We start from the raw sequence: 55,092 nt of genomic DNA on the forward strand, positions 1-55,092 counted from the left end.
GGTGGGCCGGTACCTGACGCCGGATCCGGTGAAGCTGGCCGGGGGGCTGAACCAGTACCGGTACGTGCCGAATCCCACGGGGTGGGTGGATCCGTTGGGATTGACGTCCAATTGTCCGCCCAAAAATGGGAAATCAGTTGCTTGTTCAGATTTTGGTGAGGTTGAGCTTCCGAATGTTTCCAGACGCGGCGCTTTCAGACAGGCAAAAGCTGATGCAGGGATTCCAAAAGGTCAACAGCCAGACGTACAGTTTGACGAGATCAGTGGCAAACCAGGTCAGTTTATTTACATCAACATGACCGATATAAACGGCAGAAGCATCTTGAACGACTCCGGCATACCCATTAGAACTAGGCAGTATATGTATACTCGAGAGGATGGTTTCAAGCTCATATTGCAAGATCACTCTGCCGGGCATAAATTCGGCGATCCTAGGAAAACTGGAGATCAAGGACCACATTTCAACATCCGCCCCGCAGCCAACCCAAGAACTGGAAAAGTTAAAAATACAGACGAGCACTATCCTTTTAGGAAATAACCATGAAGCACTGGACCGATGTAGCAGAAAGCACTTTTTTCAACATGATCTTTAGCTCCCCAATAGCCATTGGAGAAATTAAACTTTTCATCTTAAATATCGACAACAATTACTCGACCGTCACCTTAGGTTTCGACATACCTGAAATCCCGGACACTCCTCCGAAAAAATGGGAAAAAATGGGATTTAACGCTTGCCGCATAGGTATAACATGCAGCGAAATAGAGGATTTGGCATTACACAATTTACCTACAGACAAAAACCTGAGGTTAACCATCAAAAATACTGGTTCACGGTTTGAAGTTTCGGCCGTCTCTGATAACTCATCGATACACTTCACGACCGCTTTTATATGCCTTCGCGAACCTACGGTTTATCTGACCACCACTCCACTCCATGAAACTTAATTAAAACCTTAAGACCTGAAACTTTAACTTCCATCGCGATATATTTTATTTGGTAGATTTGCGATTTTTTTTATAAAGAGACATGCTCAACCACTTTATTTTGTTTCAGTTGAGATTACTTAAATCTAACGAACAGCACACCAAAAAATCGCTGCAGGAAAATTGATGCGAGTGCCCCATCACTCATCATCATCAAAATCCTCATACTCAAGCTCGTCCTCACCCTCCATAAGCGGAACCGTCGCATCATCCATCAACGACCCCGGATCTTCATTCCCCGGATCATTGATAAACGGCAATCCGCTCGGGCCTTTTTCTTCCTTGCCTTCGGTTTCAGGAGTCATGGCGTACCTCGTCAATTGCATTCGTATACGACGTTCGAAAAGTATGGTCGCCATTCGTTCCTGCGCATGACGCGCAGGCGTAAAAAAACCCGGCTTAAAACCGGGTTTCTGTAGAACCCATCACTCAACGATGACGGTTCTTGTGTTTGTACTTGTGCTTGTGGCCACCACCGGAATGCGACTTGCCGCCATCGTCCCCCAGGTTGTTACCGACCGCACCACCCGCCGCGCCGCCCAGCCCTGCGCCGATGGTCGAACCGGTCGAGCCACCGAGGCTGTTGCCGACCACTGAACCGCCTGCGGCGCCGAGGCCGCCGCCAATGGCGGCTTCCGTACGATTGCGTTTGTTCGCTCCAACGGCACTGCCGGCCGCACCGCCAACGCCAGCACCTACCGCCGCGCCGGTACTGCCACCGAGCTGGCCGCCGACCACATTGCCCAACGCGCCACCCAATCCGCCACCCACGGCGGCAGTGCCATCGCCGGCGGCCATGGCACCTTGGGCCACGAACAATCCCAAAACCAATGCGGATAATGTCAATCGCATACAGACCTCACAGGTCCCGAGTCGGGACGGTACGCCCGCGGAGGGGGCTATGTGGTATTGGAGGCGCATCCGGCAAAAACGTTCAGCAACGAAAAGGCCCGGCATGAAGCCGGGCCTTTTCAGTCACGCGTTGGCAATCAGTGACGCTTATGGCCCTTGGACAGATTGCTGCCCACCGCGCCACCGGCTGCGCCGCCCAGGCCAGCACCGATGGTGGCGCCGGTCTTGCCGCCCAGGCTGTTACCGATCACCGAACCGCCTGCCGCACCGACACCGCCGCCAATGGCCGCTTTGGTACGAGCCCCTTTCTTGGCAGCCAATGCGCTGCCGGCCGCACCTGCCACACCTGCACCAATCGCTGCACCGGTGCTGCCGCCCATTTTCTGACCAACCACGTTACCCAGAGCGCCGCCCAGACCGCCACCCAATGCGGCGGTACCGTCGCCAGCCATCGCACCTTGAGCAACCAGAAGCCCCAGAACCAGAGCAGGCAGAGTTAAACGCATGACGAAAAACCTCAACAGAAGGAATAAAAAAGGTCGCAGATTGAATGCTCTTGCCGCGTCAATGTCCAGCGTCGCAACGCGCTTGGCGCCGATTGGACAGCGAATACAGAAAAGGTTTTATGACGAGCAAAAAAAAGCCCGCTGGGGAGACGGGCTGGAGACTTGCTTTCTAACGGATGGCTTCACCCTACTAACGCAGGTGTGAAAAGTTTGTGAAAAAAACCAGACAAAATCCTCAATCGATGTAAGACGCTTCCTGACCAAGGCAGAGCATAAAAAACCCCGTTCAATGGCGAGGCGTTGCAGGATAAGGATCACTTTCTGGAGCGAGTGGTGACCTTCGGCAGGAACTTCGCCTTCGGCCCCTTGGGTGCCGTGGACTTAATCTTGCCGGTCTGCACCGGGTCCTCGCCAAACCCGGCCTGATACTCCGTCTGGCCGCAGCGCACGCAATTGTTGAATGGAAATTCAGCCCCGTCGTCTTCGATGTACGGATCAGTCATCTCATCACCCCTTTTCAAATGCGGGCCGACACCGGCAAACCCTTTTGCCTGAAAAAATATCGACCTCCAAGGCTTTTGAGACTAGCCGGTCATTCCTGGACTTGTGATTCAGATCATCTGGGGGCCGACGAATGGCCTACGGAAATTAAACACAATGACGAACCATTGGTCCCGCGCCGCTAAAAACGCTGCTGACCTACGACTTGAAAGGCACCGCGCTGCTCAAACCACAGGGCTGATTGTCAGTAAAGGGCCCATTCCATTGAATGGGCTCACATGCCTCAGCGCAACTTGACCGCCGTGCCGGTCGCAAACACCACTACCATGCCACCCTTCCCTGCCGGCATGCTGATCTCGAAATCCACCCCGACCACCGCATCCGCCTGCAAAGCCCGCGCGCGCTCCTTGATCTCGTCAGTCGCCTGAACACGCGCCTCCTTCAACGCCCGCTCCAGCGTCTGCGAACGCCCGCCGAAAAAGTCCCGCATCCCGGCAAACATATCGCGAATCACATTCACGCCCTGCACCGACTCGGCACTGACGATATCCAGATAAGCCGTAATTTGCCGGCCTTCGATGGAGTGGGTGGTAGAAATGATCATGGAGGTCGTCCTTTTACATGCCGGAAATAGCCGCGATTGTAATGCCCTGGCAAAAGGAAGCCGAATCCGTCTCTGTGACCAAAAAATACTGGCGCCAGAATGCACAAAACCCCTGGTTTCCATAGAAACCAGGGGTTTTGTTTACATCGAATTTGGCGGTGAAGGAGAGATTCGAACTCTCGATACAGTTTCCTGTATACACACTTTCCAGGCGTGCTCCTTAAGCCACTCGGACACTTCACCGTATCTCTTCAAACATGTTCTGTCTGTCGAGGCGCGCTAATGTAGTCGAAAGCTTTTCTGATGGCAAACTTTTTTTCAGAATTTTCATGCGGTTAAGAGAAAAAGTCGTTACCCCCCCTCATGGAACCATGACGATCCGGCCAATCTCCGGTGAGCGCAGCCCTTCTATATGGGCGCGAATGCGTCAGCCACGCGTCGTGTCAGTCGGCAAACGGTGACTGGCGGGTCAGTCACATTGCTTTACCTGACCGGCGACGGTGGGTAACGTCTGCCCATCTTTCTTATAAGGAATTGCGCCATGAGCGACCTGATTGCCTACCACCTCGAAGACGGTATCGCGACCCTGACCCTGAGCAACGGCAAGGTCAACGCCATTTCCCCGGACGTGATCGCAGCCTTCAACGCGGCGCTGGATCAGGCAGTGGCGGATCGTGCCGTCGTGATCATCACCGGTCAGCCGGGCATTCTCTCTGGCGGCTATGACCTGAAAGTGATGACTGCCGGCCCTAAGGAAGCGGTGTCGCTGGTAACCGCCGGCTCGACCCTGGCCCGCCGCCTGCTGTCGCACCCGTTCCCGGTGATCGTTGCGTGCCCGGGACATGCCGTGGCCAAAGGTGCGTTCATTCTGTTGTCCGCCGACTATCGGATCGGTGTCGACGGCCCGTTCAGCATTGGTCTGAATGAAGTGCAGATCGGCATGACCATGCACCACGCCGGCATCGAGCTGGCCCGTGATCGCCTGCGTCGCTCGGCTTTCCACCGTTCGGTGATCAACGGCGAGATGTTTGATCCGCAAAGTGCAGTGGATGCCGGTTTCCTCGACAAAGTAGTTTCTGCCGAGGAACTGCAAGGTGCCGCCCTCGCCGCCGCGCGTCAGCTGAAGAAGATCAACATGACTGCGCACAAGAACACCAAGTTGAAGGTGCGCAAGGCGCTGCTGGAAACTCTGGACAACGCGATCATCCAGGATCAGGAGCATCTGGGCTGATACCCGGCTCGCCCCGATTCAGAAAAGCCCGACCGTCGTGTCGGGCTTTTTCTTGCACGCTCTGTTGAAAACTCGGCAGCAGCTCTAGGACGCCTCTGACCAACAAGTCGGAAACATGCGCTTAAACATCGCCCATCTCCGGACTCTTTAGCGGCAATTGCCGAAAACAGTGCACATCCGTACACTGCGCCACCTTTTGTCCCGATGGGCCTGAAAATGCTGTTTGTGTTTCGTATGTTATTGATGAGCCTGCACTTTATTCTTGCGGGAATACTCGGAGTGATACTCGGGCTGTGCCGGCCATTCAATCCGGACAACAGTCGCCTGTGTGCCCGCCTCTATGCATTGCCGGCCATGTGCATTTTGCGTCTGCGGGTGAAGGCCGATGTGGGCCCATTGATGAACAAACCCGACAGCTGCGTGATCATTGCCAACCACCAGTCCAACTACGACCTGTTCGTGTTCGGTAACGTGGTGCCGCGTCGTACGGTGTGCATCGGCAAAAAAAGCCTGAAGTGGGTGCCGCTGTTCGGGCAGCTGTTCTGGCTGGCGGGCAATGTGTTGATCGATCGCGGGAACGCGCACAAGGCGCGCCGGTCGATGCTGACCACCACTGACACCTTGCAGCACAAGGACACCTCGATCTGGGTCTTCCCGGAAGGCACTCGCAACCTGGGTGAGGAAATGCTGCCGTTCAAGAAAGGCGCATTCCAGATGGCCATCGCCGCCGGAGTGCCGATCGTTCCGGTGTGTGTCAGCAGCTACATCAAGCACATGCGCCTGAACCGCTGGCACAGCGGGAAAATTCTCATACGCTCGCTGCCGGCCATTCCTACCGCCGGACTGACCATGGACGACATGCCCATGCTCATCAGCCAGTGCCGCGAGCAGATGCGCGAGTGCATCGATGCAATGGATCGGCAACTGCAAGCCGCATAAAAAAGAAGCCCGCCCCGTGCGGGTTTTCTTTTGCCCGGTGAACTGTGCAGATTTCACTGACTCTCAAGCAGCGACATGGCTAAGCTGAAGTCATGTCTCCCCTGCCATCTGTCAAGAAGAAGTGAATCACCACCATGGGTCGAGTTGTTGCTGCTGCGGTTTACAGCGCCGGTAAGAAAGTCACCAATATTTCCCTCGACGAAGGCGCGGCCTGGGCCGCCAAGACCGGCCACTTCGTCTGGATCGGCCTCGAAGAGCCGAACGCTCAGGAACTGTCCAACCTGCAACGCCAGTTCAACCTGCACGAACTGGCCATTGAAGACGCCCTGGAAAAGCACAGCCGGCCGAAGCTGGAAACCTTTGGCGACGCGCTATTCATCGTCACCTACTCGCCGGTGCGCGAACACGGAATTCTGCAGTTCATCGAAACCCACATCTTCGCCGGCAAGGGCTACATCATCACCGCCCGCAACGGTCACTCGGCGTCCTACGCCCATGTCCGCCAACGCTGTGAGGCGCGGCCACTGTTGCTGGAACACGGGGAAGATTTCGTACTGTATGCGCTGCTGGATTTCGTCATCGAAAACTATCAGCCGGTGGGTGAAGCGATCCACGCCGAGATAGATGAACTGGAGCGCAACGTGTTGTGCAGCGCACTGAATGAGCACGACATCCAGAAGCTTCACGGCCTGCGTCGCGATGTCCTGCGTTTGCGTCGATACGCCGCGCCGATGGTGGAAATCGGCGAGGAACTGCAGAAGCTGAGCTTCCCCTTCATCGACAAGAACATGCGCCCGTACTTTCGCGACGTACAGATCCACGTGAACCGGCAGATGGAAGATCTGACCACCCTGGCCGACATCGCCAGCCAGACCATCGAAATCGGCGTGCTGCTGGAAGCCTCACGCCAGAGCGTCGTGCAGCGTAAATTCGCTGCGTGGGCGGCGATTCTGGCGTTCCCGACGGCGGTGGCCGGGATTTACGGGATGAACTTCCAGAACATGCCGGAGCTGAGCTGGCATTACGGCTATTTCGGCGTGCTGGGATTTATCACGGTCGGCTGCGTGAGCCTGTGGGCAAGCTTCAAGAAATCCGGCTGGCTATAAGAAAAAACGCCCCCGTTGCAAGGCACGAGGGCGTCAGGGCTCAAGCAGCGGTCGGTTTGTGCGCCACGAAGCGCATCATCCATTCCGCCACGGTGGTGCCGTGGTGCTGATGTTCCAGACTGGCCACGCCCTTGCTGTAGACCTGCTCGCCCAGCGCTTCCTGACGCAGATCCAGCAGCGCTCGCGAATAGTCGTGAATGAATTCCGGATGTCCCTGGAAGCACAGCACCTGATCGTTGATGTGGTACGCCGCGTACGGGCAGAAATCGCTGGAAGCAATCACCGTTGCGTTCTCCGGCAGCACCGTCACCTGATCCTGGTGGCTGATCAAAAGCGTCAGCTCTTCGCGCACCGGGCTCATCCACGGTGCCTTGGCCGCCAGTTTGTAATTGTGAATGCCGACGCCCCAACCTTGCGTAGCACGCTCGCTCTTGCCGCCCAGCAGCAGTGCCAGCAACTGATGGCCGAAGCACACGCCCAGCAGTTTGTCGCCGCGCTCATAACGGGTCAGGAGGTATTGCTTGAGTGTCTGGATCCACGGATCGGTACCAAACGAGTCGGCCTTGCTGCCGGTCACCAGGTAAGCATCGAAGGTCAGGTCATCACTCGGATAATCGCCCTGCATCACGTTGTAGACCGTGAACTCGGCGGCGATCGGTTGCTGCGAGAACAGGCGCTGGAACATCTGCCCGTAACCCTGATATTGATCGACCAGTTCCGGACGCAGGATGTCGGTTTCCAGAATGCAGATGCGTAGCGACATAAAAAATACCTGACACGTGATGGGAATAATGCACACCCCAGAGCCTGCCTCGAAACCACCCGGCAAGGCAAGCCCCGAAATGCGTTCCCAGCCCGTTAGAACAACTCGCCTTTCGCAGCCTTCTCCAGCAGCAGCGCTGGCGGTGCGAAACGCTCACCGTACTGTTCCGCCAGGTACTGCGCCCGCGCGACAAAGTCCTTCACCCCATATTGGTTGATGAACTGCAGCGCACCGCCCGTCCATGCCGCGAAGCCGATACCGAAAATCGAGCCGACGTTCGCATCCGCCGTCGACGTCAGCACGCCCTCCTCCACGCAACGTACGGTTTCAATCGCCTGCACGAACAGCAGTCGATCACGCACGTCCTTCGGCGAAATCTGCCCGTCGGCTTTCTCGAAGCGGGTTTTCAGTTCGGGCCACAGATGCTTCTGCCCACCCGACGGGTACTCATAAAAACCGCCTCCCGCGGCCTTGCCCGGCCGCTTGTATTCGTTGAGCAGCAAGTCAATCACGGCAAACGCCGGGTGCTCAATCAGCGGTTTCCCTTCTGCTTGAAGGTCTTTGGCCGTTTGTTGACGGATATGGCTCATCAGGCTGAGGGAAACTTCGTCAGAGATCGCCAGCGGCCCGACAGGCATGCCGGCCTTGCGCGCTTCGGTCTCGATCATCGGCGCACTGACGCCCTCACCCAGCATCGCAATGCCTTCATTGATGAAGGTGCCGAATACTCGCGAAGTGAAGAAGCCGCGACTGTCGTTGACCACAATCGGGGTTTTCTTGATTTGCAGTACGAAATCGAACCCGCGTGCGAGGGTTTCGTCGCTGGTTTGCGCGCCTTTGATGATTTCCACCAACGGCATTTTTTCCACCGGGCTGAAGAAGTGCAGGCCGATGAACTTGCCTTGATCCGGTACTGCGGTCGCCAAACCAGTGATTGGCAAGGTAGAGGTGTTGGAAGCAATCACCGCGTCGGCGCCGACCACTTGCTGCGCCGCTGCCGAGACCTTGGCCTTGAGTTGACGATCCTCGAACACCGCCTCGATGATCAGATCGCAGCCTGCCAGATCGGTATCGCTTTCAGTGGTCTGGATACGCGCCAGAACCGCTTCACGCTGTTGCGCATTCATCTGCCCGCGAGCAACTTTCTTGTCCAGCAACGCCGCCGAATGCGCCTTGCCCTTTTCCGCAGCCGCGAGGTTGACGTCCTTGAGCACGACGTCGATCCCGGCCGACGCGCTGACATAGGCGATTCCCGCGCCCATCATGCCCGCGCCGAGGACGCCCACACGCTTCGTCACATAAGGCGCAAAACCCTGCGGCCGAGAACCGCCGGCATTGATTTCATTGAGCTGGAACCAGAAGGTGCCGATCAGGTTTTTCGAGATCTGGCCAGTGGTCAGTTCAGTGAAATAACGGGTTTCGATCAGGTGCGCCGTGTCGAAATCCACCTGCGCGCCTTCCACCGCCGCGCACAGAATCTTCTCCGGCGCCGGCAACGTGCCCTGGGTTTTGGTGCGCAGGATCGACGGCGCAATCGCCAGCATCTGCGCGACTTTCGGGTTCGACGGCGTACCGCCGGGAATCTGATAGCCCTTTACGTCCCAACGCTGCACGGCCGCAGGATTGGCCAGAATCCAGGCCCGGGCCTTGGCCAGCAACTCATCGCGATCCGCCGCCAGCTCATCGATCAAACCCGCCTGCAATGCCTGTTGCGGACGAACCTTCTTGCCTTCGAGCAGATATGGCAGAGCCTTTTCAATACCGAGCATGCGCACCATGCGCACCACGCCACCGCCGCCCGGCAACAGCCCGAGGGTCACTTCCGGCAAACCGAGCTGTATCGACGCATCGTCCATGGCCACGCGGTGGTGGCAGGCCAGGCAGATTTCCCAGCCGCCGCCGAGCGCCGCGCCGTTGATCGCCGCGACCACCGGTTTGCCGAGGGTTTCCAGGGTGCGCAACTGCCCCTTGAGGGTCAGCACCATGTCGTAGAAAGCCTTGGCTTCGGGCTTGCCAACCTTGATCAGTTCATTCAGGTCGCCACCGGCGAAGAAGGTTTTCTTGGCCGACGTGATGATCACCCCGGCGATGTCATCTTTTTCCGCCTGCAATCGGGCGACGCTTTCGGCCATGGCCTCGCGGTACACCGCGTTCATGGTGTTGGCGCTCTGGCCCGGCATGTCGATGGTCAGGAGGACGATGCCGTCCTGGCCTTTTTCGTAACGAATGGCTTGGGTCATGACAGGATTCCTTGGGGTCAGAGGCGTTCGATGATGGTGGCGATACCCATGCCGCCGCCGACGCACAGCGTCGCGAGGCCGTAGCGCAGGCGTCGGGCTTCCAGTTCATCGAGCAAGGTGCCGAGGATCGCGCAACCGGTGGCCCCCAACGGGTGGCCCATGGCGATCGAGCCGCCATTGACGTTGACCTTGTCCGGGTCGACAGCCATGTCCTTGATGAACTTCAGCACCACCGAGGCAAACGCCTCGTTGACCTCGAACAGGTCGATGTCTTCCACCCGCAGCCCGGCCTTGGCCAGCGCCTTGCGAGTGGCCGGCGCCGGGCCGGTGAGCATGATGGTCGGGTCAGTGCTGGTGATCGCCGTGGCGACGATCCGCGCCCGGGGTTGCAGGCCCAGCGCCCGCCCCTTGGCCTCGGAGCCGATCAACATCAGTGCCGCGCCGTCGACGATCCCCGAGCTGTTGCCCGGCGTGTGCACATGGTTGATGCGCTCGACATGGCTGTAGACCCGCAATGCCGTGGCGTCGAAACCCATCTGGCCGATCATCTCGAAGCTCGGCTTGAGCTTGCCCAGACCTTCAAGGGTCGACTCTGCACGAATGAACTCATCGTGATCGAGCAGGATGATGCCGTTCTGGTCCTGCACCGGCACCAATGACTTATTGAACGAACCGTCGGCCCGGGCGCGAGCGGCTTTGTGCTGCGAGTGCAGCGCGTAGGCATCGACGTCCTGACGGCTGAAACCTTCAAGCGTGGCGATCAGATCCGCGCCGACGCCTTGCGGTGTGAAATGGCTGTGCAAATTGGTTTGCGGATCCAGCGCCCAAGCGCCGCCGTCGCTACCCATCGGCACGCGGGACATGGATTCCACACCGCCGACCACCACCAGGTCTTCGAACCCGGAGCGCACTTTCATCGCCCCCAGGTTTACCGCCTCCAGCCCTGACGCGCAGAAGCGGTTGATCTGCACGCCCGCGACGCTGACGTCCCAATCGGCCACCTGCACGGCAGTCTTGGCGATGTCCGAGCCCTGATCGCCAATCGGCGTGACACAACCGAGCACGACGTCATCGACCTGGCTGGTGTCCAGTTCGGTACGAACCTGCAAAGCGCTCAAGAGCCCGGCCACCAGGTTCACCGGTTTGACGCTGTGCAGCGAACCGTCGGCCTTGCCCTTGCCACGGGGCGTACGTAACGCGTCGAAAATCAAAGCTTGGGTCATGACGTCCTCGAACCTGTGCGGTGAGTGAAATTCGTGCTGTCACTGTTGTCTTCGCAGGTCATGGATTCAATGACCACAGCGCTCAATGACGTTGACGCGCACGCTCAGACGGACGGTCATCCGTGCCTTGATTAACCGGTTCAGGTGCGCGAGCTGTCTAGCAAAAGGGCGACAAAGAAGCTGGCAATGGGCCTCATGCCTTTTTAATCGCGATCAGTATGAAATACATACGAAATGGATCTAAGCGAAGCGTGACGCGGGCCCTAAGGTGAAGATGTACGTCATTGTCGTCGGGTTTTGCCGAGACAGGCGTTCGCTACAGGAAGTGCAGCGCTTGCCATCATGGACATGCAGGCAAGCATCAGGAAATAACAAAAAAGGCGGTCAAGCCATGTTCAAACAACCGAAAGTTCGTCAAGCAGGGCTCATTCTTTTCGCCACGACGCTGTTGTTGATTCTGCCGAATCTGACCAAGGTCATCGGCTGATTCAAGCGGCAGGTATAGTTCATCGCCACTGAAAATGTGACTGGCCCGCTATCCGGGCCAGCGTGGCTGTGCCAATCTCTGCGCACTTCCACGACATGGACGGCGATCACTTGAAAACGCTCATTATGTTCGGGGCCATGCTGCTGAGCTTGCCCCTGTCTGCCGCACAGCTGAATTTGGAGCTGGGCGAGAACAGCCGCATCTGGCAGACCGAGGAATTGCTCAAGCATCCTCAGGTACAAACCCTCACGATCAAGAATGATGTGTCCTACAAGAAGGACATGACTTATCGCGCCGTGCCGATGGCCGCGCTGCTGCCCGGCATCAAACCGGACGATCACCTGCAAGCCGTAGCGCTGGACGGTTTTGCCGCTGAGCTGTCCGCCGCGCCGCTACTGAACAACAAGGGTTCGCGCGCCTGGCTGGCCATCGAAGATCCGGCACAGCCCTGGCCGCCGCTGTCGGAGGGCAAGCACAGCGCCGGGCCGTTCTATCTGGTGTGGACCGATCCGCAGGCCGGCAATATCAGTCCGGAACAATGGCCATTTGAAGTCGCGAGCATCAAGCGCATGGCGCCAGTGGCCGAGCGCTTCCCTGCCCTGCTGCCGGATCCTGCGCTGAAGGCCGATGATCCGGTGAATCAAGGTTTCGCGCTATTCCAGAAGAATTGCCTGGCCTGCCATCGCCTCAATGGTGCGGGCGATGCGCAATTCGGGCCGGACCTGAATATTCCATACAACCCGACCGAATACTTCGGCGCGGACTTCCTCAAGCGCTACATCCGCGATCCGCAGAGTCTGCGCCAGTGGCCACAGGCGAAGATGCCGGGGTTTTCCGCCGAGGTGTTACCGGACGCGGATCTGCAGAAACTGGTGGGGTACTTACAGCACATGGCCGGGCGCAAGGTTGCGCCCGCCAAGTAAACCGACAACATCGTTTACTGCTGTTGCACCGAGATAACCGGCGCAGGTGTCGGCGACACCAGCACTTTCGCGTGCATCTGCTCTGACCCGCCGCCCCGACGCATGCCCCGCACCGGGCAGGCGTCGAGGTAATCCAGGCCCACCGCCAATTTCAAGTGTCGTTCCGGCCGCGCCAGTTCATTGGTCACGTCAAAGCTGTACCAGGCGTCATCGATCCAGGCTTCGGCCCAGGCGTGACTGGCCAGGTGTTCGCAATCCTCGCTGTACAGATAACCCGACACATAGCGCGACGGCACACCGAGGCTGCGCGCACAGGCCAGAAATGCGTGGGCGTGGTCCTGGCAAACACCCGCACGTCCGGCGAAGGCCTCGGCGGCGCTGGTGTCGACCTCGGTGGAACCCGGCGTGTAGGTCATGTGCTGGTTCAGCCCATGCATCAGGTCAATCAATGCGTTGCGGTCCCGTCGTTGTTTGCAGGACTTCTCGGCGAACGCCCGCAGCGCCTCGTCAGCCTCGGTCAGCCGGGTGAAACGCAGGAACGGCAGCGCCGACTGGCTCTCATGCTCCGCTTCGCGCAATTCGTCGATATCAACCTGCCCACGGGCACCGATGATGATCGCTTCGTGGGGCTCGTCCATGGTCAGCACATGCAGGATGTTGCCGAACGGATCGAGCTGGGCCCGCACCGGGCGCGGCAGGTCGAGCTGCCAGCTCAGCACATGCTGACGCTCGCTGTCGTGGGGTGTCAGGCGCAGGTACTGGATGCTCGCGCGCACCTGATCTTCGTAGTGATAGGTGGTCTCGTGGCTGATGGAAAGTCTCATGCGGCCTCCAGGTAGGAACTGTGAATGGCGTTGCCCAACTGGCGAACCAGCGGGATGAACTCGGTGAGCCAGGCGTGCAGCCCTTCCTCGAGAATTTCTTGAATGCCGGTGTAGCGCAGGCGTGCGTCCATTTCCGCTGCAAGCCGTTGCGCGGGACGACCGTTTGCCCCCGGCAACTGCGCCAGAATCTGGTCGATTTCTTCGGTGCAGGCCCGCAGCGAACGCGGCACATCGGCACGCAACAGCAGCAACTCGGCCACATGCCGGGCGCCCGGCGCATCGCGATAGATCTCGGTGTAGGCCTCGAACGATGACAGCGCTCGCAACAGCGCACTCCACTGGTAATAGGCGTGAGCGGTGCCATCGCTGACCGCTTCGGCTTGATCACCCGCCATTTCATAGCGAGCATCGAGTAGTCGCAGCGTGTTGTCCGCGCGCTCGATGAACGTGCCCAGGCGAATGAAACGAAACGCATCGTTACGCATGATGGTGCCGTAGGACGCCCCCCGGAACAGATGCGAACGTTCCTTGATCCACTCGCAGAAGCGGCTCATGCCATAGCGGCTGAGGCCCTGATTGGCAATCCCGCGGATCTCCAGCCAGGTGGCGTTGATGTTCTCCCACATGTCGGCGGTGATCCGACCGCGCACCGCGTGGGCGCTGGCTCGCGCCGCACCGAGACAGCTGTAGATGCTCGCGGGGTTGGCCGCGTCGAGGGCGAAAAAGTGCAGCAATCGTTCGGCATGCAACTCGCCGTGGCGTTCCAGGTAATCGTCCAGCGTGCCGGTGATCAGCAGCGGCATCGCCAGTTCGTGCAGACCGTCGCCACGGCCGTCCTGCGGCATCAGCGACAGCGAATAGCTGACATCGAGCATGCGGGCGAGGTTTTCCGCCCGCTCCAGGTAACGCGACATCCAGTACAGATCCGAGGCAGTTCTACTTAACATGGCAGGCTTCCTTCAATCCTCGACCACCCAGGTGTCCTTGGTTCCGCCACCCTGGGATGAATTCACCACCAGAGAGCCTTCACGCAGGGCGACACGGGTCAAACCGCCGGGCACGACCCGGGTTTCGCGGCCGGACAATACGAACGGGCGCAGGTCGATATGGCGCGGCGCAATGCCGTTTTCGACAAAGGTCGGACAGGTTGACAGCGACAGCGTCGGTTGCGCGATGTAGGCGTGAGGCTTGGCCTTGATCCGCTCGCGGAATGCATCGATTTCCGCTGTCGTCGCTGCGGGCCCCACGAGCATGCCGTAACCGCCGGAGCCCTGAGTCTCCTTGACCACCAGATCGGGAAGATTGGCCAGCACGTGGGAAAGCTCGGACGGATTACGGCATTGCCAGGTCGGCACGTTCTTCAGGATCGGTTCTTCGTCGAGGTAGAAACGGATCATCTCGGTGACAAACGGATACACCGATTTGTCGTCCGCCACGCCGGTGCCGATCGCGTTGGCCAGCACCACGTTGCCCGAGCGATAGGACGACAGCAGCCCCGGCACGCCGAGCATCGAATCCGGGCGGAAGGCCAGCGGATCCAGAAACGCGTCGTCGAGCCGGCGGTAGATCACGTCCACCGCTTTCGGGCCGTCGGTGGTGCGCATGAAAACCTTGTCGTCGCGCACGAACAGGTCCGCGCCCTCCACCAGTTCCACGCCCATTTCCCGAGCGAGGAACGCGTGCTCGAAAAACGCGCTGTTGAAACGACCTGGTGTCAGCACCACGACGCTCGGGTCGTCGATCGGGCTTGAACTTTTCAGGGTGTCGAGCAACAGGTTCGGATAATGGTCGATCGGGGCGATGCGCTGGGCGGCGAACAGCTCGGGGAACAGGCGCATCATCATCTTGCGGTCTTCGAGCATGTAGCTCACGCCGCTCGGCGTGCGCAGGTTGTCCTCGAGCACGTAATACGTACCGTCGCCGTCACGCACCAGATCGACGCCGGAAATGTGCGAATAGATATCGCGGTGCAGATCCAGCCCCTGCATCGCCAACTGGTATTGCTCGTTGGCCAGCACCTGCTCGGCTGGAATGATCCCGGCCTTGATGATGCGCTGCTCGTGGTAAAGGTCGGCGAGGAACATGTTCAGCGCCTTGACCCGCTGGATGCAGCCGCGCTCGACAATCCGCCACTCGCTGGCGGGGATGCTGCGCGGAATGGTGTCGAAGGGAATCAGGCGTTCTGTCCCTTGCTCGTCCCCGTAGAGCGTGAACGTGATCCCGGCACGATGGAACAGCAGATCGGCCTCGCGTCGCCGCTGGGCCAGCAATTCGTCAGGCGTCTCGGCCAGCCAGCGGGCAAACTCCCGGTAATGCGGGCGGATCTGGCCGCCGGCATCGTACATTTCATCAAAATAGGTGCGGATCATGCCGTACTCCTTGTCACTCCGGACATACAGGCCATCGCAAGGCCCGTGCCATCGGCATAAACGCTTTGATATCAATCGGTTGGATATTCACGTCGCACGCACCGCACCATTCCTGTGCGGCAAATGCCCCAACCTGATCGCCCCCGCTTCATTGCGACGCAGTCCCGTCGCCTATCACCAGCATAGTCAGAGTTGATTTCACTGCCCGCCGGCGGCTGAGGATAATCCGCGCATCCGCTGCAAAAACGTCCTTGACGAAGCCCGCAGCCCCCACTGATCCGGCTTGCCTCGGCAGCCCTCCCGGCCGTAACCCTGACCGGTTTCCTCTCCTTCCGGTCTTCCCTTTCAGCCACCTCTTCAGGTGGCTTTTTTTTGCGCCGGTTTCTTGTTTCAGGGTTTTGCCGTGAAATGTTCAAGGTGCAGAAACGACAACGGCCGACCCGAAGGTCAGCCGCAGTTCGACATGTTGCGAGAGTAATCAGTTCAAACGGTGCCGGCTGCGGATCTCCTGTTTCACGCCCCAGCCTTCGATGATGCCGCCCAAAGGCTCGACCACCGCCGAAAAGCCCTGCTCGAAATCGCCAATATCGTCGTAGGTTGCGTACATCACTTTGCTCAATTCCAGCGACCAGGCGCCGTCGTCGCGCGCACTGACCTGGGCATTGATGGATTCACCGCGAAACTTGCCTGCCGCCCTGCGCGCCCGCTCCTCGTCCGGGAAAATGGCGTAGAACTCGATGGGATGGAATCGGGAAAAATCGAAACCGCCTTCTTTCATGCGGCGCAGCACGCTGCTGCTGATGTCTTCTTGATAGGCTGTGCTCATGAAACGTCCCCCTCGCATAGATGGATAGACTTTCCGTATTCCCTGCACCTGGCCGAACAGCCCAGGCATTACGGCAACCGCGTTGCCGCCGGGAAACAAGCATGTAGCTGACAAGACCAGACCTTAGCGATCCGTTCGCTGATCTCGCTTGCAGAGTAGCCCCAAGAGAGAGCCGCTGCCAAGGCCTGGCAAGTAATGTAAAAGAAGATTCAGATTGGGGTGATGCTGCGGATTTCGATGCTGTGCTGGGTTTTCAGGCTTTTTACGCCGGCATCGGCGGTGCGCCCTTCCAGGTCGTTCAGGTCAAGCTCGGCGGCGACCGGCAGCAATCGTTCCTTGATGAGGCGGGCTGCCCGTTCATGACTGGGGCATTCCTCGCACTCGAAGACTTCGTCGATCGTTTCACCATGATCGTCCACGAAAGTGACTTTCCACTTTGACATCGGAGCCTCCTCGATCAAACCCGCAAGTGGGCTTACATCTATCTCGACTTTTGTCAGGATTGATCGTTCCCGGGGATTGCAGCCTTGAACATTAAAAAAAAGCCGAGGCCGGTGTGTTTTCGCACACAGGCCTCGGCTTTTTCTTACCCGCGAAGGATCAGTCGTTGCTTGGCTTGTTCACCGCTTGCAGCACGTATTGCGGCAAGGCGAAGGCGCCGATGTGAATTTCCGGGTTGTAGTAGCGGGTGACGATGCCGCTGCCGATGAAGCGCTGTTGCAGGATTTCGCGGCTCAGCTTGCGGTAGGCCGGGTTGGTCGAACCCCAGGCAAACGTCATCGAACCGCCGATGTAGGTCGGCACGGCCGCCTGATAGAAGTGCCAGTCCGGGAACAGGCTGCGCAGGCGGCCGGCGGTGGTTTTCACTTCTTCGATCTGCATGAACGGCGTGCCGTTCTGGGTCACGAGGATGCCGCCCTCGTTCAGGCAGCGGTGGCAGGCCTGGTAGAAGTTTTCCGAGAACAGCACTTCGCCCGGGCCGATCGGGTCGGTCGAGTCGGAAATGATCACGTCGAATTTTTCGGTGGTGGTGGCGACGAAGCGCATGCCGTCGTCGATCACCAGATTCAGGCGCGGATCGTCGTAGGCGCCCCTGGAGTGGTTCGGCAGGAACTCCTTGCACATGTCGACCACGGTGCCGTCGATCTCGACCATGGTGATGTGCTCGACGCTCGCGTGTTTGGTCACTTCGCGCAGCATGCCGCCGTCGCCGCCGCCGATGATCAGCACGCGTTTGGCGGTGCCGTGAGCAAGGATCGGCACGTGGGTGAGCATTTCGTGATAGATGAATTCATCGGCTTCGGTGGTCTGGATCACGCCGTCCAGCGCCATCACCCGGCCCATGCGCGGGTTCTGGAAGATCACCAGGTGCTGATGTTCGGTGCGCACTTCGTGCAGCAGTTTTTCCATGCGAAAACGCTGGCCGTAGCCTTCGTACAGGGTTTCCAGGTATTCGCTGGTCTTGGTGACGGTCATGGTGAAGTGCTCCGATGAATGCGCGGGCGCCAATCGTCAGGTTCGATCGCCCGGGAAAGGCGCGCATTCTACGTTGCCGAAGATGACAGGTCGAACCTTCCGCTGACAGACGACATTTTGAAGCCGCAGAAAGGCAAATGTGGGAGCGAGCTTGCTCGCGAAGAGGCCATCCGACTCAACACATTTGCTGAATGAAAAATCGCCTTCGCGAGCAAGCTCGCTCCCACAGGAAAGAACCTGTTCAGTTGTGAAACTAGATCCGCACGTTGCCCCGCGGCCCGGCAATCGCCCAAATGATCAGGCCCAGTACCGGCAGAAGGATGATCAGCAGCACCCAAAGGATTTTCATCCCGGTCTCGGCGCCGCTTTTCAGCACATTGATGATCGCCCAGATGTCGAGCGCAAGAATGATCAGGCCGACCAGGCCGTTGAACGTGGAACCCATAGTGTCGCTCCAGAATAGTGGCATGCACTTTTAGGATAGACGGCCGCGCACAGGGTTCCCTTTTATTGCGTTCAGACGTGAACGGCGACCTTCAGGGCCTCCAGCGACGGCGCGGCAGCAATGCCGACTTCGGCGCACAGTTCCATTACCCGTGGCACGTCGTTGCCGTAGACCAGCACCACTTGCAGCTCGTCGTCGAGCAACTGGCTGAAGTTCATCAGCGTGTAACCGCCGTTTTCCTTGTTCAGGCTGCTCATCTGCACCTGGATGCGGTTGAGCGCGGTCAGCGCTTCGGTCTTGGCCAGTTGCTTGGGCTTGAGGTTGAACTCGACGCCTGGCCCGAACGAGGCAATGATCTGCGCGAACAGGTCAACGTAGGTGTCGGCCTGGAACAGCACGGTCTCCGGCAGACTGCCGACCACGACCCACTCGCCCAGCGGAATCGGGAAAGTGTCGTCGTAGTTGATGTCCGGGTTGGCGGTCAGAAAGGCGTCGGCATCGGCGTAGGCCTGTGCCGCTTCGTCAGCGACCTTCAGGATCTCGTCTTCGCCCATGCAGCCGGAGCTGATTTTGCTGATGAGTTCGGCGAGTGCGGCTTTCATGGGGGCGGATCCTGTGGCGAAGGGAATTTTGAGGGCGCGAAGGATAGCGCATTCTCGCCTTCGCCACAGAGCGGGTTCCGGCCAGCGGCTTCAGCCCAGCAGTTTTTCCAGCTGCGCGGTGGTGTCCACAGCGCCCATGGTGCGGGCAGCGTCCAGCGCGGTGATGCCGTTGGCATCCTTGGCTTTCGGGTCGGCGCCCTGGTCGATCAAGTAGTCGACGATTTCAACGCGGTTGAACATCGCCGCCATCATCAGCGCCGTGCGTCCGTCAAAGGAAGCGCCTTCGATCTGCGCCCCACCGGCGACCAATGCCTTGACCACCGCCAGATCCCCCTTGAACGCCGCGCCGGCAATCGGGCTCTGGCCGTTGCCGTTGCGTTGTTCCGGGTCGGCCTTGTGCTTGAGCAGCACTTGCACCGCGTCCACGTGACCGTAGTAACTGGCGAGCATCAGCAGGGTGTCGCCCTTGCTGTTGGTCAGGTTCACCGGTAGGCCCGCCGTGATCAGGCGATCCAGCATCACCGCATCGCCCTCGCGCGCCTTGTTGAATACCTGTTCGGTGAATTCGGCAGCTTCTTCGGGGGTCATCTGGCGGCTTTGGTCGGACATTGGGCAACTCCACTTTCGGTCAATCGGAAAGCCGATAGTTTCCCGAGCGCGGCGATAGCTGTCATCCCCTTTTTTCCAAGACCTCCGATAGCCAATATCAATAGCGGTACTTGCCTGCCCGGATATCCGCGAGAATTTCATCCGTCAACTGCACGTAGGTTTCGGTCCCCGGCAGCCAGGCATAGATCGGGTCATCCCCCGTCAGACCGGGATCGAAGCCTTCGTTTTTCAAGCGCGTCTTCTGGTATTTGAAGGTGCCGGTGGTTTCCATTTTCACCTTGACCCGCAAGAACAGCGGCACCGCGTAGGCCGGCATCCGTTGGCGGGCGAAGGCCAGCAATTCGGCGAAATCCAGGGTTGCCAGCGACTCGGCCGGGGTGATCGCCGCCATCCCGGCGCGGCCATTGGTGTTGGGGATTTCCACGCCATAGGCCACGGCTTCGGAAATGTGCGGGTGCTGGAGCAGCAGATTTTCAACCTCGGTGGTCGAGACGTTCTCGCCCTTCCAGCGGTAGGTGTCGCCGAGACGGTCGACAAACTGCGCATGACCGAAACCGATGTTGCGCAGCAGATCGCCAGTGTTAAAAAAGCGATCGCCCTTGGTGAATACGTCCTGCAGCACGACCTTGGCGGTTTTCTGCGGATCGGTGTAACCGTCCAGCGGCGCCTTGTCGTCGATTCGCGCCAGCAGCAGGCCCCGCTCGCCCCGGCCGACCTTGCGCATGAACCCGTCAGCGCCACGAATCGGCTCGCCGCTTTCCTGATCGTAGGCGACCAGCTCCCAGGCCATCAGCGAGAAACCGATGGTGTTGTCGAAGTTGAGGATGTTGGTGAAGCCGATATTGCCGTCGCTGGCGGCGTACAGCTCGCAAATGTGTTGCACCCCGAAACGGGTCTTGAACTCGGCCCACGCGCCGGGCCGCAGACCATTGCCAATCATCTTGCGCACGTCGTGACGGCTGTCGTCGGCGCTGAGCGGCTGATCCACCAGATACCGGCACAACTCGCCGACGTAACCGATGGTGGTGGCGCGGTAGCGGCGCACATCGCTCCAGAATTGCCGGGCGCTGAACTTGCGGCGAATGGCGAAGCCGGACGCGCCGTTGACCGCCGAGCCCCAGCACACGCAAAGCCCGGTGGCGTGGTACAGCGGCAGGGTGCAGTAGACGATGTCGTCCGGGCGCATGTCGAGGGCGATCATGCCGAAGCTCGCCGAACTGCGCATCCAGCGCCCGTGCTTGAACACGCCGGCTTTCGGCAAACCGGTGGTGCCGGAGGTGTAGATATAGAAACAGGGGTCGTCGAAAAAAATCTGCCGGCTGCTGGCCGGGTTGTCGCCCGAGGCGTCGGCACTGGCGCTGATCAGGTTGATATAGCCCTCGGGCGCGATGCCCGGATGGCTGAAGGTATCCTGATCGGCGACGAACCAGATGCGCATTGCAGGGATCGACACTTGCTCGCGTACCGCCGCAAATGCCGGCAGCAGTTCCTCACCGACGACGATCGCCGCCGGCGTCACCAGGTTGATGCTGTGAATCAGCGTATCGCGGGTCTGCGAGGTATTGAGCAGCGCGCTGACGGCGCCGACCTTGGCCAGCGCCAGAATCGTCACCAGCAGTTCCGGGCGGTTCTCGATGAACACCGCCACCACATCGCCCTTGCCTATGCCCTGCCCGATCAGATAGTGGGCGATGCGGTTGGCCCACTGGTTGACCTGTGAATAACTCAGCACCACCTCGCCCGAGAGCAGCGCAGGGCCATCAGGGTTGCGCAGGGTCGCTTGCTCGAATGTCCAGCCCAGGCCACAGGTTTGGGTCGGATCCTTGACGTTGGCCACCTTCATGCCTTTCACCACCCGTGGGATGGCTCTGGCAATCGTCGGCAGTTTGCGGAGCATCATGCCCCAGGTAATCGTGTCGCTCGGCGCGTGGCGCATGGCAGCTCCCGTTCGACCTTGACGTGCAGGCCGGATTTTTATTGTCGGGCAATCGGGTGAGGCAACCGGCGCTTCTCGAGCGAGGGTCGAGGCCGAAAATACGTCAGGGATTCGCGGGCTGTACACGCGGTTTTTGCAATGTTTTGTATCCGCCAGCGCTACAAGACGAAGCGCGATTGCGGCAGTCCGGAATGGTTCCATCAGATCGACAACGATCCCGCAAAATGCAGGATGCACGATGGCCATTCATGCAGATTGCACGACAGGAGAAATCAATGAATTTTATATGTTGTTGATTTATAAGGATTTTTAAAAACGAAAATACTGGCACAATCGCTGCAACTCCCTACGCATGCTTGCCATTCAAGTGCATACGGAGCGAAAGACATGAACCTGATCCAAGAAAAATTTACTTCCCTGTTCTCCAACTTCGCCGTCACCACTGCGCCACGTCCTGATGGCGGGATTTTGCTGACCCTGAAGAGTGCCGACGGCAAAGTGTTCAAACGCGTGCTCTCCTATCAGCAATTGCACGCCGCCGACCAATTGTCGTGGGCGATCAGCGCGATCCGCCGTGATCTCGCGGAACAAGCCAGCGAGCTGCCGCAAATCGGCATGCTGCAAAGTCAGCAGCGTTTTGCCCTGCCGACCTATCACTCGATGTAATTCGAACACCGTAAAAAAACAGGCCGTGAAGCTTTCGCTTCACGGCCTGTTTTTTTACGCGTCGATTGTGTGAACTCAGAAGGCTTCCGGTTCGATCCCGGTAAAGCTGTCGACGGTCACATGCCCTTCCAGCTCCCCGCCCTCACGGGCCAGCCCGCAAGTTTGCAGACCGGCGGCCCTGGCGGCGTCGAGCTCCTGGACGATGTCGGACAGGAACAGAATTTCTTTCGGCTCCACTCCGATGGCCTGCTGGATATTGCTGTATGACTGCGCTTCGCGCTTCGGGCCTGACGTGGTGTCGAAGTAGCCGCTGAACAGCGGCGTCAGATCCCCGGCTTGCGAGCAGCCGAAAATCAGCTTCTGCGCCTGGATCGAACCGGACGAATAAACAAACAGTTGATATCCGGCCTGATGCCAGCGCTGGAGCGCTTCGACGGCGTCCGGGTAAACATGCCCCTTCAACTGCCCGGCCTGATAACCCTGTTCCCAGACCATGCCCTGCAACGCTTTCAGCGGCGTGGCTTTGCGGTCTTCGGCGATCCACGCCAGCAGAATTTCCACGACCCGCTCAACGTCGGCGTGCGGTTCGTTGCTGTCGCGGCGCACCGCGTCCAGTTGCTCGGCGACGTCAGCGCGCTGGGCATTCTGGCGAACGAAGTCCGGCAGATGTTTCGCTGCGTACGGGAACAGCACGTCGAACACAAAACTCACCGCGCTGGTGGTGCCTTCGATGTCAGTGAGAATGACCTTGATCGACATCGGTTCAGTCCTCCAGACGCGGGAAGCGGCCGGCAATGTCTTCGCCGGTGAAGTTGGCGACCCAGCCTTCAGGGTTGTTGAACAGGCGGATCGCAACAAAGTGCGGGTTCTCGCCCATGTCGAACCAGTGCCTGGTGCCGGCCGGTACCGAAATCAGGTCGTTCTTTTCGCACAGCACGGCGTAGACGTAATCGTCGATGTGCAGGGTAAACAGGCCACGACCGGCGACGAAGAAGCGCACTTCGTCTTCGCCATGGCGATGTTCTTCGAGGAACTTGGCGCGCAATTCGGCTTTTTGCGGATGGTCGCTGTTGAGGCTGATCACATCGACCGTGATGTAGCCGCGCTCGGTCATCAGTTTGTCGATCTGCTCTTTATAGGCCCCGATCACCTCTTCCTGGCTGGCGCCGGGCTGGATTTTCGCGGCGGCCTGCCAGCGGTCGAAGCGTACGCCCTGCTCGGCCAGGGTCGAGGCGATGTCTTCGAAATGGGTCAGCACCTTGTTCGGAATTTCGGGGCTGGAAACGTGATAGACGGACAGGCTGCTCATGGGGCACTCCTCGGTATCGGCCTTGCCGTCCGGTTCTTTCAGACCGGTCGGGCACTGCATTCATCAGGCAAATGGGCTGGTTCTGGTGAAGTCAGCCTTGGCGGTTCATGACGCTGCGGGTCTTCAACTCGCATTCAAACAGGAATTCAAAGGCCTCGATCTGGCGCAACGCGTCGCTCATCTGCGCGCCCCAGGTGTAGAGACCGTGGCCGCGAATCAGATAACCGACGCAATCGGGATGGGCGTCGAGCCAAAGCTGCACCTTGGCGGCAAGGCGCGCAATGTCCTGATCGTTGTCGAAGATCGGCACGCGCACCCGGGATTCGTGGGTGGAGATGCCGCTGAAGGCCTTTTGCAGTTCGTAGTCTTCGAACTCGATAAAGTCTTCCGGCGTCAGGCGCGACAGCACCGTGGCGTTCACCGAATGGGTGTGCAACACGGCGCCGATTTGCGGACGCCAGCTATAGAGCTGGGTGTGTAGCAGGGTTTCGGCGGACGGTTTTTTGCCCGGTTCCAGGCTGTTGCCGGACAGGTCGGTAGCGAGCACATCGTCCAGACCCAACTGGCCCTTGTGCTTGCCGGACACGGTCAGCAGCGCTTCGCTCGGTGACAGGCGCGTCGAGTAATTGCTGCTGGTGGCCGGCGACCAGCCGCGACCATAAAGAAAACGCCCGGCGTCGACAATTTGCTGGGCGAGCTGTTCACGGGTAAGGCTCATGGCCTGTCCTCTTGCATTCGAATGGCAATGATAACGGCAGCGGCGAGCGCTGCGAGACTGGCAATACTAAAGGTCAATGTCGCGCCGAGGGCATTCCAGCTGTAGCCGGAATACAACGCGCCGAGCGCACCGCCCGTGCCGGCCAGCGCTGCGTACAACGCCTGGCCCTGCCCTTGCTGGCGCGCGCCGAAGCTACGTTGCACGAACGCGATGGCAGCCGCATGAAAGCTGCCGAACGTCGCCGCGTGCAGCACTTGGGCAAACAACAGGATCCACAGGAATTCGGCGAACGAACCTAGCAGCAACCAGCGCAGCGCCGCCAGCAGAAAACTCGCCATCAGCACCCGCCGCAGGGAAAAACGCGCGAGGATCCGGCTCATGGCCATGAACATCAGCACTTCCGCCACCACGCCGACCGCCCAGAGCATGCCGATCACGCCACGGCTGTAACCCAGTCGTTCGAGGTGCAAGGTCAGAAACGTGTAATACGGCCCGTGACTCATCTGCATCAGCGCCACGCAACCGTAGAACGCCAACACGCCGGGATTGCGCAACTGTTTGAGAAAGCCTTCGCCCGTCGGCCGGTTACCCTGAGGCGGCTGAGCGTTCGGCACCCACAAACTGCTGAGCACGATGCCGGCCATGATCAACACCAGCGCCGCCGGGTAAATGTCGAGGCTGAGCCATTCGAACAGGCGCCCGAGGGCGACCACGGTGATGATGAAACCGATCGAGCCCCACAGGCGAATCTGACTGTAGCGGGCGGTCTGGCCCTGTAAATGCGCCAAGGTAATGACTTCGAACTGCGGCAGCACCGCGTGCCAGAAGAAAGCGTGCAAGGCCATGACCATCGCCAGCCAGGCGTAGGTCTTGCTGACGAAGATCAGCGAGAAGGTCAGCAGCGTACACACTGCGCCAAAGCGCACGATCGCCAGGCGTCTGCCGGTGTAATCGCCAAGCCAGCCCCAGATGTTCGGCGCCACGCAGCGCATCAGCATCGGGATCGCCACCAGCTCGCCGATGCGCGCGGCGCTGAATCCGAGGTGATCGAAGTACAGCGCCAGAAACGGCGCCGTCGAGCCAAGCAAGGCGAAATAGAACAGATAGAAACTGGACAGCCGCCAGTACGGGAGCGCCGCCACGGTCAGACCGCGGCGGCTTTGAGATCACCCATCAAAGCTGACCCAGCACCGGAGTGCTCACACGCACGTCGGCGTTCTGGCCACGGTGACGCAACAGGTGATCCATCAACACGATGGCCATCATCGCCTCGGCAATCGGCGTGGCGCGGATGCCGACGCACGGATCGTGGCGGCCTTTGGTAATCACTTCGACCGGGTTTCCATCGATGTCAATCGAACGGCCCGGAGTGGTGATGCTCGAGGTCGGCTTCAAGGCCAGGTGCGCTATGATCGGCTGACCCGAAGAGATCCCGCCGAGGATGCCGCCGGCGTTGTTGCTGAGGAAACCTTGCGGGGTCAGTTCGTCACGGTGCTCAGTGCCGCGTTGGGCGACGCAGGCGAAACCGGCGCCGATTTCCACGCCTTTGACCGCGTTGATGCTCATCAGCGCGTGGGCCAGTTCGGCGTCGAGGCGGTCGAAGATCGGCTCGCCCAGGCCCGGCATCACGCCTTCGGCAACCACGGTGATCTTCGCCCCGACGGAGTCCTGATCGCGGCGCAACTGGTCCATGTAGGCTTCCAGCTCCGGCACTTTGTCCGGATCCGGGCTGAAGAATGCATTCTGCTCGACCGATTCCCAGGTCTTGAACGGGATTTCGATCGGGCCCAGCTGGCTCATGTAGCCGCGAATGACGATGCCCTGGCTGGCCAGGTACTTCTTGGCGATGGCGCCAGCGGCGACGCGCATGGCGGTTTCCCGCGCGGAGCTGCGACCGCCGCCGCGATAATCGCGCTCGCCGTATTTGTGGTGGTAGGTGTAGTCGGCGTGGGCCGGGCGGAACAGGTCCTTGATCGCCGAGTAGTCCTTGGATTTCTGGTCGGTGTTGCGGATCAGCAGGCCGATGGAACAGCCGGTGGTGCGACCTTCAAACACGCCAGAAAGGATTTCGACTTCGTCGGCTTCCTGGCGCTGGGTGGTGTGGCGGCTGGTGCCCGGCTTGCGACGGTCGAGGTCGCGTTGCAGGTCTTCAAGGGAAATCTCCAGGCCCGGCGGGCAGCCGTCGACAATGGCGACCAACGCCGGACCATGGCTTTCGCCCGCGGTGGTGACAGTGAACAGCTTGCCGTAGGTATTGCCGGACATGCAGGACGCTCCGTGAAATCGAACCCAAATTCGTGATGCGCGCCAGTATACGCAGGCTAACCGAGTAGTTCATCCTCGAACCTTAGCGGTGTGGGTGAGTCCAACCGGCACCTTGGCAAATGATGGCGTGATGATGCTGCGAGTTTTGATCTTGAGTCTTTCCCTGTTTACCGGCTTCGTCCAGGCGACTGTCCTGCAACGTCCGGTCACGTTGACTACCGACAACGGCGAACTTTTCGGCTCGCTGTTGCTGCCGAAATCCGACAACCCCGTGCCGGTTGTCCTGATCCTTTCTGGCTCGGGTCCTACGGATCGTGACGGAAACAACCCCGATGGCGGGCGCAATGACAGCCTCAAGCGATTGGCCTGGGTGCTGGCCAGACACAACGTCGCCAGTGTGCGTTTCGACAAGCGCGGCGTGGCTGCCAGCCTGGCGGCGACCCCGGATGAGCGAAACCTGTCGGTGGAAGCCTATGTGGCGGACGCCGTGGCCTGGGGACAGAAGCTGAAAGCCGATCCGCGCTTCGGCCCGTTGATCCTGCTCGGCCACAGCGAAGGCGCGCTGATTGCCAGCCTTGCTGCTCCAAAGGTCGACGCAGCGGCGGTCATTTCGCTCTCCGGCACGGCTCGACCGATCGATCAGGTGCTGCGCCGGCAACTGGCCCGCAGCCTCCCTCCTGCGCTGATGCTGCGCAGCAATGAACTGCTCGATAGCCTCAAGGCCGGGCGCACCGACGACAATGTGCCGGCGCCGTTGCAGGTGATTTTCCGTCCGAGCGTGCAGCCGTACCTCATTTCGCTGTTCCGTCAGGATCCGGCAGCGGCCTTCGCCCGGCTGAAAATGCCGGCGCTGATCGTGCAAGGCAGCAACGACATTCAAGTTCAGGTCGATGATGCGAAATTGCTCAAGGCCGCCAAACCGGACGCGCAACTGGCGCTGATCGAAGGCATGAACCACGTGTTGCGCATCGTGCCCAACGACGTGAAGCGGCAACTGGCTTCCTACAAGGACCCGAATTTGCCCCTGGCGGCGGAGCTGGGGACCCGCGTCCTTGAATTTATTGACGGACTTCGCACCCGTTAAGCGCTAGGGGGCGTTCTCAGCTAGTTTTCACGCGTAAAAACTAGCTGAGAACGCCCCCAGACCCTCTAGGACTTTGAAAAACGGCCGATAAGCCTTTGTCGCCAGCGTACCGGCTGGCGGCAAGCAGCTTGGACAGGATCTCGCCGTTATGACTGATACCCAGACTTCACCCGACACCACCGCTGAAAAAGACGCACCGCCAGCGGTCGAGCTGCCATGGGCGGACGTCCACGTCGAGCACCACAAGATGCTCCGCCTGGCGCCGTTACAGACCGACCGCAACACCGGCGGACGGCCGCTGCGCTTCGTTGAGTTCGGTTACGCGGAACGCAACAGCAAAGAACACAGCCTGATGCGCATGGCGATCAAGTTGCCCGCTCAGCGCGTTCGCAAGGAACAGAATCATCTGGACGTGTGGGTCGACCACGCGACCAAACGCGTGCATTTCGGCCCGGACAGCGGTTTGCAGATCGAACCGATGAACCGTGGCATCGGCCGTTTCATGGCCGCCCAGGGCATCAATTGGGCGAAAAAGCGCTGGCCCACCTACACCGTCGACGGCATGGACTTGAACAACAAGGACGCGCTGAACGAAGACACCCGCCTGCGCCGCGACCACTTTCTGCGGGTGCATGGCTTCGACGTGGTTTACGCCGACGCCCAGCATTTGAAGGGTAGCGTCAAGGAAGTCCAGGTCGGTGACCTGCTGGGCGACTGGAACAGCGAAAAGCTGCAGATCGTCGAAATTCTTGAAGCTGCACAGATGTTGCAGCAGGCCGAGCAGAATCTGGCCGAGCAGGAAGTGAAGCTGAAGAAGCAGGAAGACAAGGTCAGCAAGTTCAAGCGCGAAGACGCCGGATTGCGCTTCACCATTACCTGCCTGGTGGCGTTTGCGGTGTTTCAGGCCGGGCTGCTGATCTGGATTGCAACGCACCACTAAGCCAATGATCGTTCCCACCGGGGTGGGAACGATCGTTTCAGGTCAGACGCGGGAAGCGAACAGCGCCTGATGTTCGCGGCACTGTTCGGCAGTCAGCATGAACACGCCATGCCCGCCGCGCTCGAACTCCAGCCAGGCGAAATCGACTTCCGGGTACAGCGCTTCGACGTGTACCTGGCTGTTGCCCACCTCGACAATCAGCAAACCCTTCTCGGTCAGATGATCCGCCGCTTCGGCGAGCATCCGACGCACCAGGTTCAAACCATCGTCGCCGCAGGCCAGGCCCAGTTCCGGCTCGTGCTGGTATTCGTCCGGCATGTCGGCGAAATCTTCCGCATCGACGTAGGGCGGGTTCGACACGATCAGGTCGAAACGTTGACCCGGCAGCCCATCGAAACCATCGCCCTGCACGGTGAACACACGCTCATCGACGCCATGACGTTCGATGTTCTGGTTCGCCACTTCCAGCGCTTCGAATGACAGATCCGCCAGCACCACTTCGGCGTTCTGGAACTCGTATGCGCACGCGATACCGATGCAACCGGAGCCGGTGCACAGATCGAGAATGCGCGCGGGTTCGTCACCGATCCATGGGGCAAAACGGTTTTCGATCAGCTCGCCAATCGGCGAACGCGGGATCAGCACGCGTTCATCGACGATGAACGACATGCCGCAGAACCAGGCTTCGCCCAGCAGGTAAGCGGTCGGAATGCGTTCTTCGATGCGGCGCTTGAGCAGGCGCTGAAGGTTGACCAGCTCATCGTCTTCCAGCGCGCAATCGAGATAGCTGTCGGCGATCTCCCATGGCAGGTGCAAGGCACCGAGCACTAGCTGTCGGGCTTCGTCCCAGGCATTGTCGGTGCCATGGCCGAAAAACAGATCCTCCCCATGGAAGCGGCTGACGGCCCAACGGATGTGGTCGCGCAGGGTACGAAGTCGGGAAGTGATCACGGGGCAGAACTCCAGAAAAAACGACTGGCGATTCTAGCAGCCAAAACGCTCCACGACGACGCAGGAAGGATTCCGGGGCGACGGTAGGACGCTTCCGATTTTCCACTCGGCTATTGAACAGATCGTGTAACTTGACAAGGCTGCAGGCCAGCAACGACGGTGCCTACGATGGTAGCGATTCACAGAACCGCTCAGCCAGAGGACAATGTCGCAAAAGCCCCACCCGAAGGAGCCCCAGAATGTCCGTTCCAAAAACGATGTTTCAACTCAGCGGTCGCGGTTACGCAGCGGCCACGTTGAGCCATGCCACCGTGGTCATCATCGATGCCCAGAAAGAGTACCTCAGCGGCCCGCTGGCCCTGAGCGGCATGGACGCGGCGGTTGCGAACATCAAACAACTGGTTGCCGCCGCCCGTGCAGCCGGCCGGCCAATCGTGCACGTGCGTCACCTCGGCACTGTCGGCGGTCTGTTCGACCCGCAGGGCGAGCGCGGCGAGTTCATCCCCGGTCTGGAACCCCAGGGCGATGAAACCATCATCGGCAAGTTGCTGCCGAGCGCCTTTCACGGCACCGAACTCTACGATCGTCTGCAAACCATCGGCTCGCTGGACCTGATCGTCTGCGGTTTCATGAGCCACTCCAGCGTCAGCACCACCGTGCGCGCGGCGAAAAACCTGGGTTTCCGTTGCACCCTCGTCGAAGACGCCTGCGCCACCCGCGATCTGCCGTTCAAGGGCCGCGTGCTCAGCGCCGAACAGGTACAGGAAGCGGAAATGGCAATCATGGCCGACAACTTCGCCACCCTAGCGCTGACCCAGGATCTGATCTGATCGACCGAAAATGAGCGGCTCAGCCCGCCGCTCATCTGCAAAGACCTCGCATTTGCTTCAATTACCCTAGCCTCAGGAACAACCCGGTCAACTCCCGGTCGAAGGGCCGATACCCATTGAGGAAGGTCGGAATGAAGTTATCCGATGGATTTGACGCACGCCGCTTGCGGCCCAAAGGCCAAAGCAACTGGCGATTTCGATTCGGCGCGGCGATCGCGGCCATTCTGGCCACGTTCGGCGTGCTGCTGGCGATGGCCGGGGCCGCCAGCCTGCTGGGGCGCCCGCCGGCGCTCGGCGATCTGAATGCAACACCGCTCGGCTCGGCAATCATTCTCGCAGTCGGCCTGCTGTTCCTGTATTTCGGTGTGGCCCTGTGGCGTCGGTGCCGGCGTCGCGCACGGCAATCGCGGGAGCTGAACATGTCCCCGCACCTGATGAAAAAACATGATTGAATCGACGGCCTGGCTTTTTGCCGGGCCGTTTTGTGTCTGTTTGGGTAAACTGGCCGCCCTTCGCGGAGGCTGACATGCAAGACGACGATTTTTCCCTGTTCAAAAGTGCGATCCAAGGCGTCAAGCCGATCAAGCACGACCGCGCCGACACCGGCAAACCCAAGGCTGACCGTGACCGGATCGCCAAACTGCGCCAGTCTGCCACCGTGCGCACCGACACCACGACCGTTGACGGCTTGTCCGATCAGTTCGTGATTGACGTCGGCCCGGAAGACGAGCTGATGTGGGCACGCGACGGGGTACAGGAAAGCCAGATGCGCAAGCTCAAGATCGGGCAGATCCCGTTCGAAGGCAGCCTTGACCTGCACGGCATGAGCGTGGAAAAGGCCCGCGAAACCCTTTGGGCCTTTCTGGCCGAAGCGACCAAATTCGAAATCCGCTGCGTGCGCGTCACCCACGGCAAGGCTGTGCGTCTGGACGGCAAGCGGCCGATGATCAAAAGCCACGTCAACACCTGGCTGCGCCAGCATGCGCAAGTGCTCGGTTTCTGCTCGTGCCAGGCGAAACATGGCGGTGCCGGCGCCGTGTATGTGATGCTCAAACGCACCATGATGGAAGGCCGCGACGAATAATCCCGTTACACCGAACTTGCAGGGTCGTGTCCGCCACCGTACCCTTGCCCTTTGCGAAAATCCCCACAGGTAGTTTCATGTCCCTGGAACAGAATTACACCGCGATTCTCGGCCAATTGGGCGAGGACGTCTCCCGCGAGGGCCTGCGCGACACGCCAAAGCGTGCCGCCAAAGCCATGCAGTACCTCTGCCGCGGTTATGAACAGACGCTCGAAGAGGTCACCAACGGTGCCCTGTTCAGCTCCGACAACAGCGAAATGGTGCTGGTCAAGGACATCGAGCTCTACTCGTTGTGCGAACACCACCTGCTGCCGTTCATCGGCAAGGCCCACGTCGCGTACATCCCGAGCGGCAAAGTGCTGGGCCTGTCGAAGGTCGCGCGGATCGTCGACATGTACGCCCGCCGCCTGCAGATCCAGGAAAACCTCAGCCGCCAGATCGCCGACGCGGTCCAGCAGGTCACCGGCGCGCTGGGCGTGGCGGTGGTGATCGAGGCCAAGCACATGTGCATGATGATGCGCGGTGTGGAGAAACAGAATTCGTCGATGATCACCTCGGTGATGCTCGGTGAGTTCCGCGAAAACGCGGCGACCCGCAGCGAGTTTCTCAGCCTGATCAAGTAATTGATTGCAGAAAAGAACCGGCGTTGATCGCCGGTTTTTTTTTCGTCCGTGAAAAATCGGGTAAGCTGCGCGCCTTCTTCAATGTCCCTGTGAGGCTTGTAACGTGTTCGTCAAAGCGCTTCGTGTCGGCCTCGGCCAACTGATCATCTTCGTTGATTTCCTGACTCGCCCAGGCAAGAAACAGCGCCCCGCCGCTGCCCAGGCTCAGGTTGACGCCGCCGCCAAGGACCTGACCCTGTATCAGTTCCACGCCTGCCCGTTCTGCGTGAAGACCCGCCGCAGCCTGCGCCGTCTGAACGTTCCGGTGGCCCTGAAGGACGCGAAAAACAACGAGCAGGATCGTCAGACCCTGCTGGAACAGGGCGGCAAGATCAAAGTGCCGTGCCTGCGCATCGAAGAGAACGGCCAGACCACCTGGATGTACGAGTCCAACACCATCATCGAATATCTGAACCAGCGGTTCGCCGCAGTCTGACTCAAAAAAAACCGGCCTGAGGGCCGGCTTTTTCATGCCGCCTGCGCCGCCTGCGCCTGGCGCACCACCGCTGCCAGCCGCTTGAGCCCTTCGTCCAGACGAGCCGGATCAATGTGGCTGAAGTTCAGGCGCAGGTGGCCGGGATTGCGATCGGGCTCGGGAAAGAACGGTTCGCCTGGCATGAACGCTACATCATTGGCCAGCGCGGTATTCAGCAACGTTCGGGTGTCCAGCGGTTGCTTCAGTGTCAGCCAGAAAAACAGCCCGCCTTGCGGCGTGTTCCAGTCCGCCAGGTCGGCGAAATGGATTTCCAGCGCTGCTTGAAATGCATCGCGGCGCTGACGGTAGAAGCTGCGCAATTCACTCAAGTGCTGCTGATATTTCTCACTGCCGATCCACTGCAATGCTTGCCACTGACCGATACGATTGGTGTGCAGATCTGCCGATTGCTTCAGTTTGAGCAGGTGCGGGAACAGCTCCGGGCTGGCGATCAGGTAGCCGACACGCAAGCCTGGCAACAGGGTTTTCGACACGGTGCCGGTGTAGATCCAGCTGGATTTTTTCAGGCGTCCGGCAATCGGCTGGGCGCTGCCGCCGTCGAAGGTCAGTTCGCGGTAGGGTTCGTCTTCGATCAGGGTAACGCCGAATTCGTCGAGCAATGCCGCAACGGCTTCGCGCCTGGCTTCGCTGTAGCGCACGGCAGACGGGTTCTGGAAGGTCGGAATCAAATAGATGAACGCCGGACGATGCTGCTCCAGACGCTGACGCAATTGCGCAAGGTTCGGACCGTCAGCCTCCAGCGGCACGGTCAGGCAATCGGCGCCGAACAGTTGGAAAATCTGCAAGGCCGCCAGATACGTCGGCGCTTCGAGCAGGATTTCGGTGCCTTTGTCGATGTACAGCTTGGCCGCCAGGTCGAGGGTCTGCTGAGAACCGCTGACCACCAGCACCTGACTCGCCTCACACGGCAAACCCAGCGCCCTCGCCTCTGCCGCCAGCGCTTCGCGCAGTGCAGGCTCTCCTTCGCTCATGCCGTACTGGCCGAGAGACAGCGGCATGTCGGCCCACTCGACCTTCGGCAACATGGCTTCTGCAGGCAAACCGCCGGCAAAAGACATGACTTCCGGGCGCTGGGCCGCGGCAAGGATTTCACGGATCAGAGAACTTTTGAGGCGCGAGACACGTTCGGAAAAAGCCATGGAAGTCACCGCTAGCGAGGCATGGGAAAAATGAGTCAAACTTGTTGACTGAAATTACGACACCCTCACTGGAAGCGTCAATATGCTTGACCTTAAAAACTGCGCCAGCCAACAACAGGCCATGGAAGCCTTTTTCTTTGGTTACCAGGCATTCACCGCCAAGGCCGATGAAATGCTTGAGCGTCGCGGCTTGTCCCGAGTGCACCAACGCATTGTGTTTTTCATCGCCCGCTACCCGAACCTGAGCGTCAAGGAATTGCTCGCGCTGCTCGGCGTCAGCAAGCAGGCGCTGAACATGCCGTTGCGTCAGTTACAGGAAATGCATCTGGTGGACAGCGTGGCGTCCGAGACTGACAAGCGCAAGCGCCTGCTGGAGCTGACGGTTGAAGGCGCGAAATTCGAACAGGCGCTGCGCCGCGAGCAGGTGAAATTGCTCGAGCGGGTCTTTGCCGAAGCCGGCGAAACGGCGGTCAACGGTTGGCTGGCGGTGAATCTGGCGCTGGGAACCAATCGCCCGAACGAGTGATATAGCTCGATCGCCGATCTTTTCGTCCACAAAATCAAAAACAATATTTGCTTTATTTGTACACAAAAGCATAATCCACAGCGTGCGAGTTCCTGACCGCATGGTCAACAAATTCGCGTATGCCTCAAAGGGCCGCTGCCACCCCTCATGGGTCCGGTCCTGGAAATAACAATAAAACTCTTGAGGAGTACTCGCTGTGGAAAGCCGCAAATCCGAAGCATCGACGCTGGAACTCTCGCCGCCGTTACGCACTGGCCTGCTTGAGCGCATCTTCAAACTCAGCTTGCATGGCACCACGGTGAAGACCGAGCTGATTGCCGGTCTGACAACCTTCATCACCATGGCCTACATCATTTTCGTCAACCCGAACATCATGGCCGATGCCGGGATCGATCACGGTGCAGCCTTCGTCGCCACCTGTATCGCCGCTGCGCTGGGCTGCCTGCTGATGGGCCTCTACGCCAACTGGCCGGTAGGCCTGGCGCCGGGCATGGGCCTCAACGCGTTTTTCACCTATACCGTGGTCGGCACCATGGGCTACAACTGGGAAACCGCCCTCGGTGCGGTGTTCGTCTCGGGCGTGCTGTTCATGATCCTGACCTTTTCGCGGATTCGCGAATGGCTGCTCAACAGCATTCCGGTCAGCCTGCGCTATGCAATGGGCGCCGGCGTGGGTCTGTTCCTCGGGCTGATCGGCCTGAAAACCGCCGGCATTGTGGTCGATAGCCCGGCCACCCTGATCAAACTCGGCTCACTGCGTGAACCCGGCCCGCTGCTTGCCGCCATCTGCTTCCTGATGATCGCGATCCTCAGCTACCACAAAGTGTTTGGCGCGATCCTCATCAGCATCATCACCGTCACCCTCGCCGGCTGGGGGATTGGTCTGGTGCACTACGAGGGCATCATGTCCGCCCCGCCAAGCCTGGCGCCGACCTTCATGGCCATGAACGTCGCCGGCGTATTCAACGTCAGCATGATCAGCGTGGTACTGGCGTTCCTCTTCGTACACATGTTCGACACCGCCGGCACCCTGATGGGCGTCGCCCAGCGCGCCAACCTGGTGAACGCTGACGGCCGCATCGAAAACCTTTCCCGCGCGATGAAAGCCGACTCCGCCTCCAGCGTATTCGGTGCAGTCGTCGGCGTTCCGCCGGTCACCAGCTACGTGGAAAGTGCTGCCGGTGTAGCGGCTGGTGGTCGGACTGGTCTTACCGCAGTCACCGTGGGTGTGCTATTTATAGCCGCGATGTTCTTTGCACCGCTGGCCGGCATGATTCCCGCCTATGCCACCGCCGGCGCGTTGATTTACGTAGCGATGCTGATGATGGGCGGCATGGCGCACATCGAATGGGACGAAGCGACCGACAGCATTCCGGCGATCGTCACCGCGATCATGATGCCGCTGACCTTCTCGGTTGCCGACGGTATCGCGCTGGGCTTCATTACCTATGTCGCGCTGAAGGCCGGCACCGGTAAATACAAAGAGATCTCCGTCAGCCTGTGGGTGCTCTGCGCGATCTTCATCGCCAAGTTCATCTTCCTGTAAGCGCTACGCGGTTCACGCTTCAAAACAGCCTCACCCCAACGGGTGGGGCTTTTGCACATTCTTGATAACGATAAAAAGGAGCAAGTGATGAGTCTGGAAACCTGGCTGCTGTTCAGCGGCGCTGCGCTGGTGGTGATCCTGATTCCGGGGCCGCTGTCGTTGCTGATGATCAGCAACAGTCTGAATTACGGTTTGCGCCGTTCCTATCCGGCCTTTCTGGGAGGTGTGAGTGCGTCGATCTGCCTGCTCAGCGCTTCGGCACTGGGGTTGGGCGCCCTGCTGCTGGCCTCGGAAAAACTCTTCAGCGCATTGAAGATCGTCGGTGCGCTGTACCTGTTCTACCTCGCCTGGCAGAGCTGGCAGCAATCGCGTCAGCCATCGGTTGGCGCAGAAGTACCGCAGGCGGCGCCTGTTCCACGCTTTCGCGCGCTCTTTGGACGTGCATTCATGCTGGGCGCCAGCAACCCGAAAGACATCCTGTTCTTCGCCGCTTTCCTGCCGCAGTTCCTCAATGCCGAGCAGCCGTTTCTGCCGCAACTGCTGGTGATGATTGCGACCTGGACAGTGCTTGATCTGCTGTGCAAGTTGACCTACGGCCTCGGCGCTCACGGTGCAGCACGCTACCTGCGCAGCGGCAAGGGCCAGAGCTGGTTCAACCGCATCAGTGCCGGTTTGTTCGGCGGCGCAGGGGCAGCTTCATTGTTGAGCAGTCACTGAGGCCACAGAGGGCGGGCAACACCCGACCACATTTCGCCTCACACATAGATATATGTACCGCACTTCGCGACGTTGATTCACCGAACATCCGGCCCTTCTGGCCAGATCAACGTGAATCAACCTTGCGAGCGAAATACCCATGAGCCCCAAACGCCCGATAAAACCCGGTGCCTCGACCACCTCCCCCGAAACGCCTTTCACCCGTCCCGATGTCGGGCTACCGCCGCTGCACAGGCTGCCGCTGAACGTCGCCCTCGACGATGCAGGCAGAGTCTCTGTCGACCCGCCAGTTCAATCATCCTCCTCCCAACCATTGGCTTTAGAGATCGTCGATCTTCCGGGCGACACCCATATCACCCCTGTCATCACCCATGCACCGATCGAGCACTTTTTCCTTCCGCCCAATCACTTGTCCCGACTACCGGCGCCAAATGCACTTTCCGGCATTCGAGAACTCGGGACGCAAAGGCACTTCGTCGACCTCCAGGAAGGGGGGACGATATTGCTGGGCATCGATTCGGAAAACCATTTTCGGGCCCGATTGAACAGCGACCACAGACCCACCGGGCCACGCGTCGAACAGGTTGAGGGCTCGCTCTTGTGGCGCGTCAAACCCACTGACAACAGCGCTGGCAGCAGCGATTCCACATTAACGCTCAAACGCCTGCGCAACCCGGATGAAGATCCTGAAGAGATTGTCGCGCCCAAACGCTCTGCCACTACGACGGATGATGAGTGGTCCGATCCCTGGAAAAACTGGGGTGTTTCACTCGAGCACGCTCCCTTCGGCAGCATTGAAGTCGATGGCATCCGGTTTCCACTGATGCCTCGAGGCAGCGACCCGGATCACCCGATCGCCTACATCAAGAATCCGAACCACTGGGTATACGATTTCGATTACATGGAACGCATCCTTGGCACAGACCTGATGCAGCAACCCAGAGGCGCGATCCGCGTTCCGCCCGCCAATCAGTGGGAGATAGATCCGAATCTCCCCTTCCAACATCCACTGAAGCAATACATCGCCACTTTTTTTCCTCAACTGTCCGAAACCTCAGTGAACAAGGTGGCCAGGCATCAATTCGGTCTGGCCAATGAAGGGGACATGGCAACCAGCGTCGGCCTGACCCGGCTCAGGCAGACATTCAATGACTGGAAAAGTGGCAACAGCACTCCCCGCCCGGAGCTGGCCGATCCGTTACTGATGCTCCCGATACTGCCAACCACCAGCGAGGGGGGATTCAACCGGATTCTGGAACTACCCTCCGCGTCCCCGGAAGGTCCTCTCCGGCGACTGGACTTCGATCTGACGAAGAAGGAATGGGACTATTTCAAAACAACGCAGTCAGGCACAGAACTCAAGCGCGTCATGGCCGGTGTCCTGAACCGGCAGGGTTATGACGTTTTTACCCCGACCCAGGCAGATGCTTATCCGGCGCTGGTGTTTCGTCGCAAGAATCATCCTTTTGTTTTTTTCATCAGCCTGTACCGCATCAGAGGAAAGAAAATTTACCAACACTTGAGGTTCGCTCCCGAGGCAGCCGATATGCGCCTGACCACTCAGGTTGGCTATTCGGCCCATCAGGAAATGCTTCAGGCGCATGCCGAAAAAAGGCTGGTCTGGCTCAAGGGAGGATCGCAGATCCTGGCTTCGCAGACCGATTCCGTTTTCATCGTCAGGGATGATGATTCGAAGTTTGGAGCGCTTCCCGACCGTTAATCCGGGACGTCTTTCGGGGCACGAAAAAAAGCCCGCAGTGTGAGCGGGCGAAAGACCAAAGAAGCTATATGCGCAGTCGCTTCCCGGCAGGGGCAGCCGCTTGGGGGTCAGCTGCCCCGATAGGTGGAATAGCTGTAAGGCGAGATCAGCAACGGTACGTGGTAGTGATCCTGTTCGGCAGAGATGCCGAACCGCAGTACGACCACGTCCAGGAATGCCGGCTCCGGTAACTGGACGCCACGGGCGCGGTAATAATCGCCGGCGTGGAACTGAACCTGATAGACACCGGTACGGTAGTCATCGCCTTGCAGCAGCGGCGCATCAACCCGGCCATCGCTGTTGGTAAGCGCACTGGCGACCAATTCCAGGTGCGAACCTTCAACGCAGTACAGCTCGACCTTGATCGAGCTGCCCGGGCAACCGTGTGCAGCGTCCAAAACGTGTGTTGTCAAACGTCCCATTGATTCTGCGCGCCTGCCTGCGTGGAGCAGTCAGACTTCGCGCCTCCCGAAGTCAGTTGAAAAGGAGACCGCACCGTTTCGGAGCACGAAAAGCTGCGGCGAGCGATTGATTAAGACACTTTTCAAAAAAATTGTACACAATAAAAACAACATTTTTCCTGCTACCCCCGCCATCCTTCGATTTTCCGGTGATTTGCCGTGCAACCTTGCATTCATTGAACCCCCAATCCATTAGCTGACTGGTCAGGCAGGTTTCTTGCAGGTTCACGCCATTAACAGCAAAAGATGACAGCCGGCGAAAAATGCGAAAAATCAGGCTTACAAATTGAGAATAAAGTTGTATACAATCAGCCCATCGCTGTGACGCCAGCCTGCCATCCAAATTTCAGGGCGCCACACAATCTGTCAACGAATAAGAAGGAAGACTGCAGTGAGCGCTGACTACCCACGCGACCTGATCGGTTACGGCAGTAACCCTCCTCACCCACACTGGCCGGGCAACGCCCGGATCGCCCTGTCGTTCGTACTCAATTACGAAGAAGGCGGCGAGCGCAACATTCTGCACGGCGACAAAGAATCGGAAGCCTTCCTCTCGGAAATGGTCGCGGCCCAGCCTCTGCAAGGCGTGCGCAACATGAGCATGGAGTCGCTTTACGAGTATGGCAGCCGTGCCGGCGTCTGGCGGATTCTGAAACTGTTCAAGGAATTCGACATTCCGTTGACCATCTTTGCCGTGGCCATGGCCGCCCAGCGTCACCCGGACGTGATCCGCGCGATGGTCGATGCCGGTCACGAGATCTGCAGCCACGGTTATCGCTGGATCGACTACCAGTACATGGACGAGGCGCAGGAACGCGAGCACATGCTCGAAGCGATCCGCATCCTCACCGAACTCACCGGCGAGCGCCCGCTGGGCTGGTACACCGGCCGCACCGGCCCGAACACTCGTCGCCTGGTGATGGAAGAAGGCGGTTTCCTCTACGACTGCGACACCTACGACGACGACCTGCCCTACTGGGAACCGAACAACCCGACCGGCAAGCCGCACCTGGTGATCCCGTACACCCTGGACACCAACGACATGCGCTTTACCCAGGTCCAGGGTTTCAACAAGGGCGACGATTTCTTCGAATACCTCAAGGATGCGTTCGACGTGCTTTATGCCGAAGGCGCCGAAGCGCCGAAGATGCTGTCGATCGGTCTGCACTGCCGTCTGGTGGGCCGTCCGGCGCGTCTGGCTTCGCTCAAGCGCTTTATCGAATACGCTAAAAGTCATGAGCAGGTGTGGTTCAGCCGCCGCGTCGACATCGCGCGTCACTGGCACGAAACCCACCCGTACCAAGGGGCTGCCAAATGAGCACCTTTCAAACCCTGCAACCGTCGACCCTGAGCCGCGACGCCTTCGTCAAAGCCTTCGCCGACATCTACGAACATTCGTCATGGGTGGCCGAGAAGGCCTTCGACCTGGGCCAGGACGCGTCGATCGACCAGATCGAAACCCTGCACCAGCGCATGAGCGACATCCTGTTGAGCGCCGATCACGCCAGTCAACTGGCACTGATCAACGCTCACCCGGACCTGGCCGGCAAAGCTGCCGTCCAGGGCGAGTTGACCGAAGCCAGCACCAATGAACAGGCTGGCGCCGGTATTCACCAATGCACGGCCGAAGAGTTCCAGCGCTTCACCGAGCTGAACGACGCTTATAAAGCCAAGTTCAAGTTTCCCTTCATCATGGCGGTAAAAGGCAGCAACCGGCATCAGATCCTCGCGGCGTTCGAAACGCGCATTCATAACCCGGTCGACACCGAGTTCAAATGCGCGCTGGCGGAGATCAACAAGATCGCCCTGTTCCGATTACTGACTCTCTAGCAAGCCTGGCCCGAGAAACCTCTAGAACGCTTGTGTTTCCCAGGGCCTTGCAAGCATCCCCAGCCACTTATTTAAAGGCAGACAAGAAGAATGAAAGCTTACGCCGTACCTTTCGAGAAGTTCGTCAACCTGGCCGATGCCCGTCTGGGCACCAAAATCATCTCGGTCACCGATGACTGGTTCGCAGACGCCAATCGTCTGTTTCAGCCGACCCCGGCCGTGTGGAAGGAGGGCGTGTTCGATGACAACGGCAAGTGGATGGACGGCTGGGAGTCCCGCCGCAAGCGCTTCGAAGGCTATGACAGCGCGGTGATCCGCCTGGGCGTGCCGGGTTCGATCAAAGGCGTGGACATCGACACTTCATTCTTCACCGGCAACTTCCCGCCATCGGCCTCGCTGGAAGCGTGCTTCCTGGCGTCGGGCGAGCCGGACGAAAACACCCAGTGGACAGAAGTGCTGTCGGCCGTCGAACTGCAAGGCAACAGCCACCACTACCACGAAATCAGCAACGACAAGGCGTTCAGCCACCTGCGCTTCAACATCTACCCGGATGGCGGCGTGGCCCGTCTGCGCGTGTACGGCATTCCGTTCCGCGACTGGTCGGCAGTTGGCGACAACGAGCAAGTCGACCTGGCAGCAGCCCTCAACGGTGGCCGCGCCCTCGCCTGCTCCGACGAACACTTCGGCCGCATGAGCAACATCCTCAACCCGGGCCGTGGCATCAACATGGGCGATGGCTGGGAAACCGCCCGTCGTCGCACGCCAGGCAATGACTGGGTGATCGTCGCGCTGGGCCACCCGGGCGAGATCGAAAAGATCATCGTCGACACCCTGCACTTCAAGGGCAACTACCCGGACAGCTGCTCGATCCAGGGCGCGTTCGTCAAGGGCGGCACCGACAGCCAGATCGAAACCCAGTCGTTGTTCTGGCGCGAACTGCTGCCAAGCCAGAAGCTGGAAATGCACGCCGAACACACCTTCGTCGAGCAGATCAAGGCACTGGGCCCGATCACCCACATCCGTCTGAACGTGTTCCCGGATGGTGGCGTGAGCCGCCTGCGCGTTCTCGGCAAGGTAGCGAAGTAAGCGGCGCGACCATTCGCGAGCAAGCTCGCTCCCACATTGATCGCAACTCCTGTGGGAGCGAGCTTGCTCGCGAAAGCGTCAGATCAAACAACACAGAATTCGGATAAGAAGAACAGCATGCGCACACTGACGATTGAACCGCTGACCAAAGAAGCCTTCGCCCCTTTCGGTGACGTGATCGAAACCGACGGCAGCGATCACTTCATGATCAATAACGGTTCGACCATGCGCTTCCACAAACTGGCGACGGTCGAAACCGCGACGCCAGAGGACAACGCGATCATCAGCATCTTCCGCGCCGACGCGCAGGACATGCCGCTGACCGTCAGCATGCTGGAACGCCATCCGCTGGGCAGCCAGGCTTTCATTCCGCTGCTCGGCAACCCCTTTCTGATCGTGGTCGCGCCACTTGGCGATGTACCTGTATCAGGCTTGGTCCGCGCCTTCGTCACCAACGGCAGGCAGGGCATCAATTACCATCGCGGCGTCTGGCACCACCCGGTGCTGACGATCGAAAAGCGGGATGACTTCCTGGTGGTTGATCGCAGTGGCACAGGCAATAACTGCGATGAGCATTTTTTCAAAGAGGATGAGCGTTTGATCCTCGCCCCCCACCAATAAGAGAAGGTCTGATCACTCGACAACAAGAGTGACAGGCGAGAGGTAAAGACTGTGGAAGCACATCTGTTGGAATGGCTGAACCTGAGCGTGCGCTGGGTTCACATGATCACTGGCGTGGCCTGGATCGGCGCGTCGTTCTACTTCGTCTGGCTGGAGAACAACCTCAACCGCGTCAACCCGAAAACCGGTCTTGCCGGTGATCTGTGGGCGATCCACGGCGGCGGTATCTATCACCTGGAAAAATACAAACTGGCCCCTCCGTCGATGCCGGAGAACCTGCACTGGTTCAAATGGGAAGCCTATTTCACCTGGATGTCGGGGATCGCGCTGCTTTGCGTGGTGTTCTACTCCAACCCCGTGCTCTATCTCGTGGCACCCGGCAGCGGCCTGACCGGCCCTGAAGGCGTGGCCATCGGCATCGGTTCGCTGATCGCCGGCTGGTTCATCTACGACTTCCTTTGCGATTCACCCCTCGGCAAGAAACCCGCCCTGCTCGGCTTCATCCTGTTCGTGCTGATCATCGGCGCGGCGTATGGCTTCAGCAAGGTGTTCAGCGGTCGTGGTGCGTACCTGCACGTCGGCGCGATCATCGGCACCATCATGGTCGGCAACGTGTTCCGCATCATCATGCCAGCGCAGCGCGCACTGGTTGCCGCGATTGCCGAGAACCGCACGCCGGATCCGGCCCTGCCGGCCAAAGGCCTGCTGCGTTCGCGTCATAACAACTACTTCACCCTGCCGGTGCTGTTCATCATGATCAGCAACCACTTCCCGAGCACTTACGGCAGCCAGTACAACTGGCTGATCCTGGCCGGGATCGCAGTGTTGGCGGTGTTGGTGCGTCACTACTTCAACACCCGTCACGACAGCCACAAATTTGCCTGGACCCTGCCAGTGGCAGCAGTGGGCATGATCAGTCTGGCGTACGTCACCGGCCCTGCGCCGATGTCGACCGCGCCGGACGTGGCCAAGGTGCCTGCGAAAATCGAGTACCAGCCGCTGCCGGAAACGGCTTTGGGTGGTGGCGCGAAACCGGCTGAAGCGGCGCAGCCAGCAGCCCCTGCTGCACCGGCCGCCGCTCCCGCTCAGGCCTCCAACGCCGGCCCTGCGTTCGACAAGGTGCACAACGTGATCCAGGAACGCTGCGCGGTCTGCCACTCGGCCAAACCGACCAGCCCGCTGTTCAGCGCTGCACCGGCCGGTGTGATGTTCGACACCCCCGAGCAGATCCGCCAGAACGCGGCGCGGATCCAGGCGCAAGCCATCACCACGCAGATCATGCCACTGGGCAACATCACACAGATGACCCAGCAGGAACGTGACCTGATCGGTGCATGGATCGCCCAGGGAGCCCAGACCAACTAAGCCGTAAAAACATCGCTGGCAAGCCGGCTCCCACAGGGTTTTGCACTGCCTGTGTGGGAGCTGGCTTGCCAGCGATCAGCCGCAACGCGGTTTACCTGATGCAAAGAAACAGCTGTGAGCAACCCGGCAGCTGTTCATCACAAGAATAAAAAAGATCCGAGGTGTTGCATGTCCGAGCTGTCCAAAGCGCGCATCCCCGACGCACCCGCCATTCAGCGTTTGCCCCTTTTGCAACTGATCCTGGTCGGTTTGCAACATGTACTGCTGATGTACGGCGGCGCCATCGCGGTACCGCTGATCATCGGACAGGCCGCTGGCCTGAGTCGTGAAGAGATTGCCTTCCTGATCAACGCCGACCTGCTGGTCGCCGGCATCGCCACCATCGTGCAATCCTTGGGGATCGGCCCGATGGGCATTCGCATGCCGGTGATGATGGGCGCCAGTTTTGCCGCCGTCGGCAGCATGGTCGCCATGGCCGGCATGCCCGGCATCGGTCTGCAGGGAATCTTCGGCGCAACCATAGCCGCCGGGTTCTTCGGCATGATCATCGCGCCGTTCATGTCCAAGGTCGTACGCTTCTTCCCTCCCCTGGTGACCGGCACGGTCATCACCTCGATCGGTTTGTCGCTGTTTCCCGTGGCCGTGAACTGGGCCGGTGGCGGCGCTGGCGCCGCTCAATTCGGTTCACCGATTTACCTGGCCATCGCCGCACTGGTGCTGGCCACCATTCTGTTGATCCACCGCTTCATGCGTGGTTTCTGGGTCAACATTTCCGTGCTGATCGGTATGTGCCTGGGCTACGTGCTCTGCGGCGCCATCGGCATGGTCGACCTGAGCGGCATGGCCAACGCGCCATGGGTTCAGTTCGTCACCCCGCTGCATTTCGGCATGCCGAAGTTCGAACTGGCGCCGATCCTGTCGATGTGCCTGGTGGTGGTGATCATCTTCGTCGAGTCCACCGGGATGTTCCTTGCGCTGGGCAAGATCACCGGCCAGGAAGTCTGCCCGCGCATGCTGCGTCGCGGACTGCTGTGTGATGCCGGCGCATCGTTCTTCGCCGGATTCTTCAACACTTTCACCCACTCCTCCTTCGCGCAGAACATCGGACTGGTGCAGATGACCGGCGTGCGCTGCCGCTCGGTGACCATCGTTGCCGGCGGCTTGCTGATCGTCCTGAGCCTGCTGCCGAAAGCGGCGTTCCTGGTGGCGTCGATTCCACCGGCGGTGCTGGGCGGGGCGGCGATCGCGATGTTCGGCATGGTGGCGGCGACCGGCATCAAGATTTTGCAGGAAGCCGACATTGGCGACCGGCGCAATCAATTGCTGGTGGCGGTGAGCATCGGCATGGGCCTGATTCCCGTGGTCCGTCCGGAATTCTTCGCCCACCTGCCGTTGTGGATGAGCCCGATCACCCACAGCGGGATCGCCATGGCCACCCTGAGCGCGCTGACGCTGAACCTGTTGTTCAACATTCTCGGTGGCGCCGAACGCGCCGCGATCAACGACTGCCACGCACACCCGCACTGATCCGAAGAGTAAAAAAGGGGCTCGCCAACGCCAGCCCCTCGCGACAGCTTTGCCTCAAACAATAAAAACAAGAGGGAGCAACAGATGATCCGGACTCAAACCAACGTGTTGTTGAGCGGCGGCCTGCTTGCCGCATCCCAGGCCATGGCCGGCGATTTATTGCTGTGGCAGACCAACAGCCTGAGCTACCTGTACGGCAAGAACTTCGCGATCAACCCGTCGATCCAGCAGACGGTGACGTTCGAGCATGCCGACAAGTGGAAGTACGGTGACAACTTCCTGTTCGTCGACAAGATCTTCTACAACGGTAAGGAAGACCGCAACAAAGGACCCCACGCGTTCTACGGCGAATTCAGCCCGCGCCTGTCGTTCGGCAAGATCTTCGACAGGAAGCTGGAGTTCGGTCCGATCAGGGACGTGCTGCTGGCCATGACCTACGAGTACGGCGAAGGCGACAGCGAGGCCTATCTGATCGGTCCCGGCTTCGACCTCAAGGTGCCGGGTTTCAACTATTTCACCCTGAATTTCTATCGCCGCCAGACCGAAGGCCCGCGCCCCGGCGATGGCGTCTGGCAGATCACTCCCGGCTGGTCCTACAGCATTCCCGTGGGCAATTCCGACCTGCTCATCGACGGCTATCTGGACTGGGTGGTCGACAACGACCAGAACTCGCGCGGCACCTATCACGCCAACCTGCACATCAACCCGCAGATCAAATACGACTTGGGCAAAGCCCTTGGCTGGGGCGAAAAGCAGGTGTACTTCGGCACCGAATACAGCTACTGGAAAAATAAATACGGCATCGAAAACACCCACAGTTTCGACACCAATCAGAACACCGCCAGCCTGCTGGTGAAGGTGCACTTCTAAGATGACCCGCAACCGTGCGCCTTACCTGTCGTCGGTGCTCTGTTGCGGGGCACTTGAGGCCTGGCCGTTGAGTCAGTATTCTCCGCGGCCTCCTGAATTCGGTCTAAAAAAAAGCCCAAATTTAATTCCTGACCGAAAAGCCAACTTATCCCGGCCGCGGTCAGTACCGAGGCATCCCGAAAACACGCTCAATCGACTGTTTTTCAGCAGCCGACGGGCGTTTTTTTGTTTTTCGAAAAGCCTTGGCTCAGCTCTTGCTAACAGCATGAAAGCTGACCGGATGGATGATTTTTGCTGCAACGAAAAAAGGCGCCACACCAGAGCGCCGACTCAAAAAAATAAACGTGGAACACCTACTTTGGGAGCAACCGAATGAAACGTATGTGCACCAGCCTGATGCTCGCGGGATCGCTGCTGGCAGGGGGTCAGGCCATGGCCGACGGTCTGCTGCAATGGCAGAACAACAGCCTGACCTACCTTTACGGCAAGGACTTCAAGGTCAACCCGGCCATCCAGCAGACCGTCACCTTCGAGCACGCCGATGCCTGGAAGTACGGGGACAACTTTTTGTTCGTCGACAAGATTTTCTACAACGGCAAGCCTGACGGTGGTGTCGGCAACAACACTTACTACGGCGAATTCAGTCCACGCCTGTCGTTAGGCAAGATCCTCGATCAGAAGATCGAATTCGGCCCGGTCAAAGACGTGCTGCTGGCGATGACCTACGAGTTCGGCGAAGGCGACGTCGAGTCCTACCTGATCGGTCCAGGCTTCGACCTGGCGATTCCCGGCTTCGACTACTTCCAGTTGAACTTCTATCAGCGTCACACCGAAGGCTCGCGTCCGGGCGACAATGTCTGGCAAATCACACCGGTCTGGTCTTACACCATTCCGGTCGGTGACTCGAACATCCTGATCGATGGTTTCATGGACTGGGTGGTCGACAACGACGTTAACAGCAAGGGCGAATACCACGCCAACCTGCACTTCAACCCACAGGTCAAATACGACCTGGGCAAGGCGCTGAATTTCGGCGAGAAGCAGCTGTACGTCGGTGTTGAATACGACTACTGGAAAGACAAGTACGGGATCGATGATACCCGTGCCTTCACCACCAATCAGAACGTGACCAGCTTCCTGGTGAAGTTCCACTTCTGATCCGGCGGCGTCCTTATGGACGCCATCGCGAGCAAGCTCGCTCCCACAGGGTCACGCGCCGTTCACAGCGGTTGTGTACACCGCAGAACCCTGTGGGAGCTGGCTTGCCAGCGATTGCTGCGCCCAAATCTCAAGCGGGAACAAGCGCCTCGCCGATCCCGAGAAACCGGCACAGCTCATCGCGCTTGGCCAAGGCATCGCGCCGCCCAAGGTCGATCAATTCGCTGCAATACCCCGCCTCGAACAGCAAGTAACTCAACACCCCTGCCCCGCTCGTCTTGGTCGCCCCCGGCCCACGCAAGAACAACCGCAACGCCGCCGGCAGTTCCTGGCGATGCCGCGCCGCGATTTCATCGATCGGCTGACTTGGTGAAATCACCAGCACTTCCACCGGCGCCACACCCAGCGCGCGAGTCGGCGTGCCTTCGGGCATCAGCCGGCTGAACTGGTTGAGACGCTGAAGCAGTTCGATATCGCTTTCCAGGCTATCAATAAAGGTGCTGTTGAGCATGTGCCCGCCGATCTGCGCCAGTGTCGGCTGTTGACCGGTGTACGTGCGCTCCAGTGGTTGCGCCGGGTCAAATCCACGCGGGTTGCCGCTGACACCCACCACCAGCACCCGGCTCGCCCCCAGATGCAGCGCCGGACTGATCGGCGCTGACTGCCGCACCGCGCCATCGCCAAAATACTCCTCGCCGATTTTCACCGGCGCGAACAACAGGGGGATCGCCGAACTGGCCAGCAAGTGCTCAACCGACAACTGCGTCGGCACGCCGATGCGACGGTGACGCAGCCAGGAATCGATGGTGCCGCCGCCCTGGTAGAAGGTCACCGCTTGCCCGGACTCGTAGCCGAATGCCGTCACTGCAACCGCGTGCAATTGCTTGCGCGCGATGGATTCGGCGATGCCGGGCATGTGCAGTTTTTCATTGAGAAGATGACGCAGCGGCGAACTGTCGAGCAGCGCCACCGGCACTTGCCGGCCCATGCCCAACAGACTGTGGCTGACAAAACGACTGGCCTGGCGGATCACCCCCGGCCAGTCGCTGCGCAGCACGCGATGGCTGCGAAAGCCTTGCCAGAACAGCGTCAGACGTTCGATGGCGGCGCGAAAATCCGTGGCACCGCTGGCCAGGCTGACCGCGTTGATGGCACCAGCAGAAGTGCCGACGATCACCGGAAACGGATTGTCCGCCCCCAATGGCAGCAATTCGGCGATCGCCGCCAGCACTCCCACTTGATACGCCGCCCGAGCCCCACCGCCGGAAAGAATCAAACCTGTGACCGGTTCAGCTGGGCTCATCGCAACGCTCCGTGGTGCTTGTGGGGATGGGTCAAATCAACCGCGTTTGGCGTACAGCTTCGGCTCGCCCGGTGGCCGGCTCTTGAAGCGTCGGTGCGCCCACAGGTATTGCTCGGGGCATTCACGCAACACGCTTTCGACCCACTGATTGATGCGGATGCAATCTTCCTCTTCGGTCTCGCCCGGGAAACCTTCCAGCGGCGGATGAATCACCAGACGATAACCGCTGCCGTCGGCCAGACGCTCCTGGGTAAACGGCACCACCAGCGCCTTGCCCAACCGGGCGAACTTGCTGGTGGCGGTGACCGTTGCAGCCTGAATGCCGAACAGCGGCACGAAGATACTTTGCTTGGCGCCGTAGTCCTGATCCGGTGCATACCAGATCGCCCGGCCGGAACGCAGCAGCTTGAGCATGCCACGCACGTCGTCACGCTCCACCGCCAGCGAATCGAGGTTGTGCCGCTCGCGGCCCTGACGCTGGACGAAGTCGAACAGCGGATTCTTGTGTTCGCGGTACATCCCGTCGATGGTGTGCTGCTGGCCGAGCAGCGCCGCGCCGATTTCCAGGGTGGTGAAATGCACCGCCATCAGAATCACGCCCTTGCCTTCGCGCCGGGCCTTTTGCAAATGCTCCAGACCTTCGACGTGAGCCAGTTTGGCCAGACGCTGACGCGACCACCACCAGCTCATCGCCATTTCAAAGAAGGCGATGCCGGTGGAGGCAAAGTTTTCCTTGAGCAGGCGCTTGCGTTCGGCGGCGGACTTTTCCGGGAAACACAGTTCCAGATTGCGCTTGGCGATGCGCCGCCGGTCGCCGGCGAAGCGATACATCAGGGCACCGAGAAAACGACCGATGGCCAGCAACGCCGGATAGGGCAGCTGCACGATCAGCCACAACAGCCCGAGGCCGCACCAGAGCGGCCAGAAGCGCGGGGCAAGAAATGCTTTTCGAAAACGCGGGCGATCCATTAAAGCTTCCGTAAATACAGTGGCCGCGCATTCTACATCGTTCGACCCGGCTTGCGGCCTGCGGGCGTTCTCGTTATAAGTCTCGGCACTTTTAGTGACAAGCCGTTGTATGCCGACATGAGCCAAACCGAACCGAAAGACCAAGATCCCGTGTTCCAGCTGAAGGGCAGCATGCTCGCCATTACAGTGCTGGAGCTGTCCCGCAACGACCTGGACAGCCTCGATCGGCAATTGGCCGCCAAAGTCGCCCAGGCACCGAATTTCTTCAGCAACGCGCCGCTGGTTCTGGCGCTGGACAAACTGCCGCCAGGCGAAGGCGCTGTCGACCTGCCGGGCCTGATGCGCGTGTGCCGTCAGCACGGCCTGCGCACCCTGGCGATCCGCGCCAGCCGCATCGAAGACATCGCCGCCGCCATCGCCATCGACATCCCGGTGCTGCCGCCGTCCGGCGCCCGCGAACGACCGCTGGAAAGCGCTGAACCCGTCGCACCGAAGAAGCCGGAAAAACCGCCGGAGCCGGCCGTCAAACCGACCCGCGTCATCACCACGCCAGTACGTGGTGGCCAACAGATATATGCCCAGGGTGGCGATCTGGTGGTGGTGTCCTCGGTCAGCCCGGGGGCGGAACTTCTCGCCGATGGCAACATCCATGTATACGGCCCGATGCGCGGTCGTGCGCTGGCCGGGGTCAAGGGCGACACCAAGGCGCGGATTTTCTGTCAGCAATTGAGCGCTGAACTGATCTCCATCGCAGGCCACTACAAGGTTTCCGAGGACCTGCGTCGCGATCCGATGTGGGGCTCGGGCGTACAGGTCAGCCTGTCGGGCGACGTGTTGAACATCATTCGGCTTTAACGGATACTGCCGCATTTTCCAAGCATCTCTAAAACGTAGCGAAAACGGCTCAAACGAAGTAGGAAAAAGGCCAAAAGCCGAATTCCAGCCAAGGCTGTCCGACTGCAGTAGTTTTCTAGAGATGTTTTTCAGGGGCTGAACAGTCCTTCTTCCTTAGGGGTGAAACACCTTGGCCAAGATTCTCGTGGTTACATCCGGCAAGGGTGGTGTGGGTAAGACCACCACCAGCGCCGCTATCGGTACCGGCCTCGCTCTGCGCGGCCACAAAACAGTGATCGTCGACTTCGACGTGGGCTTGCGTAACCTCGACCTGATCATGGGTTGCGAGCGCCGCGTGGTGTATGACTTCGTCAACGTGGTGAACGGCGAAGCCAACCTGCAACAGGCCCTGATCAAAGACAAGCGCCTGGAAAACCTCTACGTGCTGGCCGCCAGCCAGACCCGCGACAAGGACGCGCTGACCCAGGAAGGCGTGGAAAAAGTCCTGATGGAGCTCAAGGAGCAATTCGAGTTCGTCGTCTGCGACTCCCCGGCGGGCATCGAGAAAGGCGCGCACCTGGCCATGTACTTCGCTGACGAAGCGATCGTCGTGACCAACCCGGAAGTGTCCTCGGTACGTGACTCCGACCGCATGCTGGGCCTGCTGGCCAGCAAGTCCCGTCGCGCCGAAAAAGGCGAAGAGCCGATCCAGGAACACCTGCTGATCACCCGCTACCACCCGGAGCGCGTCGAAAAAGGCGAAATGCTGGGCGTCGAAGACGTCAAGGAAATCCTCGCCGTACGCCTGCTGGGCGTCATTCCGGAATCCCAGGCCGTACTCAAGGCCTCCAACCAGGGCGTACCTGTGATCCTCGATGATCAAAGCGACGCCGGCCAGGCCTACAGCGATACCGTTGATCGCCTGCTGGGCAAGGAAAAAGAACACCGGTTCCTGAATGTCGAGAAGAAGGGATTCTTCGAGCGTCTGTTTGGAGGTAGGTAATGAACCTTTTTGACTTCTTTCGTGCCAACAAAAAGCCAAGTACCGCCTCGGTCGCGAAAGAGCGTCTACAGATCATCGTGGCGCATGAACGCGGCCAGCGCAGCACCCCTGACTACCTGCCATCCTTGCAGAAGGAACTGGTGGAAGTGATCCGCAAGTACGTCAACATCGGCAACGACGACGTACACGTGGCACTGGAGAGCCAGGGCAGCTGCTCGATTCTGGAACTCAACATCACCCTGCCAGACCGCTGAGTCGATCCGGCAGGAACGACGGCGGCTCAGGACCCTTCCGATAGTGGAGGGGCCCTGAGCCGCCGTTGGCATTTGTTACGAGGCTGTTTTAATGCCGTTGTCCAACGTCCAAATCATTCATCAGGACGCCGCCGTTCTGGTGGTGAACAAACCGACCCTGTTGCTCTCCGTCCCCGGCCGGGCCGACGACAACAAGGACTGCCTGATCACCCGCCTGCAGGAAAACGGCTACCCGGAAGCGCGAATCGTCCATCGCCTGGACTGGGAAACGTCGGGGATCATCCTGCTGGCCCGCGACGCCGATACCCACCGCGAACTGTCACGCCAGTTTCATGATCGTGAAACAGAGAAAGCCTACACCGCGCTCTGCTGGGGCCAGCCGGAACTGGACAGCGGCAGCATCGACTTGCCGTTGCGCTACGACCCGCCGACCAAACCGCGCCATGTGGTGGATCACGAACTCGGCAAGCACGCGCTGACTTTCTGGCGTGTACTGGAGCGTTGCGGCGACTGGTGCCGCGTCGAACTCACGCCGATCACCGGCCGCTCGCACCAGTTGCGGGTGCACATGCTGTCGATCGGCCATCCGTTGCTCGGTGACGGCCTCTACGCCCACGAGCAAGCCCTCGCGGCCTGGCCACGACTGTGCCTGCACGCGAGCATGCTCAGCTTCACCCACCCACAGTCCGGCGAACGCTTGCGCTTCGAATGCCCGGCACCGTTTTAAGCACTGCCTGACCGGCAGTCGCCCGTTTTAAAGGATTTTGTTCCGGATGAGTTGTACTGATTCCCTGGCAACACCCGTCAAGAAGACCCGTCATCAACTGCTCTACCTGATTTACGGCAATCAGGATGTCTACCGGCGCGAAGCCAAGTTCAGCATCCTCACCGCCCTGTCCCAGGCCAAAAACGGCAAACGTCCGGCGATCAGGATTCTCACTGACCGGCCGCAGGACTACGAAGGCTGGCCGGTCGACACCGTGTTGCTCGACGAAGCGACCCTGACGCGCTGGCAGGGACACAACGGCTACCACCATCGGCGCAAGGCCTGCGCGATTGCCGCCGGTATGCAACTGGTCGAGAAAACCCTGTTCGTCGACACCGACACCCTGTTCACCAGCCCCCCCCGAGCAGCCTGTTCCAATACATCGATGCGAATCAGTCGGTGATGGATCACCCCTACTACAGCGCCTGTCGTCATGAATGGTGGGAATGCGCGTCGCGGGAGATTCTGCGCTGGGACGAGAGCCGTCAGAAAAAGCTGCTCAATCAGAGCCGCTGGCCAAAACAACTGCCTCGTCCGGACAAGCCTGAAGACGAAAAAGTGATCATGAACTATCTGAAAAAAAGGGTGGCCGCCGCTCGTTGATGCGAGTGGCACATGTCTAGTCCCAAGCATCAGGCCGATGCGTTAAACTCCCGCCCATTGCTGTCTGGAGCTTCTTATGCGCGAAGAGTTGAACCAAGGCCTGATCGACTTCCTCAAGGCCTCCCCTACCCCGTTCCACGCCACCGCCAGCCTTGTTCAACGGCTGGAGGCCGCCGGTTATGTGCGCCTCGACGAGCGTGAAACCTGGCACACCGAAGCCAATGGTCGTTACTACGTCACCCGTAACGATTCCTCGATTGTCGCGATCAAGATGGGCCGCAACTCACCGCTGCACGACGGCATCCGTCTGGTCGGCGCCCACACCGACAGCCCGTGCCTGCGAGTCAAGCCACAACCTGAGCTGCAGCGCCAGGGCTTCTGGCAGCTCGGCGTCGAAGTCTACGGCGGCGCGCTGCTGGCACCATGGTTCGACCGCGACCTGTCGCTGGCCGGCCGCGTCACCTTCCGCCGTGACGGCAAGGTCGAAAGCCAATTGATCGACTTCAAGGCCCCGATCGCGATCATTCCCAACCTGGCCATTCACCTCAACCGTGAAGCCAACCAGGGCTGGGCCATCAACGCCCAGACCGAACTGCCACCGATTCTCGCGCAGTTCGCCGGTGATGAGCGGGTGGACTTTCGCGCGGTGCTCACCGACCAACTGGCTCGTGAACATGGCCTCAACGCCGACGTGGTGCTGGATTACGAGCTGAGCTTCTACGACACCCAAAGCGCCGCCATCATCGGTCTGCATGGCGACTTCATCGCCGGTGCGCGCCTGGACAACCTGCTGTCGTGCTACGCCGGCCTGCAAGCCTTGCTGACCGCCGACACCGAAGAAACCTGCGTGCTGGTGTGCAACGACCACGAAGAAGTCGGTTCCTGCTCTGCCTGCGGCGCTGATGGCCCGATGCTGGAACAGACCCTGCGCCGTCTGTTGCCGGAAGGTGACGAGTTCGTGCGCACCATCCAGAAATCCCTGCTGGTCTCGGCCGACAACGCCCACGGCGTGCACCCGAACTACGCCGAAAAGCACGACGCCAATCACGGCCCGAAACTCAACGCCGGCCCGGTGATCAAGGTCAACAGCAACCAGCGTTACGCCACCAACAGTGAAACCGCCGGTTTCTTCCGCCATCTGTGCATGGCCGAAGAAGTCCCGGTGCAGAGCTTCGTGGTACGCAGCGACATGGGTTGCGGCTCGACCATCGGCCCGATCACCGCCAGCCACCTGGGCGTGCGCACCGTCGATATCGGCCTGCCGACGTTCGCCATGCACTCGATCCGCGAACTGTGCGGCAGCCACGACCTGGCCCACCTGGTCAAAGTGCTGAGCGCGTTCTACGCCAGTCGCGAACTGCCGTAGGACACAGTCGGGATCGCAGCTTCGGGCTGCGATCCCTCGGCCTGTAAAACCGGCTCGGTTCTGATACAGATCACCACCGGTCGGCCAAATCCCACCTAGACTTAAATCATTTCCTTCGACAAGGCTGTCGCCATGATCTCGATGTCTGCGTTTCACTCCATGCTCATTCCCATCCTGTGCGGAATGATTCTGCTGGCCATCGGCTTCAACTTCCGTGACAAGAACGCCGGTGTGTTCGCCATGTGGATCGGCATGCTGATGATCCTGGCCACCGTGGTCTACAAGATCCTTGCCAAACTCAACGAATAAATCCGCCCCCGGCTCGCATTGAATCTGGCGGGCTCGTACACTCGCCCGATCCGCCCCTTGCGAGGTTGACCGCCTAGTGTTCGCTCGTCTTTTTGCCCTGCCCTGCCTGTTTCTCGTTTGCCTGATGACCCTGATGTCGCCGGCACCTGCCGATGCTGCCGGTCTGCCGGGGCTGCTCACGGGCTCCGGCAATACTCAGCCCGAAGCCCAGGCACCGCTCGGCCAGTCCCTGGACGAAGTCATCAAGTCGCTGGAAAACGACAAGCAACGCGCCCAGTTGCTGACCGATCTGAAAAAACTGCGCGACGCCACGAAAAAGGCCCAGGCCAGCCCGGAAGAAGGCGTGCTGGGACTGATCGGCGGCACCCTCGCCACCTTCGAAAAACAGTTCACCGGCGCCGACAGCCCGCTCAATCGCTGGTCCGCCGAATTCGACATGGCTCAGGACGAGCTCAAAGGCCTGATGCTGCCGGCCAGCGAATGGCTGCCGATCATCTTCGCCTTCGCCGTGATCCTCGCGGTCTGGAGCCTGCTCGCCGCCGCGCTGATCTGGCTCGGCCACCGGGTACGCATGCGCTTCGGTCTGACCGAAGAACTGCCGCAGAATCCCCGGGCCCTCGACATGTTGC

61 protein-coding genes, 1 tRNA gene and 1 pseudogene (1 of these 63 only partly in view) are annotated in these 55,092 nt (G+C 59.7%); 34 read left to right on the forward strand and 29 right to left on the reverse strand.

What is annotated here, in order from left to right; all coding sequences use genetic code 11:
* The coding region (locus CAF73_RS30635) for an HNH/endonuclease VII fold putative polymorphic toxin (protein WP_256574823.1) at positions 1 to 538 on the forward strand (538 nt) is incomplete at its 5' end.
* A gap of 2 nt (positions 539 to 540) precedes the next feature.
* A complete protein-coding gene (locus CAF73_RS28625; protein ID WP_085705286.1) occupies positions 541 to 945 on the forward strand; it encodes an Imm50 family immunity protein in 405 nt (134 codons plus the stop codon).
* Between the two features lie 179 nt (positions 946 to 1,124).
* Here the strand turns inward: CAF73_RS28625 and CAF73_RS30330 are convergent, their stop codons facing one another.
* From CAF73_RS30330 to CAF73_RS28660, 6 genes are all read right to left on the reverse strand, one after another.
* Positions 1,125 to 1,289, reverse strand: coding sequence for a hypothetical protein (locus tag CAF73_RS30330; RefSeq protein WP_170929804.1), 165 nt, complete (start codon positions 1,287 to 1,289; stop codon positions 1,125 to 1,127).
* A gap of 124 nt (positions 1,290 to 1,413) precedes the next feature.
* Positions 1,414 to 1,836: a glycine zipper domain-containing protein gene (locus CAF73_RS28635; protein ID WP_085701200.1), complete on the reverse strand. Its 423-nt coding sequence runs from the start codon at positions 1,834 to 1,836 to the stop codon at positions 1,414 to 1,416.
* A gap of 137 nt (positions 1,837 to 1,973) precedes the next feature.
* Positions 1,974 to 2,342 (reverse strand): glycine zipper domain-containing protein, encoded by a 369-nt coding sequence (locus CAF73_RS28640; protein ID WP_039769955.1) that lies wholly within the window; start codon positions 2,340 to 2,342, stop codon positions 1,974 to 1,976.
* 314 nt (positions 2,343 to 2,656) lie between these two features.
* Positions 2,657 to 2,845: a hypothetical protein gene (locus tag CAF73_RS28650; protein WP_085701198.1), complete on the reverse strand. Its 189-nt coding sequence runs from the start codon at positions 2,843 to 2,845 to the stop codon at positions 2,657 to 2,659.
* A 281-nt stretch (positions 2,846 to 3,126) separates the two neighbouring features.
* Positions 3,127 to 3,447, reverse strand: coding sequence for a YbjQ family protein (locus CAF73_RS28655; RefSeq protein ID WP_007959944.1), 321 nt, complete (start codon positions 3,445 to 3,447; stop codon positions 3,127 to 3,129).
* 153 nt (positions 3,448 to 3,600) lie between these two features.
* Positions 3,601 to 3,690, reverse strand: a tRNA-Ser gene (locus tag CAF73_RS28660).
* 298 nt (positions 3,691 to 3,988) lie between these two features.
* Here CAF73_RS28660 and CAF73_RS28665 point away from each other — a divergent pair.
* The 3 genes from CAF73_RS28665 (at position 3,989) to CAF73_RS28675 (ending at position 6,723) form a co-directional block, all read left to right on the forward strand.
* The gene (locus CAF73_RS28665; RefSeq protein ID WP_085701196.1) at positions 3,989 to 4,678 is read left to right on the forward strand and encodes a crotonase/enoyl-CoA hydratase family protein; all 690 of its coding nucleotides are present in this window, start codon (positions 3,989 to 3,991) and stop codon (positions 4,676 to 4,678) included.
* A gap of 216 nt (positions 4,679 to 4,894) precedes the next feature.
* The gene (locus CAF73_RS28670; RefSeq protein ID WP_085705347.1) at positions 4,895 to 5,617 is read left to right on the forward strand and encodes a 1-acylglycerol-3-phosphate O-acyltransferase; all 723 of its coding nucleotides are present in this window, start codon (positions 4,895 to 4,897) and stop codon (positions 5,615 to 5,617) included.
* 134 nt (positions 5,618 to 5,751) lie between these two features.
* Positions 5,752 to 6,723: a magnesium and cobalt transport protein CorA gene (locus CAF73_RS28675; RefSeq protein ID WP_011333223.1), complete on the forward strand. Its 972-nt coding sequence runs from the start codon at positions 5,752 to 5,754 to the stop codon at positions 6,721 to 6,723.
* Positions 6,724 to 6,763: 40 nt separating this feature from the next.
* Here the strand turns inward: CAF73_RS28675 and CAF73_RS28680 are convergent, their stop codons facing one another.
* The 3 genes from CAF73_RS28680 to CAF73_RS28690 form a co-directional block, all read right to left on the reverse strand.
* The gene (locus CAF73_RS28680; protein WP_085705290.1) at positions 6,764 to 7,486 is read right to left on the reverse strand and encodes an amidotransferase; all 723 of its coding nucleotides are present in this window, start codon (positions 7,484 to 7,486) and stop codon (positions 6,764 to 6,766) included.
* 95 nt (positions 7,487 to 7,581) lie between these two features.
* Positions 7,582 to 9,726, reverse strand: coding sequence for a 3-hydroxyacyl-CoA dehydrogenase NAD-binding domain-containing protein (locus CAF73_RS28685; RefSeq protein WP_085705292.1), 2,145 nt, complete (start codon positions 9,724 to 9,726; stop codon positions 7,582 to 7,584).
* 17 nt (positions 9,727 to 9,743) lie between these two features.
* Positions 9,744 to 10,949 carry an acetyl-CoA C-acetyltransferase gene (locus CAF73_RS28690; RefSeq protein WP_085705294.1) on the reverse strand — a complete coding sequence of 402 codons (1,206 nt, stop codon included), beginning with the start codon at positions 10,947 to 10,949 and terminating at the stop codon, positions 9,744 to 9,746.
* Positions 10,950 to 11,531: 582 nt separating this feature from the next.
* On the opposite strand from CAF73_RS28690, the gene CAF73_RS28695 reads away from it, so the two are divergent.
* Entirely contained in the window at positions 11,532 to 12,359 is an 828-nt protein-coding gene (locus tag CAF73_RS28695; protein ID WP_085705296.1) for a cytochrome c, read from the forward strand.
* A gap of 14 nt (positions 12,360 to 12,373) precedes the next feature.
* Here CAF73_RS28695 and CAF73_RS28700 read toward each other — a convergent pair whose 3' ends face one another.
* The 10 genes from CAF73_RS28700 to CAF73_RS28745 all read right to left on the reverse strand — a co-directional run bounded on the left by CAF73_RS28700 (position 12,374) and on the right by CAF73_RS28745 (position 21,446).
* Positions 12,374 to 13,183: a transglutaminase family protein gene (locus CAF73_RS28700; protein ID WP_085705298.1), complete on the reverse strand. Its 810-nt coding sequence runs from the start codon at positions 13,181 to 13,183 to the stop codon at positions 12,374 to 12,376.
* The gene (locus CAF73_RS28705; RefSeq protein ID WP_007959974.1) at positions 13,180 to 14,130 is read right to left on the reverse strand and encodes an alpha-E domain-containing protein; all 951 of its coding nucleotides are present in this window, start codon (positions 14,128 to 14,130) and stop codon (positions 13,180 to 13,182) included. Before CAF73_RS28705 ends, CAF73_RS28700 begins: the two co-directional genes overlap by 4 nt.
* Positions 14,131 to 14,142: 12 nt before the next feature.
* Positions 14,143 to 15,552, reverse strand: a complete 1,410-nt coding sequence (locus CAF73_RS28710) for a circularly permuted type 2 ATP-grasp protein (protein WP_039769936.1) — start codon at positions 15,550 to 15,552, stop codon at positions 14,143 to 14,145.
* Between the two features lie 478 nt (positions 15,553 to 16,030).
* Entirely contained in the window at positions 16,031 to 16,378 is a 348-nt protein-coding gene (locus tag CAF73_RS28715) for a ribonuclease E inhibitor RraB (RefSeq protein ID WP_085701190.1), read from the reverse strand.
* Positions 16,379 to 16,587: 209 nt separating this feature from the next.
* Entirely contained in the window at positions 16,588 to 16,821 is a 234-nt protein-coding gene (locus CAF73_RS28720; protein WP_085690506.1) for a hypothetical protein, read from the reverse strand.
* A gap of 157 nt (positions 16,822 to 16,978) precedes the next feature.
* The gene (speE, locus tag CAF73_RS28725) at positions 16,979 to 17,854 is read right to left on the reverse strand and encodes a polyamine aminopropyltransferase (protein ID WP_085701189.1); all 876 of its coding nucleotides are present in this window, start codon (positions 17,852 to 17,854) and stop codon (positions 16,979 to 16,981) included.
* Positions 17,855 to 18,107: 253 nt separating this feature from the next.
* The gene (locus tag CAF73_RS28730) at positions 18,108 to 18,299 is read right to left on the reverse strand and encodes a PLDc N-terminal domain-containing protein (protein ID WP_007959984.1); all 192 of its coding nucleotides are present in this window, start codon (positions 18,297 to 18,299) and stop codon (positions 18,108 to 18,110) included.
* A gap of 71 nt (positions 18,300 to 18,370) precedes the next feature.
* Positions 18,371 to 18,901: a hypothetical protein gene (locus CAF73_RS28735; RefSeq protein ID WP_085701188.1), complete on the reverse strand. Its 531-nt coding sequence runs from the start codon at positions 18,899 to 18,901 to the stop codon at positions 18,371 to 18,373.
* Positions 18,902 to 18,991: 90 nt separating this feature from the next.
* Complete coding sequence (locus CAF73_RS28740; RefSeq protein WP_085705301.1) at positions 18,992 to 19,510, reverse strand: ankyrin repeat domain-containing protein; 519 nt, start codon at positions 19,508 to 19,510, stop codon at positions 18,992 to 18,994.
* A 97-nt stretch (positions 19,511 to 19,607) separates the two neighbouring features.
* On the reverse strand, positions 19,608 to 21,446 hold the full coding sequence (locus CAF73_RS28745; RefSeq protein WP_085705303.1) for a long-chain-acyl-CoA synthetase: 1,839 nt from the start codon (positions 21,444 to 21,446) through the stop codon (positions 19,608 to 19,610).
* A 387-nt stretch (positions 21,447 to 21,833) separates the two neighbouring features.
* On the opposite strand from CAF73_RS28745, the gene CAF73_RS28750 reads away from it, so the two are divergent.
* A complete protein-coding gene (locus CAF73_RS28750; RefSeq protein WP_085701185.1) occupies positions 21,834 to 22,112 on the forward strand; it encodes a DUF3509 domain-containing protein in 279 nt (92 codons plus the stop codon).
* Between the two features lie 75 nt (positions 22,113 to 22,187).
* Here the strand turns inward: CAF73_RS28750 and mtnC are convergent, their stop codons facing one another.
* From mtnC to aroC, 5 genes are all read right to left on the reverse strand, one after another.
* Positions 22,188 to 22,871 carry an acireductone synthase gene (gene mtnC / locus CAF73_RS28755; protein WP_085701184.1) on the reverse strand — a complete coding sequence of 228 codons (684 nt, stop codon included), beginning with the start codon at positions 22,869 to 22,871 and terminating at the stop codon, positions 22,188 to 22,190.
* A 4-nt stretch (positions 22,872 to 22,875) separates the two neighbouring features.
* On the reverse strand, positions 22,876 to 23,421 hold the full coding sequence (locus CAF73_RS28760; RefSeq protein ID WP_085705349.1) for an acireductone dioxygenase: 546 nt from the start codon (positions 23,419 to 23,421) through the stop codon (positions 22,876 to 22,878).
* A 91-nt stretch (positions 23,422 to 23,512) separates the two neighbouring features.
* Positions 23,513 to 24,139 (reverse strand): methylthioribulose 1-phosphate dehydratase, encoded by a 627-nt coding sequence (locus CAF73_RS28765; RefSeq protein WP_085705305.1) that lies wholly within the window; start codon positions 24,137 to 24,139, stop codon positions 23,513 to 23,515.
* Complete coding sequence (locus CAF73_RS28770) at positions 24,136 to 25,281, reverse strand: MFS transporter (protein ID WP_085705307.1); 1,146 nt, start codon at positions 25,279 to 25,281, stop codon at positions 24,136 to 24,138. The genes CAF73_RS28765 and CAF73_RS28770 overlap by 4 nt, the downstream gene beginning before the upstream one ends.
* 31 nt (positions 25,282 to 25,312) lie before the next feature.
* Positions 25,313 to 26,404: a chorismate synthase gene (gene aroC / locus CAF73_RS28775; protein ID WP_085701181.1), complete on the reverse strand. Its 1,092-nt coding sequence runs from the start codon at positions 26,402 to 26,404 to the stop codon at positions 25,313 to 25,315.
* Between the two features lie 130 nt (positions 26,405 to 26,534).
* On the opposite strand from aroC, the gene CAF73_RS28780 reads away from it, so the two are divergent.
* The gene (locus CAF73_RS28780) at positions 26,535 to 27,488 is read left to right on the forward strand and encodes an alpha/beta hydrolase (RefSeq protein WP_085701180.1); all 954 of its coding nucleotides are present in this window, start codon (positions 26,535 to 26,537) and stop codon (positions 27,486 to 27,488) included.
* Positions 27,489 to 27,636: 148 nt separating this feature from the next.
* On the forward strand, positions 27,637 to 28,428 hold the full coding sequence (locus tag CAF73_RS28785; protein ID WP_085705309.1) for a hypothetical protein: 792 nt from the start codon (positions 27,637 to 27,639) through the stop codon (positions 28,426 to 28,428).
* Between the two features lie 42 nt (positions 28,429 to 28,470).
* Here the strand turns inward: CAF73_RS28785 and prmB are convergent, their stop codons facing one another.
* Positions 28,471 to 29,379, reverse strand: coding sequence for a 50S ribosomal protein L3 N(5)-glutamine methyltransferase (prmB, locus tag CAF73_RS28790; RefSeq protein WP_085701178.1), 909 nt, complete (start codon positions 29,377 to 29,379; stop codon positions 28,471 to 28,473).
* A 239-nt stretch (positions 29,380 to 29,618) separates the two neighbouring features.
* Between prmB and CAF73_RS28795 the strand changes: the two genes are divergently transcribed.
* The 5 genes from CAF73_RS28795 (at position 29,619) to CAF73_RS28815 (ending at position 32,391) form a co-directional block, all read left to right on the forward strand.
* On the forward strand, positions 29,619 to 30,209 hold the full coding sequence (locus CAF73_RS28795; RefSeq protein WP_011333204.1) for a cysteine hydrolase family protein: 591 nt from the start codon (positions 29,619 to 29,621) through the stop codon (positions 30,207 to 30,209).
* A 131-nt stretch (positions 30,210 to 30,340) separates the two neighbouring features.
* Positions 30,341 to 30,661: a hypothetical protein gene (locus tag CAF73_RS28800; protein ID WP_007960009.1), complete on the forward strand. Its 321-nt coding sequence runs from the start codon at positions 30,341 to 30,343 to the stop codon at positions 30,659 to 30,661.
* Positions 30,662 to 30,735: 74 nt separating this feature from the next.
* Positions 30,736 to 31,293 carry a Smr/MutS family protein gene (locus CAF73_RS28805; protein ID WP_039769915.1) on the forward strand — a complete coding sequence of 186 codons (558 nt, stop codon included), beginning with the start codon at positions 30,736 to 30,738 and terminating at the stop codon, positions 31,291 to 31,293.
* 77 nt (positions 31,294 to 31,370) lie between these two features.
* Positions 31,371 to 31,916 carry a GTP cyclohydrolase I FolE gene (gene folE, locus CAF73_RS28810; protein ID WP_085705311.1) on the forward strand — a complete coding sequence of 182 codons (546 nt, stop codon included), beginning with the start codon at positions 31,371 to 31,373 and terminating at the stop codon, positions 31,914 to 31,916.
* Between the two features lie 103 nt (positions 31,917 to 32,019).
* On the forward strand, positions 32,020 to 32,391 hold the full coding sequence (locus CAF73_RS28815; RefSeq protein WP_039769909.1) for a glutathione S-transferase N-terminal domain-containing protein: 372 nt from the start codon (positions 32,020 to 32,022) through the stop codon (positions 32,389 to 32,391).
* A 32-nt stretch (positions 32,392 to 32,423) separates the two neighbouring features.
* Here CAF73_RS28815 and CAF73_RS28820 read toward each other — a convergent pair whose 3' ends face one another.
* On the reverse strand, positions 32,424 to 33,590 hold the full coding sequence (locus tag CAF73_RS28820) for a PLP-dependent aminotransferase family protein (RefSeq protein WP_085701132.1): 1,167 nt from the start codon (positions 33,588 to 33,590) through the stop codon (positions 32,424 to 32,426).
* An 82-nt stretch (positions 33,591 to 33,672) separates the two neighbouring features.
* On the opposite strand from CAF73_RS28820, the gene CAF73_RS28825 reads away from it, so the two are divergent.
* From CAF73_RS28825 to CAF73_RS28840, 4 genes are all read left to right on the forward strand, one after another.
* Entirely contained in the window at positions 33,673 to 34,116 is a 444-nt protein-coding gene (locus CAF73_RS28825) for a MarR family winged helix-turn-helix transcriptional regulator (RefSeq protein ID WP_011333199.1), read from the forward strand.
* Between the two features lie 196 nt (positions 34,117 to 34,312).
* Entirely contained in the window at positions 34,313 to 35,662 is a 1,350-nt protein-coding gene (locus CAF73_RS28830; RefSeq protein ID WP_039769903.1) for an NCS2 family permease, read from the forward strand.
* 87 nt (positions 35,663 to 35,749) lie between these two features.
* The gene (locus tag CAF73_RS28835) at positions 35,750 to 36,379 is read left to right on the forward strand and encodes a LysE family translocator (RefSeq protein WP_085701131.1); all 630 of its coding nucleotides are present in this window, start codon (positions 35,750 to 35,752) and stop codon (positions 36,377 to 36,379) included.
* A 139-nt stretch (positions 36,380 to 36,518) separates the two neighbouring features.
* Positions 36,519 to 38,099 carry a hypothetical protein gene (locus CAF73_RS28840; RefSeq protein WP_085705313.1) on the forward strand — a complete coding sequence of 527 codons (1,581 nt, stop codon included), beginning with the start codon at positions 36,519 to 36,521 and terminating at the stop codon, positions 38,097 to 38,099.
* Between the two features lie 107 nt (positions 38,100 to 38,206).
* Here CAF73_RS28840 and uraH read toward each other — a convergent pair whose 3' ends face one another.
* Positions 38,207 to 38,560, reverse strand: coding sequence for a hydroxyisourate hydrolase (gene uraH, locus CAF73_RS28845; RefSeq protein ID WP_085705315.1), 354 nt, complete (start codon positions 38,558 to 38,560; stop codon positions 38,207 to 38,209).
* 430 nt (positions 38,561 to 38,990) lie between these two features.
* Here uraH and puuE point away from each other — a divergent pair, with 430 nt between their 5' ends.
* The 8 genes from puuE to CAF73_RS28885 all read left to right on the forward strand — a co-directional run bounded on the left by puuE (position 38,991) and on the right by CAF73_RS28885 (position 47,056).
* Positions 38,991 to 39,917, forward strand: a complete 927-nt coding sequence (gene puuE / locus CAF73_RS28850; RefSeq protein ID WP_085701129.1) for an allantoinase PuuE — start codon at positions 38,991 to 38,993, stop codon at positions 39,915 to 39,917.
* Entirely contained in the window at positions 39,914 to 40,429 is a 516-nt protein-coding gene (gene uraD, locus CAF73_RS28855; RefSeq protein ID WP_085705318.1) for a 2-oxo-4-hydroxy-4-carboxy-5-ureidoimidazoline decarboxylase, read from the forward strand. Before puuE ends, uraD begins: the two co-directional genes overlap by 4 nt.
* A gap of 90 nt (positions 40,430 to 40,519) precedes the next feature.
* On the forward strand, positions 40,520 to 41,515 hold the full coding sequence (gene alc / locus CAF73_RS28860) for an allantoicase (protein WP_085701128.1): 996 nt from the start codon (positions 40,520 to 40,522) through the stop codon (positions 41,513 to 41,515).
* A gap of 117 nt (positions 41,516 to 41,632) precedes the next feature.
* The gene (locus tag CAF73_RS28865; RefSeq protein ID WP_027613342.1) at positions 41,633 to 42,136 is read left to right on the forward strand and encodes an ureidoglycolate lyase; all 504 of its coding nucleotides are present in this window, start codon (positions 41,633 to 41,635) and stop codon (positions 42,134 to 42,136) included.
* A 51-nt stretch (positions 42,137 to 42,187) separates the two neighbouring features.
* Positions 42,188 to 43,501: a urate hydroxylase PuuD gene (locus CAF73_RS28870; protein WP_085705320.1), complete on the forward strand. Its 1,314-nt coding sequence runs from the start codon at positions 42,188 to 42,190 to the stop codon at positions 43,499 to 43,501.
* A 168-nt stretch (positions 43,502 to 43,669) separates the two neighbouring features.
* Positions 43,670 to 45,028 carry a nucleobase:cation symporter-2 family protein gene (locus tag CAF73_RS28875; protein ID WP_011333188.1) on the forward strand — a complete coding sequence of 453 codons (1,359 nt, stop codon included), beginning with the start codon at positions 43,670 to 43,672 and terminating at the stop codon, positions 45,026 to 45,028.
* 84 nt (positions 45,029 to 45,112) lie between these two features.
* Positions 45,113 to 45,898 (forward strand): outer membrane protein OmpK, encoded by a 786-nt coding sequence (locus tag CAF73_RS28880; protein ID WP_085705322.1) that lies wholly within the window; start codon positions 45,113 to 45,115, stop codon positions 45,896 to 45,898.
* Positions 45,899 to 46,270: 372 nt separating this feature from the next.
* A complete protein-coding gene (locus CAF73_RS28885) occupies positions 46,271 to 47,056 on the forward strand; it encodes an outer membrane protein OmpK (RefSeq protein WP_085701125.1) in 786 nt (261 codons plus the stop codon).
* A 130-nt stretch (positions 47,057 to 47,186) separates the two neighbouring features.
* Here CAF73_RS28885 and CAF73_RS28890 read toward each other — a convergent pair whose 3' ends face one another.
* Together CAF73_RS28890 and CAF73_RS28895 are read right to left on the reverse strand one after the other, a co-directional pair.
* On the reverse strand, positions 47,187 to 48,359 hold the full coding sequence (locus CAF73_RS28890) for a patatin-like phospholipase family protein (protein WP_085705323.1): 1,173 nt from the start codon (positions 48,357 to 48,359) through the stop codon (positions 47,187 to 47,189).
* Between the two features lie 36 nt (positions 48,360 to 48,395).
* Entirely contained in the window at positions 48,396 to 49,328 is a 933-nt protein-coding gene (locus CAF73_RS28895; protein ID WP_085705325.1) for a lipid A biosynthesis lauroyl acyltransferase, read from the reverse strand.
* Positions 49,329 to 49,445: 117 nt separating this feature from the next.
* On the opposite strand from CAF73_RS28895, the gene minC reads away from it, so the two are divergent.
* The 8 genes and pseudogenes from minC to CAF73_RS28930 form a co-directional block, all read left to right on the forward strand.
* Positions 49,446 to 50,183, forward strand: a complete 738-nt coding sequence (gene minC, locus CAF73_RS28900; protein WP_085701203.1) for a septum site-determining protein MinC — start codon at positions 49,446 to 49,448, stop codon at positions 50,181 to 50,183.
* Positions 50,184 to 50,352: 169 nt separating this feature from the next.
* Entirely contained in the window at positions 50,353 to 51,165 is an 813-nt protein-coding gene (minD, locus tag CAF73_RS28905; RefSeq protein WP_085690474.1) for a septum site-determining protein MinD, read from the forward strand.
* Complete coding sequence (gene minE, locus CAF73_RS28910; protein WP_007960071.1) at positions 51,165 to 51,419, forward strand: cell division topological specificity factor MinE; 255 nt, start codon at positions 51,165 to 51,167, stop codon at positions 51,417 to 51,419. Before minD ends, minE begins: the two co-directional genes overlap by 1 nt.
* Positions 51,420 to 51,510: 91 nt before the next feature.
* A complete protein-coding gene (locus CAF73_RS28915) occupies positions 51,511 to 52,146 on the forward strand; it encodes an RluA family pseudouridine synthase (RefSeq protein ID WP_007960072.1) in 636 nt (211 codons plus the stop codon).
* Between the two features lie 46 nt (positions 52,147 to 52,192).
* Positions 52,193 to 52,788: pseudogene (locus CAF73_RS28920) on the forward strand (hypothetical protein).
* Between the two features lie 76 nt (positions 52,789 to 52,864).
* Complete coding sequence (locus CAF73_RS28925) at positions 52,865 to 54,154, forward strand: M18 family aminopeptidase (protein WP_085705327.1); 1,290 nt, start codon at positions 52,865 to 52,867, stop codon at positions 54,152 to 54,154.
* Positions 54,155 to 54,286: 132 nt separating this feature from the next.
* Positions 54,287 to 54,463, forward strand: coding sequence for a hypothetical protein (locus CAF73_RS30335; protein ID WP_007960078.1), 177 nt, complete (start codon positions 54,287 to 54,289; stop codon positions 54,461 to 54,463).
* A 76-nt stretch (positions 54,464 to 54,539) separates the two neighbouring features.
* On the forward strand, positions 54,540 to 55,092 hold the 5' portion of the coding sequence (locus CAF73_RS28930; protein ID WP_085705329.1) for a mechanosensitive ion channel family protein. 1,607 nt of this gene lie beyond the right edge of the window; only the first 553 of its 2,160 coding nucleotides appear in the window; it begins with the start codon at positions 54,540 to 54,542; its stop codon lies beyond the right edge, outside the window.

Source organism: Pseudomonas sp. B15(2017), from assembly GCF_002113215.1.
In the GTDB taxonomy this organism is placed as follows: domain Bacteria; phylum Pseudomonadota; class Gammaproteobacteria; order Pseudomonadales; family Pseudomonadaceae; genus Aquipseudomonas.

Excerpts from the sequence above, each read along its gene's own strand:
- CAF73_RS28625 (WP_085705286.1), top strand. The coding sequence starts at position 541 with ATGAAGCACTGGACCGATGTAGCAGAAAGCACTTTTTTCAACATGATC.
- CAF73_RS30330 (WP_170929804.1), bottom strand. The coding sequence starts at position 1,289 with ATGACTCCTGAAACCGAAGGCAAGGAAGAAAAAGGCCCGAGCGGATTG.
- CAF73_RS28635 (WP_085701200.1), bottom strand. The coding sequence starts at position 1,836 with ATGCGATTGACATTATCCGCATTGGTTTTGGGATTGTTCGTGGCCCAA.
- CAF73_RS28640 (WP_039769955.1), bottom strand. The coding sequence starts at position 2,342 with ATGCGTTTAACTCTGCCTGCTCTGGTTCTGGGGCTTCTGGTTGCTCAA.
- CAF73_RS28650 (WP_085701198.1), bottom strand. The coding sequence starts at position 2,845 with ATGACTGATCCGTACATCGAAGACGACGGGGCTGAATTTCCATTCAAC.
- CAF73_RS28655 (WP_007959944.1), bottom strand. The coding sequence starts at position 3,447 with ATGATCATTTCTACCACCCACTCCATCGAAGGCCGGCAAATTACGGCT.
- CAF73_RS28665 (WP_085701196.1), top strand. The coding sequence starts at position 3,989 with ATGAGCGACCTGATTGCCTACCACCTCGAAGACGGTATCGCGACCCTG.
- CAF73_RS28670 (WP_085705347.1), top strand. The coding sequence starts at position 4,895 with ATGCTGTTTGTGTTTCGTATGTTATTGATGAGCCTGCACTTTATTCTT.
- CAF73_RS28675 (WP_011333223.1), top strand. The coding sequence starts at position 5,752 with ATGGGTCGAGTTGTTGCTGCTGCGGTTTACAGCGCCGGTAAGAAAGTC.
- CAF73_RS28680 (WP_085705290.1), bottom strand. The coding sequence starts at position 7,486 with ATGTCGCTACGCATCTGCATTCTGGAAACCGACATCCTGCGTCCGGAA.
- CAF73_RS28685 (WP_085705292.1), bottom strand. The coding sequence starts at position 9,726 with ATGACCCAAGCCATTCGTTACGAAAAAGGCCAGGACGGCATCGTCCTC.
- CAF73_RS28690 (WP_085705294.1), bottom strand. The coding sequence starts at position 10,949 with ATGACCCAAGCTTTGATTTTCGACGCGTTACGTACGCCCCGTGGCAAG.
- CAF73_RS28695 (WP_085705296.1), top strand. The coding sequence starts at position 11,532 with ATGGACGGCGATCACTTGAAAACGCTCATTATGTTCGGGGCCATGCTG.
- CAF73_RS28700 (WP_085705298.1), bottom strand. The coding sequence starts at position 13,183 with ATGAGACTTTCCATCAGCCACGAGACCACCTATCACTACGAAGATCAG.
- CAF73_RS28705 (WP_007959974.1), bottom strand. The coding sequence starts at position 14,130 with ATGTTAAGTAGAACTGCCTCGGATCTGTACTGGATGTCGCGTTACCTG.
- CAF73_RS28710 (WP_039769936.1), bottom strand. The coding sequence starts at position 15,552 with ATGATCCGCACCTATTTTGATGAAATGTACGATGCCGGCGGCCAGATC.
- CAF73_RS28715 (WP_085701190.1), bottom strand. The coding sequence starts at position 16,378 with ATGAGCACAGCCTATCAAGAAGACATCAGCAGCAGCGTGCTGCGCCGC.
- CAF73_RS28720 (WP_085690506.1), bottom strand. The coding sequence starts at position 16,821 with ATGTCAAAGTGGAAAGTCACTTTCGTGGACGATCATGGTGAAACGATC.
- speE (WP_085701189.1), bottom strand. The coding sequence starts at position 17,854 with ATGACCGTCACCAAGACCAGCGAATACCTGGAAACCCTGTACGAAGGC.
- CAF73_RS28730 (WP_007959984.1), bottom strand. The coding sequence starts at position 18,299 with ATGGGTTCCACGTTCAACGGCCTGGTCGGCCTGATCATTCTTGCGCTC.
- CAF73_RS28735 (WP_085701188.1), bottom strand. The coding sequence starts at position 18,901 with ATGAAAGCCGCACTCGCCGAACTCATCAGCAAAATCAGCTCCGGCTGC.
- CAF73_RS28740 (WP_085705301.1), bottom strand. The coding sequence starts at position 19,510 with ATGTCCGACCAAAGCCGCCAGATGACCCCCGAAGAAGCTGCCGAATTC.
- CAF73_RS28745 (WP_085705303.1), bottom strand. The coding sequence starts at position 21,446 with ATGCGCCACGCGCCGAGCGACACGATTACCTGGGGCATGATGCTCCGC.
- CAF73_RS28750 (WP_085701185.1), top strand. The coding sequence starts at position 21,834 with ATGAACCTGATCCAAGAAAAATTTACTTCCCTGTTCTCCAACTTCGCC.
- mtnC (WP_085701184.1), bottom strand. The coding sequence starts at position 22,871 with ATGTCGATCAAGGTCATTCTCACTGACATCGAAGGCACCACCAGCGCG.
- CAF73_RS28760 (WP_085705349.1), bottom strand. The coding sequence starts at position 23,421 with ATGAGCAGCCTGTCCGTCTATCACGTTTCCAGCCCCGAAATTCCGAAC.
- CAF73_RS28765 (WP_085705305.1), bottom strand. The coding sequence starts at position 24,139 with ATGAGCCTTACCCGTGAACAGCTCGCCCAGCAAATTGTCGACGCCGGG.
- aroC (WP_085701181.1), bottom strand. The coding sequence starts at position 26,404 with ATGTCCGGCAATACCTACGGCAAGCTGTTCACTGTCACCACCGCGGGC.
- CAF73_RS28780 (WP_085701180.1), top strand. The coding sequence starts at position 26,535 with ATGATGCTGCGAGTTTTGATCTTGAGTCTTTCCCTGTTTACCGGCTTC.
- CAF73_RS28785 (WP_085705309.1), top strand. The coding sequence starts at position 27,637 with ATGACTGATACCCAGACTTCACCCGACACCACCGCTGAAAAAGACGCA.
- CAF73_RS28795 (WP_011333204.1), top strand. The coding sequence starts at position 29,619 with ATGTCCGTTCCAAAAACGATGTTTCAACTCAGCGGTCGCGGTTACGCA.
- CAF73_RS28800 (WP_007960009.1), top strand. The coding sequence starts at position 30,341 with ATGAAGTTATCCGATGGATTTGACGCACGCCGCTTGCGGCCCAAAGGC.
- CAF73_RS28805 (WP_039769915.1), top strand. The coding sequence starts at position 30,736 with ATGCAAGACGACGATTTTTCCCTGTTCAAAAGTGCGATCCAAGGCGTC.
- folE (WP_085705311.1), top strand. The coding sequence starts at position 31,371 with ATGTCCCTGGAACAGAATTACACCGCGATTCTCGGCCAATTGGGCGAG.
- CAF73_RS28820 (WP_085701132.1), bottom strand. The coding sequence starts at position 33,590 with ATGGCTTTTTCCGAACGTGTCTCGCGCCTCAAAAGTTCTCTGATCCGT.
- CAF73_RS28825 (WP_011333199.1), top strand. The coding sequence starts at position 33,673 with ATGCTTGACCTTAAAAACTGCGCCAGCCAACAACAGGCCATGGAAGCC.
- CAF73_RS28835 (WP_085701131.1), top strand. The coding sequence starts at position 35,750 with ATGAGTCTGGAAACCTGGCTGCTGTTCAGCGGCGCTGCGCTGGTGGTG.
- CAF73_RS28840 (WP_085705313.1), top strand. The coding sequence starts at position 36,519 with ATGAGCCCCAAACGCCCGATAAAACCCGGTGCCTCGACCACCTCCCCC.
- uraH (WP_085705315.1), bottom strand. The coding sequence starts at position 38,560 with ATGGGACGTTTGACAACACACGTTTTGGACGCTGCACACGGTTGCCCG.
- uraD (WP_085705318.1), top strand. The coding sequence starts at position 39,914 with ATGAGCACCTTTCAAACCCTGCAACCGTCGACCCTGAGCCGCGACGCC.
- alc (WP_085701128.1), top strand. The coding sequence starts at position 40,520 with ATGAAAGCTTACGCCGTACCTTTCGAGAAGTTCGTCAACCTGGCCGAT.
- CAF73_RS28865 (WP_027613342.1), top strand. The coding sequence starts at position 41,633 with ATGCGCACACTGACGATTGAACCGCTGACCAAAGAAGCCTTCGCCCCT.
- CAF73_RS28875 (WP_011333188.1), top strand. The coding sequence starts at position 43,670 with ATGTCCGAGCTGTCCAAAGCGCGCATCCCCGACGCACCCGCCATTCAG.
- CAF73_RS28880 (WP_085705322.1), top strand. The coding sequence starts at position 45,113 with ATGATCCGGACTCAAACCAACGTGTTGTTGAGCGGCGGCCTGCTTGCC.
- CAF73_RS28885 (WP_085701125.1), top strand. The coding sequence starts at position 46,271 with ATGAAACGTATGTGCACCAGCCTGATGCTCGCGGGATCGCTGCTGGCA.
- CAF73_RS28890 (WP_085705323.1), bottom strand. The coding sequence starts at position 48,359 with ATGAGCCCAGCTGAACCGGTCACAGGTTTGATTCTTTCCGGCGGTGGG.
- CAF73_RS28895 (WP_085705325.1), bottom strand. The coding sequence starts at position 49,328 with ATGGATCGCCCGCGTTTTCGAAAAGCATTTCTTGCCCCGCGCTTCTGG.
- minC (WP_085701203.1), top strand. The coding sequence starts at position 49,446 with ATGAGCCAAACCGAACCGAAAGACCAAGATCCCGTGTTCCAGCTGAAG.
- minE (WP_007960071.1), top strand. The coding sequence starts at position 51,165 with ATGAACCTTTTTGACTTCTTTCGTGCCAACAAAAAGCCAAGTACCGCC.
- CAF73_RS28915 (WP_007960072.1), top strand. The coding sequence starts at position 51,511 with ATGCCGTTGTCCAACGTCCAAATCATTCATCAGGACGCCGCCGTTCTG.
- CAF73_RS28925 (WP_085705327.1), top strand. The coding sequence starts at position 52,865 with ATGCGCGAAGAGTTGAACCAAGGCCTGATCGACTTCCTCAAGGCCTCC.
- CAF73_RS30335 (WP_007960078.1), top strand. The coding sequence starts at position 54,287 with ATGATCTCGATGTCTGCGTTTCACTCCATGCTCATTCCCATCCTGTGC.